Origin of the sequence: Streptomyces sp. NPDC048383 (assembly GCF_040651775.1) — a bacterium.
In the GTDB taxonomy this organism is placed as follows: Bacteria; Actinomycetota; Actinomycetes; order Streptomycetales; family Streptomycetaceae; genus Streptomyces.
Genome location: NZ_JBEZKS010000006.1, coordinates 1 through 54,466, shown reverse-complemented (window position 1 = coordinate 54,466; position 54,466 = coordinate 1). Strand labels below are relative to the sequence as shown.

The 54,466-nt window shown below is 74.1% G+C and carries 54 protein-coding genes and 6 pseudogenes (1 of these 60 cut by a window edge); 19 read left to right on the top strand and 41 right to left on the bottom strand.

What is annotated here, in order from left to right:
- Both AB0D46_RS06855 and AB0D46_RS06850 read left to right on the top strand, forming a co-directional pair.
- Positions 1-622, top strand: the 3' portion of a protein-coding gene (locus tag AB0D46_RS06855) for a dihydrodipicolinate synthase family protein (RefSeq protein ID WP_362876210.1). Its footprint begins 365 nt before the window's first position; 622 of the gene's 987 nt are visible here — the last part of the coding sequence; the start codon falls outside the window, past its left edge; it ends in the stop codon at positions 620-622.
- A 390-nt stretch (positions 623-1,012) separates the two neighbouring features.
- Positions 1,013-1,732 (top strand): LysM peptidoglycan-binding domain-containing protein, encoded by a 720-nt coding sequence (locus AB0D46_RS06850; RefSeq protein WP_362876209.1) that lies wholly within the window; start codon positions 1,013-1,015, stop codon positions 1,730-1,732.
- Here the strand turns inward: AB0D46_RS06850 and AB0D46_RS06845 are convergent.
- The 6 genes from AB0D46_RS06845 to AB0D46_RS06820 form a co-directional block, all read right to left on the bottom strand.
- Complete coding sequence (locus tag AB0D46_RS06845) at positions 1,716-1,874, bottom strand: hypothetical protein (RefSeq protein WP_362876208.1); 159 nt, start codon at positions 1,872-1,874, stop codon at positions 1,716-1,718. The two genes, AB0D46_RS06850 and AB0D46_RS06845, sit on opposite strands and share 17 nt — an antisense overlap.
- Positions 1,875-2,032: 158 nt before the next feature.
- Entirely contained in the window at positions 2,033-3,742 is a 1,710-nt protein-coding gene (locus AB0D46_RS06840) for a protein kinase (RefSeq protein WP_362876207.1), read from the bottom strand.
- A gap of 27 nt (positions 3,743-3,769) precedes the next feature.
- Positions 3,770-5,425, bottom strand: a complete 1,656-nt coding sequence (locus AB0D46_RS06835) for a peptide-N4-asparagine amidase (protein WP_362876206.1) — start codon at positions 5,423-5,425, stop codon at positions 3,770-3,772.
- Positions 5,426-5,511: 86 nt separating this feature from the next.
- A complete protein-coding gene (rraA, locus tag AB0D46_RS06830) occupies positions 5,512-5,997 on the bottom strand; it encodes a ribonuclease E activity regulator RraA (protein WP_362876205.1) in 486 nt (161 codons plus the stop codon).
- Positions 5,998-6,103: 106 nt separating this feature from the next.
- On the bottom strand, positions 6,104-7,015 hold the full coding sequence (locus AB0D46_RS06825) for a hypothetical protein (protein ID WP_362876204.1): 912 nt from the start codon (positions 7,013-7,015) through the stop codon (positions 6,104-6,106).
- Positions 7,012-8,013 carry a phosphatase PAP2 family protein gene (locus AB0D46_RS06820; protein WP_362876203.1) on the bottom strand — a complete coding sequence of 334 codons (1,002 nt, stop codon included), beginning with the start codon at positions 8,011-8,013 and terminating at the stop codon, positions 7,012-7,014. The genes AB0D46_RS06825 and AB0D46_RS06820 overlap by 4 nt, the downstream gene beginning before the upstream one ends.
- 237 nt (positions 8,014-8,250) lie before the next feature.
- Here AB0D46_RS06820 and AB0D46_RS06815 point away from each other — a divergent pair, with 237 nt between their 5' ends.
- Positions 8,251-8,853 carry a TetR/AcrR family transcriptional regulator gene (locus tag AB0D46_RS06815; RefSeq protein WP_362876202.1) on the top strand — a complete coding sequence of 201 codons (603 nt, stop codon included), beginning with the start codon at positions 8,251-8,253 and terminating at the stop codon, positions 8,851-8,853.
- A gap of 180 nt (positions 8,854-9,033) precedes the next feature.
- On the opposite strand, the gene AB0D46_RS06810 is transcribed toward AB0D46_RS06815, so the two are convergent.
- Entirely contained in the window at positions 9,034-9,579 is a 546-nt protein-coding gene (locus AB0D46_RS06810; RefSeq protein WP_362876201.1) for a TerD family protein, read from the bottom strand.
- Between the two features lie 1,114 nt (positions 9,580-10,693).
- On the opposite strand from AB0D46_RS06810, the gene AB0D46_RS06805 reads away from it, so the two are divergent.
- Positions 10,694-11,506, top strand: coding sequence for a glutamate ABC transporter substrate-binding protein (locus tag AB0D46_RS06805; protein WP_362876200.1), 813 nt, complete (start codon positions 10,694-10,696; stop codon positions 11,504-11,506).
- Between the two features lie 142 nt (positions 11,507-11,648).
- On the opposite strand, the gene AB0D46_RS06800 is transcribed toward AB0D46_RS06805, so the two are convergent.
- On the bottom strand, positions 11,649-12,215 hold the full coding sequence (locus tag AB0D46_RS06800) for a DJ-1/PfpI family protein (RefSeq protein WP_362876199.1): 567 nt from the start codon (positions 12,213-12,215) through the stop codon (positions 11,649-11,651).
- Positions 12,216-12,434: 219 nt separating this feature from the next.
- Between AB0D46_RS06800 and AB0D46_RS06795 the strand changes: the two genes are divergently transcribed.
- A complete protein-coding gene (locus AB0D46_RS06795; RefSeq protein WP_362876198.1) occupies positions 12,435-13,298 on the top strand; it encodes an endonuclease in 864 nt (287 codons plus the stop codon).
- Between the two features lie 164 nt (positions 13,299-13,462).
- Here the strand turns inward: AB0D46_RS06795 and AB0D46_RS06790 are convergent, their stop codons facing one another.
- From AB0D46_RS06790 to AB0D46_RS06765, 6 genes are all read right to left on the bottom strand, one after another.
- Entirely contained in the window at positions 13,463-13,846 is a 384-nt protein-coding gene (locus tag AB0D46_RS06790) for a hypothetical protein (protein ID WP_362876197.1), read from the bottom strand.
- Between the two features lie 91 nt (positions 13,847-13,937).
- Complete coding sequence (locus AB0D46_RS06785) at positions 13,938-14,786, bottom strand: NlpC/P60 family protein (protein WP_362876196.1); 849 nt, start codon at positions 14,784-14,786, stop codon at positions 13,938-13,940.
- Between the two features lie 189 nt (positions 14,787-14,975).
- On the bottom strand, positions 14,976-18,839 hold the full coding sequence (locus tag AB0D46_RS06780) for a helix-turn-helix domain-containing protein (protein ID WP_362876195.1): 3,864 nt from the start codon (positions 18,837-18,839) through the stop codon (positions 14,976-14,978).
- Positions 18,840-19,004: 165 nt separating this feature from the next.
- On the bottom strand, positions 19,005-20,639 hold the full coding sequence (locus AB0D46_RS06775) for a glycoside hydrolase family 20 protein (protein ID WP_362876194.1): 1,635 nt from the start codon (positions 20,637-20,639) through the stop codon (positions 19,005-19,007).
- 72 nt (positions 20,640-20,711) lie between these two features.
- Entirely contained in the window at positions 20,712-21,146 is a 435-nt protein-coding gene (locus AB0D46_RS06770) for a heme-binding protein (protein WP_362876193.1), read from the bottom strand.
- 62 nt (positions 21,147-21,208) lie between these two features.
- Positions 21,209-22,435, bottom strand: coding sequence for an MFS transporter (locus AB0D46_RS06765; protein WP_362876192.1), 1,227 nt, complete (start codon positions 22,433-22,435; stop codon positions 21,209-21,211).
- Between the two features lie 204 nt (positions 22,436-22,639).
- Between AB0D46_RS06765 and AB0D46_RS06760 the strand changes: the two genes are divergently transcribed.
- A complete protein-coding gene (locus tag AB0D46_RS06760; RefSeq protein WP_362876191.1) occupies positions 22,640-23,101 on the top strand; it encodes a MarR family transcriptional regulator in 462 nt (153 codons plus the stop codon).
- Positions 23,102-23,126: 25 nt separating this feature from the next.
- Here the strand turns inward: AB0D46_RS06760 and AB0D46_RS06755 are convergent, their stop codons facing one another.
- The 5 genes and pseudogenes from AB0D46_RS06755 to AB0D46_RS06735 form a co-directional block, all read right to left on the bottom strand.
- Complete coding sequence (locus AB0D46_RS06755; protein ID WP_362876190.1) at positions 23,127-23,711, bottom strand: hypothetical protein; 585 nt, start codon at positions 23,709-23,711, stop codon at positions 23,127-23,129.
- Positions 23,708-24,430 (bottom strand): SigE family RNA polymerase sigma factor, encoded by a 723-nt coding sequence (locus AB0D46_RS06750; RefSeq protein WP_362876189.1) that lies wholly within the window; start codon positions 24,428-24,430, stop codon positions 23,708-23,710. The genes AB0D46_RS06755 and AB0D46_RS06750 overlap by 4 nt, the downstream gene beginning before the upstream one ends.
- Before the next feature lie 8 nt (positions 24,431-24,438).
- Positions 24,439-24,939 carry an LAETG motif-containing sortase-dependent surface protein gene (locus tag AB0D46_RS06745; RefSeq protein ID WP_362876188.1) on the bottom strand — a complete coding sequence of 167 codons (501 nt, stop codon included), beginning with the start codon at positions 24,937-24,939 and terminating at the stop codon, positions 24,439-24,441.
- 218 nt (positions 24,940-25,157) lie between these two features.
- Positions 25,158-26,072 carry a nitroreductase/quinone reductase family protein gene (locus tag AB0D46_RS06740; RefSeq protein WP_362876187.1) on the bottom strand — a complete coding sequence of 305 codons (915 nt, stop codon included), beginning with the start codon at positions 26,070-26,072 and terminating at the stop codon, positions 25,158-25,160.
- Positions 26,073-26,418: 346 nt separating this feature from the next.
- Positions 26,419-26,825 (bottom strand): annotated as a pseudogene (locus AB0D46_RS06735) (hypothetical protein); the annotation flags it as partial.
- A 20-nt stretch (positions 26,826-26,845) separates the two neighbouring features.
- On the opposite strand from AB0D46_RS06735, the gene AB0D46_RS06730 reads away from it, so the two are divergent.
- Positions 26,846-27,142, top strand: coding sequence for a hypothetical protein (locus AB0D46_RS06730; protein WP_362876316.1), 297 nt, complete (start codon positions 26,846-26,848; stop codon positions 27,140-27,142).
- Positions 27,143-27,175: 33 nt separating this feature from the next.
- Here AB0D46_RS06730 and AB0D46_RS06725 read toward each other — a convergent pair whose 3' ends face one another.
- Together AB0D46_RS06725 and AB0D46_RS06720 are read right to left on the bottom strand one after the other, a co-directional pair.
- Positions 27,176-27,805: a class I SAM-dependent methyltransferase gene (locus AB0D46_RS06725; RefSeq protein WP_362876186.1), complete on the bottom strand. Its 630-nt coding sequence runs from the start codon at positions 27,803-27,805 to the stop codon at positions 27,176-27,178.
- A gap of 282 nt (positions 27,806-28,087) precedes the next feature.
- Complete coding sequence (locus AB0D46_RS06720) at positions 28,088-28,459, bottom strand: YbjQ family protein (RefSeq protein ID WP_362876185.1); 372 nt, start codon at positions 28,457-28,459, stop codon at positions 28,088-28,090.
- A gap of 146 nt (positions 28,460-28,605) precedes the next feature.
- Here AB0D46_RS06720 and AB0D46_RS06715 point away from each other — a divergent pair, with 146 nt between their 5' ends.
- Together AB0D46_RS06715 and AB0D46_RS06710 are read left to right on the top strand one after the other, a co-directional pair.
- Positions 28,606-29,652 carry a S66 peptidase family protein gene (locus tag AB0D46_RS06715; RefSeq protein WP_362876184.1) on the top strand — a complete coding sequence of 349 codons (1,047 nt, stop codon included), beginning with the start codon at positions 28,606-28,608 and terminating at the stop codon, positions 29,650-29,652.
- Between the two features lie 151 nt (positions 29,653-29,803).
- The gene (locus AB0D46_RS06710) at positions 29,804-30,625 is read left to right on the top strand and encodes an SAM-dependent methyltransferase (protein ID WP_362876183.1); all 822 of its coding nucleotides are present in this window, start codon (positions 29,804-29,806) and stop codon (positions 30,623-30,625) included.
- A gap of 7 nt (positions 30,626-30,632) precedes the next feature.
- Here AB0D46_RS06710 and AB0D46_RS06705 read toward each other — a convergent pair whose 3' ends face one another.
- The 3 genes from AB0D46_RS06705 to AB0D46_RS06695 form a co-directional block, all read right to left on the bottom strand.
- Positions 30,633-31,541, bottom strand: a complete 909-nt coding sequence (locus AB0D46_RS06705; protein ID WP_362876182.1) for a helix-turn-helix transcriptional regulator — start codon at positions 31,539-31,541, stop codon at positions 30,633-30,635.
- Positions 31,542-31,666: 125 nt separating this feature from the next.
- On the bottom strand, positions 31,667-31,900 hold the full coding sequence (locus AB0D46_RS06700; protein ID WP_362876181.1) for a DUF397 domain-containing protein: 234 nt from the start codon (positions 31,898-31,900) through the stop codon (positions 31,667-31,669).
- Between the two features lie 156 nt (positions 31,901-32,056).
- Positions 32,057-32,659, bottom strand: a complete 603-nt coding sequence (locus AB0D46_RS06695; RefSeq protein ID WP_362876180.1) for a hypothetical protein — start codon at positions 32,657-32,659, stop codon at positions 32,057-32,059.
- A 329-nt stretch (positions 32,660-32,988) separates the two neighbouring features.
- Here AB0D46_RS06695 and AB0D46_RS06690 point away from each other — a divergent pair, with 329 nt between their 5' ends.
- Positions 32,989-33,480, top strand: coding sequence for a hypothetical protein (locus tag AB0D46_RS06690; RefSeq protein WP_362876179.1), 492 nt, complete (start codon positions 32,989-32,991; stop codon positions 33,478-33,480).
- Between the two features lie 9 nt (positions 33,481-33,489).
- Here the strand turns inward: AB0D46_RS06690 and AB0D46_RS06685 are convergent.
- From AB0D46_RS06685 to AB0D46_RS06665, 5 genes and pseudogenes are all read right to left on the bottom strand, one after another.
- A pseudogene (locus AB0D46_RS06685) lies at positions 33,490-33,836 on the bottom strand (NTP pyrophosphohydrolase).
- A gap of 11 nt (positions 33,837-33,847) precedes the next feature.
- On the bottom strand, positions 33,848-36,136 hold the full coding sequence (locus AB0D46_RS06680; protein WP_362876178.1) for an AAA family ATPase: 2,289 nt from the start codon (positions 36,134-36,136) through the stop codon (positions 33,848-33,850).
- A gap of 159 nt (positions 36,137-36,295) precedes the next feature.
- Positions 36,296-36,730: a VOC family protein gene (locus AB0D46_RS06675; protein ID WP_362876177.1), complete on the bottom strand. Its 435-nt coding sequence runs from the start codon at positions 36,728-36,730 to the stop codon at positions 36,296-36,298.
- Positions 36,731-36,801: 71 nt separating this feature from the next.
- The gene (locus AB0D46_RS06670) at positions 36,802-37,767 is read right to left on the bottom strand and encodes a tellurite resistance/C4-dicarboxylate transporter family protein (protein WP_362876176.1); all 966 of its coding nucleotides are present in this window, start codon (positions 37,765-37,767) and stop codon (positions 36,802-36,804) included.
- A 105-nt stretch (positions 37,768-37,872) separates the two neighbouring features.
- Positions 37,873-38,499, bottom strand: coding sequence for an alpha-ketoglutarate-dependent dioxygenase AlkB (locus AB0D46_RS06665; protein ID WP_362876175.1), 627 nt, complete (start codon positions 38,497-38,499; stop codon positions 37,873-37,875).
- Between the two features lie 275 nt (positions 38,500-38,774).
- On the opposite strand from AB0D46_RS06665, the gene AB0D46_RS06660 reads away from it, so the two are divergent.
- A complete protein-coding gene (locus AB0D46_RS06660; RefSeq protein ID WP_362876310.1) occupies positions 38,775-39,125 on the top strand; it encodes a hypothetical protein in 351 nt (116 codons plus the stop codon).
- A 77-nt stretch (positions 39,126-39,202) separates the two neighbouring features.
- Here AB0D46_RS06660 and AB0D46_RS06655 read toward each other — a convergent pair.
- Together AB0D46_RS06655 and AB0D46_RS06650 are read right to left on the bottom strand one after the other, a co-directional pair.
- Positions 39,203-39,409, bottom strand: a pseudogene (locus AB0D46_RS06655) (NADP oxidoreductase); the annotation flags it as partial.
- Positions 39,403-39,591 (bottom strand): annotated as a pseudogene (locus tag AB0D46_RS06650) (3'(2'),5'-bisphosphate nucleotidase CysQ); the annotation flags it as partial. The pseudogenes AB0D46_RS06655 and AB0D46_RS06650, both read right to left, overlap by 7 nt.
- 3 nt (positions 39,592-39,594) lie before the next feature.
- On the opposite strand from AB0D46_RS06650, the pseudogene AB0D46_RS06645 reads away from it, so the two are divergent.
- Positions 39,595-39,834 (top strand): annotated as a pseudogene (locus AB0D46_RS06645) (LysR family transcriptional regulator); the annotation flags it as partial.
- Here AB0D46_RS06645 and AB0D46_RS06640 read toward each other — a convergent pair.
- The 3 genes and pseudogenes from AB0D46_RS06640 to AB0D46_RS06630 all read right to left on the bottom strand — a co-directional run bounded on the left by AB0D46_RS06640 (position 39,821) and on the right by AB0D46_RS06630 (position 41,519).
- On the bottom strand, positions 39,821-40,795 hold the full coding sequence (locus AB0D46_RS06640) for an NAD(P)-dependent alcohol dehydrogenase (protein WP_362876174.1): 975 nt from the start codon (positions 40,793-40,795) through the stop codon (positions 39,821-39,823). The pseudogene AB0D46_RS06645 and the gene AB0D46_RS06640 overlap by 14 nt on opposite strands.
- A gap of 89 nt (positions 40,796-40,884) precedes the next feature.
- Positions 40,885-41,067: pseudogene (locus AB0D46_RS06635) on the bottom strand (helix-turn-helix transcriptional regulator); the annotation flags it as partial.
- Positions 41,068-41,090: 23 nt separating this feature from the next.
- On the bottom strand, positions 41,091-41,519 hold the full coding sequence (locus tag AB0D46_RS06630) for a hypothetical protein (protein ID WP_362876173.1): 429 nt from the start codon (positions 41,517-41,519) through the stop codon (positions 41,091-41,093).
- 139 nt (positions 41,520-41,658) lie between these two features.
- Here AB0D46_RS06630 and AB0D46_RS06625 point away from each other — a divergent pair, with 139 nt between their 5' ends.
- Positions 41,659-43,332, top strand: coding sequence for a PucR family transcriptional regulator ligand-binding domain-containing protein (locus tag AB0D46_RS06625; protein WP_362876172.1), 1,674 nt, complete (start codon positions 41,659-41,661; stop codon positions 43,330-43,332).
- Between the two features lie 44 nt (positions 43,333-43,376).
- Here the strand turns inward: AB0D46_RS06625 and AB0D46_RS06620 are convergent, their stop codons facing one another.
- Positions 43,377-44,672 carry a cation:proton antiporter gene (locus AB0D46_RS06620; protein ID WP_362876171.1) on the bottom strand — a complete coding sequence of 432 codons (1,296 nt, stop codon included), beginning with the start codon at positions 44,670-44,672 and terminating at the stop codon, positions 43,377-43,379.
- A gap of 7 nt (positions 44,673-44,679) precedes the next feature.
- The gene (locus AB0D46_RS06615; RefSeq protein WP_362876170.1) at positions 44,680-45,150 is read right to left on the bottom strand and encodes a TrkA C-terminal domain-containing protein; all 471 of its coding nucleotides are present in this window, start codon (positions 45,148-45,150) and stop codon (positions 44,680-44,682) included.
- Positions 45,151-45,412: 262 nt separating this feature from the next.
- Between AB0D46_RS06615 and AB0D46_RS06610 the strand changes: the two genes are divergently transcribed.
- Complete coding sequence (locus tag AB0D46_RS06610) at positions 45,413-45,742, top strand: UBP-type zinc finger domain-containing protein (RefSeq protein ID WP_362876169.1); 330 nt, start codon at positions 45,413-45,415, stop codon at positions 45,740-45,742.
- A gap of 6 nt (positions 45,743-45,748) precedes the next feature.
- Here AB0D46_RS06610 and AB0D46_RS06605 read toward each other — a convergent pair whose 3' ends face one another.
- The 3 genes from AB0D46_RS06605 to AB0D46_RS06595 form a co-directional block, all read right to left on the bottom strand.
- Positions 45,749-47,002, bottom strand: coding sequence for an NAD(P)/FAD-dependent oxidoreductase (locus AB0D46_RS06605; RefSeq protein ID WP_362876168.1), 1,254 nt, complete (start codon positions 47,000-47,002; stop codon positions 45,749-45,751).
- A gap of 97 nt (positions 47,003-47,099) precedes the next feature.
- Positions 47,100-47,729: an alpha/beta fold hydrolase gene (locus AB0D46_RS06600; protein ID WP_362876309.1), complete on the bottom strand. Its 630-nt coding sequence runs from the start codon at positions 47,727-47,729 to the stop codon at positions 47,100-47,102.
- Between the two features lie 77 nt (positions 47,730-47,806).
- Positions 47,807-49,081: a cyclopropane-fatty-acyl-phospholipid synthase family protein gene (locus AB0D46_RS06595; RefSeq protein WP_362876167.1), complete on the bottom strand. Its 1,275-nt coding sequence runs from the start codon at positions 49,079-49,081 to the stop codon at positions 47,807-47,809.
- A gap of 386 nt (positions 49,082-49,467) precedes the next feature.
- On the opposite strand from AB0D46_RS06595, the gene AB0D46_RS06590 reads away from it, so the two are divergent.
- The 4 genes from AB0D46_RS06590 (at position 49,468) to AB0D46_RS06575 (ending at position 51,925) form a co-directional block, all read left to right on the top strand.
- Positions 49,468-49,884: a YciI family protein gene (locus tag AB0D46_RS06590; RefSeq protein WP_362876166.1), complete on the top strand. Its 417-nt coding sequence runs from the start codon at positions 49,468-49,470 to the stop codon at positions 49,882-49,884.
- A complete protein-coding gene (locus AB0D46_RS06585) occupies positions 49,881-51,167 on the top strand; it encodes a sigma-70 family RNA polymerase sigma factor (protein ID WP_362876165.1) in 1,287 nt (428 codons plus the stop codon). Before AB0D46_RS06590 ends, AB0D46_RS06585 begins: the two co-directional genes overlap by 4 nt.
- A gap of 46 nt (positions 51,168-51,213) precedes the next feature.
- Entirely contained in the window at positions 51,214-51,393 is a 180-nt protein-coding gene (locus AB0D46_RS06580) for a hypothetical protein (RefSeq protein WP_362876164.1), read from the top strand.
- 121 nt (positions 51,394-51,514) lie between these two features.
- The gene (locus AB0D46_RS06575; RefSeq protein ID WP_362876308.1) at positions 51,515-51,925 is read left to right on the top strand and encodes a rodlin; all 411 of its coding nucleotides are present in this window, start codon (positions 51,515-51,517) and stop codon (positions 51,923-51,925) included.
- Between the two features lie 205 nt (positions 51,926-52,130).
- Here AB0D46_RS06575 and AB0D46_RS06570 read toward each other — a convergent pair whose 3' ends face one another.
- Positions 52,131-53,159 carry an MASE1 domain-containing protein gene (locus AB0D46_RS06570; protein ID WP_362876307.1) on the bottom strand — a complete coding sequence of 343 codons (1,029 nt, stop codon included), beginning with the start codon at positions 53,157-53,159 and terminating at the stop codon, positions 52,131-52,133.
- Positions 53,160-53,204: 45 nt separating this feature from the next.
- Entirely contained in the window at positions 53,205-54,053 is an 849-nt protein-coding gene (locus AB0D46_RS06565; protein ID WP_362876163.1) for a PP2C family protein-serine/threonine phosphatase, read from the bottom strand.
- A gap of 171 nt (positions 54,054-54,224) precedes the next feature.
- On the opposite strand from AB0D46_RS06565, the gene AB0D46_RS06560 reads away from it, so the two are divergent.
- Entirely contained in the window at positions 54,225-54,407 is a 183-nt protein-coding gene (locus tag AB0D46_RS06560) for a CsbD family protein (RefSeq protein WP_362876162.1), read from the top strand.
- Positions 54,408-54,466: the final 59 nt, after the last annotated feature.

Genomic DNA, 54,466 nt, shown 5'->3' with positions numbered 1-54,466 from the left:
GCTGGTGCGGCTGGCGCGGTGGCCGGAGGTCGGGGCGGCCCTGGTGACGGTGCCGCCGTTCGTGCGGCCCTCGGCGGCGGGGGTGCTGGCGCACTTCGCGCGTCTGGTGGAGGCGAGCCCCGTACCGTTGATCGTCTACCACGTCCCGTACCGCACGGGACGGGAGTTGGACGCGGCGACGCTGCTCGCGCTGGGCTCCCTGCCGGGGGTGGTCGGGGTGAAGTACGCGGCCGGCGGGATCGACCAGGACACGGTGGAGCTGCTGGGCGGGCTGCCGGCCGGTTTCGCGGCGCTGGCGGGGGACGACGCCTACCTGTCGCCGATGCTCGCCCTCGGGGCGGCCGGCGGGATCCTGGCCTCGGCGCACCTGGCGACGGGGCGGTTCGTGGAGCTCGCCTCGGCCTGGGAGGCCGGCGACGTCCGGCGCGCCCGGGCCCTGGGCCACGCGCTGGCGCGGCTCTCGGCGACCGTCTTCGCGGAGCCGAACCCGGTGGTCCTCAAGGGCGTGCTGCACGCCCAGGGCCGGATCCCGTCGCCGGACGTACGACTCCCGCTGCTGCCGGCGTCGGACGCCTCGGTCGGGGCCGCCCTGAAGGCGCTCGCGGAACTCCCGGCCTCCTGAGCGGCCGACTTCGGCCCGCCGGCACACCACTGGGTCCCGGTATGGGCGATTCGCCGCCAAGGGCCCGGTAGCCCGAATCGGGGGCATCGGGTTCGTAATTGACCGAAATGGCGCGGGGTCCCCGAAACCGTGATGTCGACCACACGGGCCCGGTCAACATCATTTCCTCGAAAGGCTGGATTCCCTTTTCCCCGAAAGGAAATCCACCCTGACCCGAACTTCCTTTCATGGTCATTTACCGACGGAAACCGGGGAGTCGATCTCTCCCGGACATTCGCATCTTGTTGCGGCCCCGCGCACTCGCCTACGGTCACCCTCACTCCCAGCGGCCAACTGCCGAATACGGCCGCCGCCGGGGCGCTCCCGTACCCCCACGTGAGGAATAGCGCCATGCCCGCAAAGGGTAAGCACCGCAGGCCGAAGCAGAACCCGCTCGCCCGCCGCCTGGCATTCGCCGGCACCGGGACGGCCGCTCTCGCCCTCCCGCTGATCAGCGCCACCACGGCTGGTGCGGCGGAGACCGCCGCGGCGCCCGCCGTGCGTTCCGTGGCCGCGCCCGCCACCTATTCCGTCGTCGCCGGCGACACCCTTTCCAAGATCGCGGCGCGGCATTCCCTCAGCGGTGGCTGGGAGCAGCTGTACGCGGCCAACCGCGCCGCCGTCGGCGGCGACCCCTCGGTGATCCGCCCGGGGCTCACCCTGAAGCTCGCCTCCGGCGTCGCGAAGGCGGCCCCGGAGAAGGCCGCGAAGGCCGGCGCGGCGAGCAACGTGAAGGCCGCCACGTCCTACCCGGACAACCTCGACGGCTGGATCCGGGAGTCCCTGGACGTGATGGCCCAGCACGGAATTCCCGGCAGCTACAACGGAATCCACCGCAATGTGATGCGTGAATCCTCGGGCAATCCCCGGGCGATCAACAACTGGGACTCCAACGCCGCGGCCGGCATTCCCTCCAAGGGGCTGCTCCAGGTCATCGATCCGACCTTCCGCGCCTATCACGTGCCCGGCACCCCGCACGACTCGTACGACCCGGTCGCCAACATCACGGCCGCCTGCAACTACGCGGCGGCCCGCTACGGCTCGATCGACAACGTCAACGGCGCGTACTGACGGGCCCGGTGGCACGACGTCGCGGCAGCGCGCGCCCCAGGGTGCGCGGCGGGGCCACCAGGTCGTAGCCGACGTCCTTGCGCAGGGCGTGCGCGCCGGCTCGTTCCACGGCCGTCAACTGGTGGCCCATCAGCTCCGTCAAGGTCGTGACGACGGGCCGCAGCCCGGGGTCCGCCGGCTCGGCGATCCCTTCGGTGGCGCGCAGGGCGGTACGGGCACGCCGGCGTTCCGCGGCGAGGAGGCCGCGGACGGCCGGGGTGTCGCGGGCCGCCTCCAGGGGGCGCGGACGGGTACACGATGTCAGGAGGGCACGATCTTCCTGACCTTGCCGTCGATCCCGGCGAGGACGTAGCCGCCCTGACCGTACTCGTCGCTGAGGTAGGGCCGCATGCAGGGCTCCTTGTCCATCATCCAGGGGTCGACGATGACGTAGCGCGAGGTCGGCCTGTCGACCTTCAGGTCGCGTTGCGCCTGCTCCAACAGCCCCGGCAGGACGTCCCAGTTGACGGCCGCCATGTCGATGAGCGGCTCGCCGTCCTTCACCGTGCCCTGGGGGCCGGTGCGCCTGGCCGCGCCGTCCCGGTACTGCCAGGCGTCGACGGTCCTGGCGCCGGGGGCGGTGGGCACCGCGGCGATCACGTACTCCTCGTAGACCTTCAGGTCGACGAAGGTGGTGGTGCCGGTCTTCTCCTTCAGCGCGGCCAGGGCCGCGCGGACACCGTCCGGGGTGAGCAGGCTCCCCCCGACCTTCGTGCCCGTGCCCGGCGTCCGGGACGTCCCCGCCCTCGGGGTGCCCGTGGCGCCGACGGCGGAGGGCAGGGGCGTGGCGGGGGTGGAGGCGGTCGGGTTGCTGCCCTTGGCCTCGTTGCCGCCGTCCGAGTCGCCGTCGGGGAGCAGTTGGAACGCACCGAACGCCGCGCCGGCCAGGACCGCCGTCAGGAGTACGGCCGGCACGAGCCGGGACCGGGCCGGCCGGGCGGCGCCGGCCCCGTCCGACACCGCGGTGGTCCCGGGCCCCGGGCCGAACGCGGACTGCGCGAACCCCACCGGCGTCGCGTACGGGTTGGGCGCGCCGGCCGGGGGCGTCGCGGGCAGCGGCACCGGACCGCCGGCGGCGGGCGGCCCGTACCGGCCGAGGGCGGCCGACGGGACCGGGCCGGGGCCGCCGGCCTGCGCGCCGCGGAGCAGCGCTTCGAGGGCGGCGGCGTCGGGCCGCACCGCCGGGTCCCGTACGAGCAGCGCCTCCAGTACGGGACCCAGCGGGCCGGACCGGGCGGGGGCGGGGATCGGCTCGTCCAGGACCGCGACGACGGTGGCCAGGCTGGTGGCGCGGCGCAGCGGGTGGGCCCCCTCGGCGGCGACGTACAGGAGCATGCCGAGCGACCAGAGGTCGGAGGCGGCCAGCCCCTCCTCGCCGCGCACGCGTTCGGGGGCGATGTACTCCGGGGAACCGATCAGGACGCCCGTCGAGGTGAGGGCGGTCGAGCCGTGCAGGGCGGCGATGCCGAAGTCGGTCAGGACGGCCGAGCCGTCGGGCCGCAGCAGCACGTTGGCCGGTTTCACGTCGCGGTGCAGCACCCCCTCGGCGTGGGCGGCCCGGAGCGCCGCGAGGACGTCGAGGCCGAGTCGCAGCACGTCGGGGACGGGCATCGGGCCGGCGGCGAGGCGGTCGTGCAGGGAGCCGCCCTTGACCAGCTCCATGACGATCCAGGGGTGGCCCTCCGAGCCCGGCGCGGGTTCGACGATGTGGTGGATGGTCACCACGTTCGGGTGGGCGAGGCGGGCGAGGGCGCGGGCCTCGCGGACGGCCCGTTCGCGCAGTTGGACGGTGAGGTCGGGCTGGGCGGCGGCCATGGCCGGGTCCGGCGGGCGCACCTCCTTGAGTGCGACGTCACGGTGCAGTGCGATGTCGCGGGCGCGCCACACCGTGCCCATCCCGCCGGCGCCCAGCGGGCCGATCAGCTCGAAGCGGCCGTCCACGAGCCGTCTACCGGCCCCACTCGTCTCCATGGGGCGTCATCGTAGGGGGCCCCGTCGTCAGCAGTGGCGGCGGTCCACCGTGAGCGTGCCCTGCGCGGTGGACACCGTCCGGTCGTAACATCCGTCCCCGCTTCCGGACCCGTACAGGCGGTGCCGGACGGTCGTGGTGCCCACCGCGTGCCGCTGATCGCGCGGAACGTTCGCCGTGTACGTGGCGTCGCCCGTGTAGCGGTCGTCGAGCGCCGACCGGTCGACCTCGCGGCCGCCGCGCAGGGTGACCGAATCGGCGCGGTCGCCGAGCGTGAGGACGGTGCGCAGCCGGTCGCCGGCGCCGAGGGTGGTGGCGCCGTCCATCGTGTACGTCCGGTCGGTGCGGGTGGTCGTCGGGCCGCGGGTCACGCTCTCCTCGTCGGTCCACGAGGCGGTCAGCGCGTCCCGGCTCCCGCCCTCGGTCCAGCGGTGCGCGGAGGTGGTGCGGACGGCCCGGGTGACGGTGGTCGCGACCCGGCCGTGGGAGGTGTCCAGATATCCTGCGACGGTGAGCCGGTGGCCGCCCGAGGTGTCGAGACGGTGTTCGCCGCCGGGCGGGGCGGGGGTCCAGCGGGAGGAGTTCGCCGGGGTGCCCTCCTCGTGGCGGGTGAGCGCGCCGGTGACGACGCGACGGCCGTGGTCCTGCCAGAGCAGCAGGTTGGTCGGGGTGCTCCAGCCGCTCTGCCCGGCCGGTACGCCGGTGACGGACACCTCGACGCGGTGCGGTCGGCCGTCGTTGAGGAGGGCGGCGTAGGGGGTGAGGTCGTAGCGGATCGGCTGCACGTCGAAGGTGCGCGGGCCGGGGGTGACGTACCAGAGGAACGGGTTGGACCAGCCGCCGGTCCAGACGGTGGGGAAGGGCGCGGCCAGGCCGGCGAGCCGGCCGTCGACGGACACCCGGACCTCGCGGTGGGGGCCGTCGGCGGCCTTGCAGGAGTAGGGGGCCGCGTCCGGGACGGTCAGGTACCAGTACTCCTCGCAGCCGCCGCCCGAGCCGGTGGCGTACACCTCGGCGATGAGCCGCTCGGTGTTGCGCGGGGTGGTGACGTCGGGGGTGGTGAGCGGCAGCACCAGGTCGGGGGTGTCGGCGGGGGCGGTGGCGCCTTCGGCGGCGTAGAAGGTGAGGGTGACCTTGACGTCGATGACGCCGGTGTAGGTGTCGTTGACGACGTTGCCGATCAGCATCTCGACGGGTTGCGGGCGGCTGAGGGTGTCGCGGTAGCGGGTGACGTCCTTCTCGACGGACCAGGTGATGCCGTCGGGCGAGGGCTGCGGGGTGGAGGTGCGCAGGATCTCGACGCCGCCGACGGTGAGGTTGCCGAGGCGGTCGTACTGGCGCCCCTTGACGGCGCCGTCGAGACGCAGCACGACCTTCGCCCAGGGGCCGCGACCGCAGCCCTCGGGCGGGGCGTAGGTCCCGCGGTGGGGGGTGAAGTCGCTGAACCGGGCCTCCGCCAGGGTCACCCGGCAGGAGCGGGTGGCTGGCCGCTCGACGGGCGGGGCGGCGGTGAGGGGGTCGTGCCAGTCCGTCCCGAACTCGGCGGGCGGGGCGGGTTCCGGTGCGCCGGTGGAGGGCGCCGCGGCCCGGGCGGGGGCCGCCGCCGCGGCCGGCGCGGTGACAGCCGGGGTGCCCGCGGCGAGGGTGAGCGCGGCGAGCAGGCCCATGATCCTGAGTCGTCTCATGGCCCCGCAGTGAAACCCGTCGGGGGCGCGGGCCGCCAGGGTTGCCGGCCCCGACGTGGCGAAATCTCGCCCCTCCCCGGGGTCGCTCAGCGGGCGGCGGGCAGCACCACGACGCCGTCGTCGTCGACGTACACGGTGTCGCCGGGGCGGAAGGTGACCCCGCCGATGGTGACGGGTTCGTCCACGGCGCCCGCGCCGGTCTTGCCGCTCTTGCGGGGGCAGGTGCCGAGCGCCTGCACGCCGAGGTCGAGCCCGCCCAGGGCGACGCTGTCGCGGACGGCGCCGTTGACGATCAGCCCGGCCCAGCCGGAACGCGCCGCGGCCCCGGCGATGAGGTCGCCGACCAGGGCGGTGCGCAGCGAACCGCCGCCGTCCACGACGAGGACCGCGCCGTCGCCGGGGGTGTGCAGCAGTTCGCGGAGCAGGGCGTTGTCCTCGTGGCAGCGGACGGTGCGCACGGGCCCGGCGAAGAGGGCCCGGCCGCCGACGCGCCGGAAGGGGGCGGCGCAGATGCCGAGGTCCTCGCCGTGCTCGTCGTACAGGTCGGCGGTGGGGACGGGGGTGACGCTCATGGGGATCCGGGCTCCTCGCGGTTCGTACGTCGCGCCGTGCCGGCCCAGCGTAGGCGCGGGCCCGCTTCGCGCGGCGTACGTGTCCACGGGCCGGGCCCGCGACGGCCTACGGCCGCGGCAGCGCGGGTCCCGCCGGCAGGGACGTGATGACGGCGGACGGAGAGGGTCCGGAGGGGCGGGCTTCCGCGCCGGGGGGTGGGGGCTGCGACGTGCGGGTCAGCAACAGGACGCCGCGGGTGGCGGCGAGGGCCCCGCCGATCGCGAGGAGGACGCCCACGGCACCGCCCTGGAGGCGTTCGCCGAGCAGGACCATGCCGATCGTGGCGGCGGCCAGCGGGTTGGCCAGGTTCACCACGGCCAGCGGGGCGCCGAGCCCGCCCCGGTAGGCCCGTTGGGAGAGCAGCATGCCGCCGACCGCGAACACGGCGACGAGCAGGGCGACGGCGGCGACCCGGAAGCTGAGCAGGGCACCGCCCCGGCCCGCCGCGACGGCCACGGTCTGGGTCAGCGCGGAGGCGGCGGCGGAGGCCAGCCCGGAGGCGGTCGCGTGGCGCAGCCCGGTACGGGGGTCCTTGCGGGCGGTGAGCAGCAGGATCACGGCGGCGGTGGCCCCGGACACGCCGAGGGCCTCGGCGAGGGTGAGGGTGTCGTCGGGGGCGGGGCCGGAGGCGGGGAGCAGCAGCAGTCCGAGTCCGGCGACGGTGGCGGCCGTGCCCCGCCACTCGGTGGCCGCGACCCGGCGTCCGGCGCCGCGGGCGCCGAGCGGTACGGCGGCCACCAGGGTGAGCGCGCCGAGCGGCTGGACCAGGGTGAGGGGCCCGTAGCGCAGGGCGGCGGCGTGCAGTAGCGCGGCGGCGGCGTTCAGGCCGGCCGACCACCACCAGGCCCCGTTGCCGAGGAGGGCCGAGGCGCTGCGGGCGACGGCCCGGCGGGCGAGGCGTTCCTGGGCGACGGCGGCGGCCGCGTACGTCACGGCGGAGGCGAGGCAGAGGGCGACGGCGAGCGCGGTGGCGTTCACCGACCGGCCCTCCTCGCTGCGGAGACCGCCACGACGGCCGCCTCGGCCACCCCGTGCGGACCGCCCGGGGCGGCTCCGGCCCGCACGCGCGGCGGCACGGAAGCGCGATCCGGCACGGCGGGCGCGGGGGCGATGCCCGCCCCAGCGGGCGCGGGCACGACCGCCCCGGCAGGCGCGGGGGCGATGCCCGCTCCGGGCGCCGGAGCCGCCACCGGTACGGCGCGTCCGTCCGGAGCGCCGTCCGGGACAGGAAGCGGCGCGCCGGGCTCCGTCGCCGGCCGGGGAACGAGCAGGAGGGCCGCGCCCAGCAGCGCGGTCGCCACCAGGGCGTCGAGCCAGTAGTGGTTGGCCGTGCCGACCACCACCAGCAGGGTCACCAGCGGGTGCAGCAGCCACAGCGCGCGCAGCCGCGAGGAGGTCGCGGCGATCATCCCGACGGCCAGCATCAGGGCCCATCCGAAGTGCAGCGAGGGCATCGCGGCGAACTGGTTGGCCATCGTGTCGGCGGCGGGGGCGGCCCGGTAGACGGACGGCCCGTAGACCTGGCCGGTGTCCACCAGGTGCGCGGCCGCCAGCATCCGCGGCGGCGCGAGCGGAAAGGTGAGGTGCAGGACCAGGGCGGCGCCGGTGAGCAGCGCGAGGACCCGACGGGTCCACAGGTAGTGGGCGGGCCTGCGCAGGTAGAGCCAGATCAGGAACAGGACGGTCGCCGGGAAGTGCACGGCCGCGTAGTAGGTGTTGGCGGTGTGCACGACGGCGTCCGAGTGCAGCAGGAGCCGCTGTACGACGCCCTCGCCGGGCAGGTGCAGGGCACGTTCGGCGTCCCACACCCGGTCGGCGTTGCGGAAGGCCTCGCCGGTGCGGCCCGTCGAGAGCGTCCGGCCCGCCTTGTAGACGGCGAACAGCCCCGCGACGAGCAACAGCTCGCGTATGAGCCGGCGCCTTTCGTCCTTCTTCCCGGCGGCGCGTGGCCCGCCGGGCGTGGTGTGGGAGGTCATCCCCCGGTCTCACTTCTTTCGGGTGGTGCTGCGGTGGTGCTGCCGTGCCGGTGCGGCTTCCGGGCCCGGAAGCGGGCGGCGCGGCGGGTGACCGCCGGCCGGATCCGTACCGCATCGACACGCCAGTGTATCGATACATGGGCGTATCGATACGCTGGTGTTCCGATAGCCTGGTGGAGCCGTACACTCGGAGCACGGATCAGGCCGCCCGGGAACCCTTGAGGAGAGCCGCACCCCATGACGTCGACGCCGCAGGTCACCGCGCGCCGCTCCAAGATCAGCCCGGAGCGCGAGCAGGAGTTCTACGACGCGGTCCTGGACGCCCTGCGCGAGCACGGATACGAGGCCCTGACCATGGAGGGTGTCGCCGCCCGCGCCAGCTGCGGCAAGTCCACGCTCTACCGGCAGTGGCGCACCAAGCCCCAGCTGGTCGCGGCGGCCCTGCGCGCGAGCCGGACCGATCGGACTCTGGCCGGCGTGGACACCGGGACCCTCGTCGGAGACCTGCGCGAGGCCGCGCGCATCGCGGCCGGCACCTCGGGCAGGGACACCCGCCTCAGCCAGGCGCTGGGACACGCCGTCCTCAGCGACGAGGAGCTCCAGCGCGCGCTGCGCGAGGCCCTGGTGGAGCCCGAGCTCACCGCCTTCGACGCGATCGTCGCGCGGGCGGTGGCGCGGGGCGAGATCCGCGCGGACCACCCCGCGGTCGAGTTCCTGCCGGCGCAGCTGATGGGCGTGCTGCGCATCCGGCCGGTGCTGGAGGGACGGTACGCCGACGCCGACTACCTGGTCAGGTTCGTCGACGCGGCCCTGCTGCCCGCATTGGGCATCACCCCCTGAACGGTGGGCCGCCGTCCACGATGACCGGACGGCTGCCTGCTCGCGCTGCCTCGTGGGGACGGCGGCAGCGCGCCACCGGACGGGGTGGCGGTCACTTTCGAGCAGAGTGACCGCCACCCGGTCCGTACGGATGACCGCACCCCCGGGAACGTACGGTTCACCCCGCGACGCGGCCGGTGATCACCCGCGTACGGCGCCCATCACGCGGGCGAACTCCTGCGGCTCCACGTCGAATCCGTACGGCCGGGCCTCCAGGGACCACCCGCCGTGGGTGTCGCGGACGAACTCGGCGACCCGGGCCGCCGTGGCGTTCGGGACGGCCGCGAAGTCGGTCTCGGCGAGGTCCTCGTACCCCTCGCGGATCCGCAGGCCGGTCCCGGTGACGGCGGCGAAGGTCTTGCGGTCCGCGGTGCCCCCGTGGTCGGAGTCCTGTATCACCACGCCCACCACGACGCGGCCCAACTCGGGAGCCATTCGGTCCAGTTCGAGAACCATCACCTCGTCGAAGCCGAAGCCCTGGCCGGTCCGGCTGTCGCGGCTCAGGGTGATGGTGCCGTCGGGTGACCGGCTCCCGAAGTGCACGAGGTGGACGGGCTCCCCATGCGGGTCGGCCGTGGCGTACGCGGCGGCGACGATGTCGAGGTCGTTGGCGGGTGTTCCGGCCGGACTCGGGTCCCAGCGCAGGCTTATCTCCACCTTGGCCAGGCTCTTGCGTACTCCGCTCACCGAACTCCCCCTCCGCTCGGGCGCTTTGGCCCGTGTTGCCTGTTGCACAATGCCCGGCCATGCTGTCACGACCGGTCACTCACGGGCCGGCCGACCGCACGTTCCCGGCCACGCGGTGCGCGCCGGCCCGCTCGATCATCCGGCGGGGGACGGCGTGGCGGCGGACTCGTCGCCGGGCCGACGCGCCCTCGGTGCGCGGGGCGGCGGGGCGGCCGGCGTCACCGGTACGCGCTCCCGATGGCCCGTACGTCCGGGTGGGCGGCCACGGGGGGCGCAGCCGTTCGGCGAAGGCGCGCTTGACCCGGCGGGGCGTGCCGGGGCCCAGGCCGATGTGTTCGAGGGGGGCGTCCTCGGGTAGCGCGGCGAGCAGGCTCCTGGCGCCGCGTCCGGTGATGCCGGTGTGGCGCAGGTCGAGGCGGCGCAGCGGGCTGCCGGGGAGGGCGGCGGCCAGGGCGTACGCCCCTTCGTCACCGGGGTCGTTGCCTGCGGCGCCGAGGCTGCGCTCGGCCAGGGTCCGGCCCAGGTCGAGGGAAGATCCGCTCCAGCGGCCGTTCGCGGACCAGGAGGGCGTCGAGGAGCAGGCGGATGCCGGCGGTACCGATGCCGGTGTTGACGAGGTCGAGGGTGCGCCGCGGCGGGAAGGAGACGCAGGACCGGTCGGATGCGAACCGACGTCCTCCGACTCGATGCCCGGGCGCGACGAGCTCAGCGATACGACCTTGCCGGGTGATCATAGCGGCGGGAGCATCCGGGACTCGATCACCTGTTTGAGCAACTCCGGCACGGGGAAGCGCCGAACGGACGCAACAATGTCCCTACTGCATCCGATCCGTGCTCTTTCGTCCGACTCCGGGGAGTGCCGACCCTCTCACTCCCCGCCGACCACCCGGGCCGTCACCCTTCCCCCGCCGGGGCCGGACGGCCGCAGGATCTTCGGCCGAACCGGATCGTTATCCTCAAGTTTTACTCAGATGTAGTGACGCTGAGCCCGTGACCTTCCTAGCTTCCTCGTACACGTGCGTTCACATGGGCGTTCCCGCGCCCCGGTCCCCCACGTGCCCCGTTCCCGCGATTCACCCCCTGTGGTCCCGCGTTCCCGAGGAAAGAGTTCAGCATGAAGGTTCCCAAGGCCGGTGCGGTCGCCGCCGCGATCGCCATCGCCGTCACCGCCTCGGGCTGTGCCGGTGCGGACCCCAAGGAGCCCCTCGCCATCGGGATCAAGTTCGACCAGCCCGGCATGGGGATGCGCGAGAGCGACGGCACCTTCACCGGTTTCGATGTCGACGTGGCCACGTACATCGCGAAGGAGCTCGGCTACAAGCCGAACGAGATCGTGTTCAAGCAGGTCTTCAGCTCGGACCGGGAACTCCTGATCCAGTACAACGAGGTCGAGTTCGTCGCGGCCAGTTACTCGATCAACGACAAGCGCAAGGAGAAGGTCGACTTCGCCGGCCCCTACTTCGTCGCGCACCAGGACCTGCTCGTCCGCGCGGACGACACCTCCATCACCAAGGCCGAGGACCTCAACACCAAGCGGCTGTGTTCGGTGACCGGCTCCACCTCCGCCGAGAACGTCAAGCGCAACCTCGCCCCCAAGGCGAGCGTGTTGGAGCTCGGCGGGTACTCCGAGTGTCTGGTCGCCCTCCAGGACAACCTCGTCGACGCGATGACCACCGACAACTCCATCCTCGCCGGGTACGCGGCGAGGAAGGGCAACGAGGGCAAGTTCCGCCTCGTCGGGCTGAGCCTGAGCAACGAGAACTACGGCATCGGCCTCAAGAAGGGTGACGGGGACCTCCAGCGGAAGATCAACTCCGCGCTGACCAAGATGGTCTCGGACGGCTCCTGGGAAACCGCCGTGAAGAAGAACTTCGGCCCGGCGAACTACAAGTACGAGCCCGCCCCCCAGGTCACCACGAACGACTGAGGCCCCCGGCCCGCCGGCCCCCCTTCCCCCGCGCCCGCCGGCCGCAGCCCCACGGAGGCCCGCGGCCGGCGGGTTCGGTGCGTCGGGGTGACCGGTGGCCGCCGGGCACCCGGGGGCGCCGCCGCGGCGCACGCCCCGCGGATCAGTCCTGCGGCGCCTTGGCGCGCAGCACGGTGAGGAACTCCCGCATCCAGGCGGAGTGGTCGGGCCAGGCCCGGGCGGAGACGAGGGTTCCGTCGACGACCGCCTCGGAGTCCTCGAAGTCGGCCCCCGCCGCCTTCATGTCCGGCTCCAGCGCGGGATAGGCGGTGACCCGCCGGCCGTCCAGCACCCCGCTCGCGGCGGTGATCAGCGGGCCGTGACAGATCTGCGCGATCGGCTTGTCGACGTCGGCGAAGCCGGCCAGGATCCGCCGCACCTCGGGGTCGTTGCGCAGGTACTCCGGCGCGCGGCCGCCCGGGACGACCACCGCCGCGTACTCCTCCGTGACGACGTCGGCGAAGGCGATGTCGGCCGGCCAGGTGTAGCCCGGCTTCTCCGTGTAGGTGTCGAAGCCCTCCTCGAAGTCGTGCACCACGAACCGCAGCTTCTTGACCGCGGGGGCCGCGATGTGGACCTCGTACCCCTCCTCGCGCAGGCGCTGGTAGGGGTAGAGGACCTCCAGCGACTCCGCCGCGTCACCGGTCACGATGAGGATCTTCACTGCCATGTACGGCTCCTGTCGAGGCTGTTCGCGCACGGTCGGACCCCACCCGGGGCCACCCGTACCCTGCCCCGCGGGCAGGCCCGAAACACCCTCGGGATCTTCACGCCCGACACATGGAATCAACCTGTAGGGCACATGACAATGTGAACCTCGCTCTGCCACCAGACACCCCGCCAACTGCCATGGCGGGGACGGTGCGTGTGGAGAGGCATCCCCCACGTCATGAGAATCTCCCGTACGGCCGGCTGGGCAAGTGCCCTCGCGGCCACTTCCCTGCTCCTCATACCCGCGACCGCCTCGGCGGTCCAGGAACGGACGGCGGCGGCTCCCCACGCCGGCCAGGTCCGCGACACCACCACGGCCACTCCGGCCGCCGCGGCCGCTCCGTCCGCAGCCGATCCCTACGCGGACTACTGGGCCCCCGCGGCGGGCAAGACCGGCGCGGCGCTGAAGTCCGCGCTGCACGGCATCATCAAGAACCAGTCCAAGGTGTCCTACGACGGCGTGTGGAACGCGCTCAAGGTGACCGACCAGGACCCGGCCAACTCCAACAACGTCATCCTTCTCTACTCGGGTCGCTCCCAGTCCAAGTCCACCAACGGCGGCGGCGCCAACGACTGGAACCGCGAGCACGTCTGGGCCAAGAGCCACGGCGACTTCGGCACCGCCACCGGCCCGGGCACCGACCTGCACCACCTGCGGCCCGAGGACGTGACGGTCAACAGCACGCGCGGCAACAAGGACTTCGACAAGGGCGGCAGCCCGGTCTCCGAGGCCCCCGGCAGCTTCACCGACGGGGACTCGTTCGAGCCGCGCGACGCGGTCAAGGGCGACGTCGCGCGCATGCTGCTCTACATGGCGGTGCGGTACGAGGGCGGCGACGGCTTCGCCGACCTGGAGATGAACGACAAGGTCAACAACGGCAGCGCCCCCGCGATGGGCCGCATCAGCCTGCTGAAGCAGTGGCACCAGCAGGACCCGCCGGACGCCTTCGAGCAGCGCCGCAACCAGGTCATCCACGACACCTACCAGCACAACCGGAACCCCTTCATCGACCACCCGGAGTGGGTCGGGGCCATCTGGTAGGGAGCGCGCACCGCACGGATCCGGTCGAGGGCGGGTTCGGGCGGCGGCACTTCATCGTCGGCGCCCCGTACGAGGGCCCCGGGGCAACCCGCACACGCCCACGGAGCCGCCCCTCCCCGTGCGGGAAGGGGCGGCTCCGTCAGCCGGTCAGCCCGTCGGCCGGCTCAGCACTGGCGCAGGCCCGGCGCGGGGTCGACCGACGTGTGGACGTCCACCGCGGGAACGTTGCCCCACTGGCCGTTGTCCAGCTGGGTCCAATACCAGATGTTGTTGCCGCCGGGGTGGTTGTCGCCGCGACCCCAGCACTGGAACCAGCTGAAGCTCGTGTTCAGCGGGCCGCGCACCGCGGAGCCGTAGGAGCGGTGCTCGTAGCCCTTGGCGCCGGCCCGGTTGCCGCACCACAGCTTGCCGTCGGAGCGGACCCCGCATTCGGCGGCCGCGCCCTTCACGGTCGTGGGCGTCGCCATCGCGGGAGCGGTCGCGGTCGCCAGGCCGCCCGCCAGGGCGGCTGCGGCGAGACCGAGGGCGATCTTCTTGCGTGCGGACATGTTTCCTCCTTCGAAGGGCTCCGTCGGGAGCCGGTGATGGGTGTGGTGGTGGGTCCCGGCCGGCGGTCGGTGACCGGCCGGCCGTCGGTGGTCAGGAGCAGGTGGGCACGCCGTCCAGCCAGGCCGGGCCCTTGAGGTAGATGTTGCTGATCCACGCCCGGTACTCGGGCAGGTAGGACCAGGCGTCGTTCGTGTAGCCGTCCGCCGTGACCAGTTCGGCGTGCTTCTGACACTCGACGCGCACCGAGGTCGGGCCGGCGAACCGGTGCACCCGCGCGCTGCCCGTGGAGGGTTCCGTGTGGGTCCACACATCGGTGCCCCAGGTGCTGAACGTGCCCGGGGCCGGGGCCGGCGAGTCGATGCGGACCGCGCCCGCGTAGTCCCCGCCCAGCCGTACGTCGCTCACCGCGATCCGGGTGCCCGACTGCCGGGCCTCGACCAGCTTCCCGGCACCCAGGTAGATCGCGATGTGGTGGACGGAGCCCCCGGACCCCCAGGCGAGGAGGTCCCCCGGCAGCAGCGGCGCCGTCCCCTGCCCCGCCGCGAAACGCTGCTTCACCCGCGGGGAGTTGAACTGGTGGTACGCGTTGCCGGACAGCGGATCACCGCCGGCGGCGCGGGCCCAGGCGTACCGGACCAAGCCCGAGCAGTCGAAGCCCAGCCGCTCCGGGTCGTGTTCGCTCGCCGGGTCGCTCGGGTCGACCTGGCCGTACGTCGGCCCCGGCCGCGGCCCGTGGCCGCCGCCCCAGCTGTACCAGACGCCGACCTGCTCGCAGGCGGCCCGCACGGCGACCTCCGCCGTCGCCGAGGCCCCGGGGGCCAGCACCCCGCAGGACGCCGCTGGTGCCCCTGCCGCCGCCGCCGTGGCGCACGCTCCTCCCCACCCGGCCAGGAGCAGCAGCGCCGCCACCGTCGCCCCCACCGTTCTCCGCATCCCCATGTACGTCTCCCCGTCCCCGTCGCGGTGTCGCCGCGGTGCGGTCCCCGTGATCGCGCTCCGGCACTCCGCCGGGCACTTCGAGACTGTTCCCCGGGCCCCCTCCCTGTCGAGGGCCCCACGGTCGCCCACCGCGACGGGAAACGGGAAACCCTGAGGAAACCCCCTCCCACCAGGGCTTTTGACGTGACGTCAGCCCCGGGGGCCGACGGTGGGCGCGGCGGCCGCGCACGGCGGCCGGTACGGACGTCCGGGGAGCAGGAAACGCCAGTCCTCCGGCGTGGGGTCGCCGATCAGGGTGCAGATCGCGGCGGTCCGCTCGCCCGGGTCGACGGACCAGAAGCGGATGGTCCCGTCGGTGCCGCTGCTCGCCGGGCGGCCGCTGGACGGGTCGTAGGCGACGCCCCACACGGCCCCGGCGTGTCCGGCGAGGGTGGCGACGGGCCGGAAGCCGACCGCGTCCCACATCCGGACCGTGCCGTCGATGCCACCGGAGGCCAGGACCCGGCCGTCGGGCCCGTAGGCGACGGCGCGGACCGCGCCGGTGTGCCCGGCGAGAGTGGCGAGGGACCGGCCCGACGCCGGCTCCCACACCCGGACCGTCCCGTCGTTGGCGCTGCTCGCCAGGCGCGCGCCGTCGGGGCTGAAGGACACGCTCCGCACGGCTCCGCGGTGCCCGCGCAGGACCGTCCGCGCCGAACGCCCGGCGACGTCCCACAGCCGCACCGTCAGATCGTCGCTCCCGGAGGCCAGGAGCCGCCCGTCCGGGGAGAACGCGACCGCGTTGACGAAGTCCTGGTGCGCGGTCAGGGTGCTGAGCTGGGTCCGTCGGGCGGTGTCCCACAATTTGACGGTGCGGTCCGCGCTCGCCGACGCGAGGGTGCGCCCGTCCGGAGAGAAGGCCAGCGCGAACACCGACCCGCCGTGTCCGGTGAGGGTGGCGAGGAGCGTGCGCCGGGCGCAGTCCCACAGTCTGACCGTGCGGTCGGCGCCCGCCGAGGCCACGAGTCGGCCGTCGGGCGAGAACGCCACCGCGAAAACGGCCCCCTGGTGCCCGGCGAGCAGCCCGGCGGGACGGCGTTGCCGCAGGTCCCACAGGCGCACGGCCCGGTCCGCGCCCGCCGAGGCGAGCAGCCGGCCGCCGGGGGCGAACGCCGCCTGCCACACCTCGGCGAAGGGGCGGACCACCAACGCGGCCCGGCCCGGGTCCCACACCACCGCCGACTGGTCGAAGCCGCCGGTGGCTAGCAGGTCGTCCGGTCCGACGGCGACCGCGAGCACGTAGTCGGTGTGCCCGGCGAGGACCTGGGTGACCCGGTGTCCGGCCGTGTCCCACAGCTTGGCGGTGCCGTCGCCGCTCGTACTGACGACGGTGGTGCCGTCCCGTGTGTAGGCGACGGCGTTGACGTCGTCGCTGTGCCCGCGCAGCACCTCGGTCACCGTCGGGCGGCCCGGCCCGGAAACGTCCCAGATCCGGACGGTTCGGTCGGCGCCGCCCGAGGCGACGCCGCGCCCGTCCGGCGCGAAGGCCACCCCGAGCACCCCGTCCTCGTGCCCTTCGAGGACCTCCGCGGGCGCCTCCGCGTCGGACACCTCCCACAGCCGGACCGTGCGATCGGCGGCGCCCGAGACCACGCGCCGTCCGTCCGGGGAGAACACGACCGCGTGCACGGCGTCGGTGTGTCCGCGCAGGGTGCTCCGCTGCCGCCCGGACGCCGTGTCCCACAGGCGTACCGTCCCGTCGACGCCCCCCGTCGCGAGGGTCGCGCCGTCGGGCGAGAAGGCGACGGACCGGACCCCGCCGCCGTGCCCGTAGAGCGTGCCCGCCGGCTGGCGGTCCGGCAGCCGCCACAGTCGGACCGTCCCGTCCGCGCTCGCCGACGCCAGCAGCCTGCCGTCCGGTGCGAAGGCCACCCCCAGCACGGGCCCGCCGTGCCCGGTGAGCGTGGCCACCGCCGAGCGGTGGCCGGCGCCGCCCCACAGTCGTACGGTCGCGTCGGCGCTGGCCGTAGCGAGCAGCTCACCGTCCGGGGCGAAGGCCACGCCGTTGACCGGGCCCGTGTGCCCGGACAGTCGACCGGTGAAGGCCTGCGCCTGGGTGCTGAGCAGGGCGCCCCTCGCCTCGGTCGTCGGCGCCGTCCGGTACGCCTCGGCCGCCAGCAGCATCGAGGCCTCGGGCCGGCCGGAGGCCATCGCCCCGGACCGCACCGCCAGCGCCTGCGACTGCGCGACGAGGCGTTCCTCCACCGCCCGCGACCACTGGTGGAAGGCCAGGCCGCCGGCGGTCAGCGCCACGGCGAGCAGCAGGCCCAGGGTCACCAGCAGCCTGCGGCGCGTCCGTGTCCGGCGCAGGGACCGCAGCCGGCGGCCGTGTTCCTCGGCCCGGCTCGCCTCGAGGAACTCGCCCTCCCAGGGGCCCGGGGGGTCGTGGCCGTCCTGCCGCTCGGCCCATTCCCCGGCCGCCGCCAACCGGCTGCCCCGGTAGAGGAGTTCCGCGTCCCGGTCGCCGCGCACCCAGGCCGCGGCGTCGTCGGCGAGCTGCTGGCGCAGCAGCAGGCCCGCCCGGTCGGAGTGGATCCATTCGCGCAGCCGGGGCCAGGCCCGGAGCAGGGCCTCGTGGGTGATCCGTACCGCGGAGTCCCCCGCCGTGACGAGGCGGGCCCGTACGAAGGCGTCCAGCGCGGCGCCCGCCGCGCCCGCGTCGCGCAGCCCCGCCAGCAGCCGGTCGGGCTCGACCCGGCGCCGGGTCTCCACGTCCCCGTCGGCGACCCGCACCAACCGCAGCAGCAGGCGCCGGGCCGCGTCCCTGCCGGCCGCGTCCAGCCCGGTGAACACGTCCTCCGCCGTGCGGGCGACCGCGCCGCGCAGGCCTCCCGTCGCCTCGTATCCGGCGACCGTGAGGGTGCGGCCCGAGCGGGCGCCCCAGGTCACCAATAGGGCGTGCGAAAGGAGCGGCAGGGCGCCCGCGGAGCCCGCCGGGGTGCCGTCCTCCGCTCCGGCGTCCCGCGCGAGCAGTTCCACCAGGCCGGGTTCCAGCAGCAGTCCGGCCCGTTCGGCGGGGCGGGTGATGGCCGCGCGCAGCTCTTCGGGAGTCATCGGGGCGAGGACGAACAGTCCGCGGGTGAACACGTCGGCGAGTTCGGGGTGGTCGAGGCAGCGGCCGCTGAAGTCGGCGCGCAGGCCGAGGACGACGAGTGCGGGGGCGTCGGGGGCGCCGCCGGAGAGCGCGGCGAGTTCGGTGAGCGCGGTGATGAAGGCGCGCCGTTCGCCCTCGTCGCGGCAGAGCGTGAACACTTCCTCGAACTGGTCGACCACCAGGACCAGCCGGGCCCCGTCCGGCGCGGAGCCGTCCCGCGGCCGTGGTGCGGGGACCGGTCCGGTGGTCGGTTCCAGCACGCGTGCCAGCTCCCGCATCGGGTGGGCCGTCGGCGTGCAGAGCAGCACGCGCGGCGCCCGGTCGCCGAAGAGTCCGTCGCCGCCCCGCCGCAGGGCGGGCACGAGCCCGGCCCGCAACAGCGAGGACTTGCCGGCTCCCGACGGCGCGACCACCGCCAGGGGCCCCTTGCCGGCCTGCCCCGCCAGCCGGTGCAGCAGCGTCGACGTGGCCCGTTCCCGTCCGAAGAACCAGTCGCTGTCGCCGGGGCCGAACGCGGCCAGTCCCCGGTACGGGCAGGCGGCGGGCTCGGCCTCCGGCCGGCGGGCCGGGGGCACCGGGTCGGGCACCAGCCGGGCCAGCGCGCCGCCCGCCCCGAGCGCCTCGTCGCAGCGTTGGGCGAGATCGGCGGTGGGCGGCTTGGTGCCGTTCTCGATCTTGCTGAGGTAGCCCTTGCTGTAGTGCATGAGCCGGGCCAGGCCGGAGAGCGACAGCCCGCGCTCCGTCCGGATCCGCCGCAGCGCCGCCCCGAAGTCCGCGGCCGGGCCGGCCCCGTCCCCGGCGGTTCCCTCGGCTCCCGATTCGTCCTCGGTGGCGGGCCGTGCGGCTCCGTGCGCGCCCGCTTCCTTCCCGGTCGGGGCGGGCCCGGCGGCTCCGTCCGGCGACCGGTCACGTCCGTCCATGGGCGCCTCCGTTGCGGTCCGGCGGCCCACGCTAGCGAGGCGCCCGAGGCCCCCGCACCGCGCGCCCACCCGTTCGGCTGAATCCCCATGGCGGTGGCATGGAACTCCGACAAGGGGGGTGCGGCCACGCTCCGGGTGCCGTACGCGGGCCGGGCGACTCGGGCGCTACGGGGTCCGCAGCCGGTCGGCGAGGGCCTGGAACCGGGGCCAGGGCAGCTGCGGGGGCCGCGCGTCCCACACCTTCTGGGACAGGGCCGCCAGGGGCAGCCGGATGCCGGCCGCCACCTGGGCGGGGGTCTGTGCCCCGGCCAGGTCGGCCCAGATGGCCAGTCGGGCGCCGAGTATCTGCGCGTCGTAGCGCGCCGGGACGGGTGTGGTGCCGCGCAGCACCAGCGGGGTCCACTGCTCGTAGATGCGGCGGCCGGTGGGGTAGGTGAACTCGTTGGGCTCGCCGAGCACGTAGTAGAGGTACTCGTCGTTGAGGTTGACGACCTTGCGGCCCGCGTCGAGGTACTGGAGCGGCGGTCGGGCGCCGATCTCCTTTCCGGTCCAGTACTCGACCTGGAGGTCCGGCGCGGCGGCGACCACTCCGCCGCGGAAGAATCCGTCGTTCCACGCCTTGAGGGCCTTGCCCGACGGACGGACCACCGCGGCCCTGTCGTTCAGCCAGCCCGTCGCCAGGTCCTGGACCCGGGCCGCGGGTCCGTAGCGTTGCCGGGCGGCGGCCGCGAGCTCGGGGAAGGAGGCCTGCGGGTCGCGGACGACGAGGGCCTGGTACTCGTCGGCGCCCAGGTGCCAGGCTCCGGCGGGGAACAGCGGGATGTACTCGCGGAGCAGTTCGTCCACCAGCTCGGCCGACGCCGGATCGGATATGTCGACGGCGCCCTTGACGGCCTTGCCCTGCGCGTCGCGCAGTTGCAGGTCGGGGTGGGCGCGCAGGACGGCGCCGAGGTGTCCGGGCGAGTCGATCTCGGGGACGACGGCGATGTGCAGTCGGGCGGCGAGCGCGGTGATCCGGCGGACCTCCGCCTTGGTCAGGTGCGGGGTCGAGACGATCTCGGGATGGCTGTCGGACTGGATCCGGAAGGCCTGGTCGTCGGAGAAGTGCAGGCCGAGCTGGTTGAGCTTGAGGTCTGCCATCTCGCGCAGCCGGTCCTCGATCCACTCGGGGGCGAAGTACTTGCGGGCGATGTCGAGGTTGAGGCCGCGCTGTGCCTTGGCGGGCGCGTCCTTGACGGTGCCCTCGGGGGCCGAACCGGCGCCGCGCACCGCCTGCTTGAGGGTGCGGGTGCCGTAGAAGACGCCCGCCTCGTCGGGTCCGGCTATGTGGACCCCGCCGTCGCGGACGGTGAGGGTGTAGGACTCGGCGGCGCCCGATCCCTCGGCGCCGAGGTCCAGTTGGACGTCGCCCGGCTTGACCTCGTCGGACTCCGCGTATCCCAGGCCCAGTTCGCCCGCGAGCAGCTTCCCCTCGTCGGCGAGGGCCGCACGGTCGGCGGGAGCCACGACCACCCGGGCGCCGGGCGCGGGCTTCCAGCCGGGGCCCCGCGCGGGCTGGTGCTCCCGTACGGCCGGGACGGTGCTCGGCGTGGAGGACATCGGGTACGAGGGTTCCGGCGGGGGCGTCGGATCGGGAGCGGCGCTCGTGGTGCCGGCTCCGGCCGTGGCGGCCGTTCCCGGGCCGGCGGGCGCGGTCCCGGAGGAGGCCGAGCAGGCGGGCACCGCGAGGGTGACCAGTGCGGTGGCCGTTGCCGTCGCGATGGTCCTGACTCTCCTGAACGTCCCGGTCGTCTGTCGCATGGTGTGCCCGTACCCCCTGTACCAACCTGGCACGGGGGGCACGGGCGCGCGACCCGGGGGCGGCGGCGGGGCTCAGAGCAGGGCGTCGAGCGCGGCGGCGGCGAAGCCGTGGTCCTGGTCGGGGGCGCCGCCGCCGACGCCGATCGCCCCGATGAGACGGCCGTCGCGGTGGACGGGCATGCCGCCGGCGATGAAGAGCAGCGGCCGGTCGAGGGCGGTGGGCAGGGTGTGGAAGGGCCCGCCGGGCTGGACGGCGTCGACGAGGTCGGCGGTGGGGGTGTCGAGCTGGAGGGCGGTGAAGGCCTTGCGGGTGCTGGTCTCGCCGGAGATCAGCACGGCCCGGTCGTCGCGACGGAAGGCGAGCAGGTGGCCGCCCGCGTCGAGGACGGTGACGCTGACCCTGACCCCCGCCGCCTCGGCGGCGGTGCGGGCGGCGCCGACGAGCAGGTCGGCGTCATCGCTGGTCAGGGGCGTAAGGGTGGGGCGGATGGCGGTGGTGCGGGACATGCGGGGGCTCCTGTGGTGTGGGGAGGGGTGACGGTCGGCGGTCAGCGGTCAGCGGTGTGCGGTCAGCGGTGTGCGGACACGGGTGCGGGCGCGGGCGTTGCCGGTTCGGCGACGACGACGCCGGTTCCCGCCGCCGCCCGGCGTCCCGTACGGCGTTCCAGGGCTCCGGAGACGACGGCGAGGACGAGCGCGGAGGCGGCGAGGGCGGCGCCGACCCAGTTCGGCGCGGTCCAGCCGAGGCCGGCGGCGATCACGAGCCCGCCGAGCCAGGCGGCGAGGGCGTTGCCCAGGTTGAAGGCGCCGATGTTGACGGCGGAGGCCAGGGTGGGGGCGCCGGCGGCCTGGTCGAGGACCCGCTTCTGCAGCGGGGGCACAGTCGCGAAGCCGAGGGCGCCGATGAGGACGATGGTGATCGCGGCGCCCGCCTTGGTGTGGGCGGTGAGCGTGAAGACGGCCAGTACGACGGCCAGCGCGCCCAGGGACACGTACAGCATCGGCATCAGCGAGCGGTCGGCGAACCGGCCACCGACGAGGTTGCCCGCGACCATGCCGACGCCGAAGAGGACGAGCAGCCAGGTGACGGAGGTGTCTGCGAAGCCGGCGACGTTGGTCATCATCGGGGTGATGTAGGTGATGGCGGCGAAGACCCCGCCGAAGCCGAGCACGGTCATCGCCATGGCGAGCAGCACCTGGACGTTGCGGAACGCGGCGATCTCGTGGCGGACGCGCACGCCCTCGGGGCGGGGCAGGTCGGGCACCAGCCGGGCGATGCCGAGGAGCCCGAGGACGCCGAGCGCGGCGACGATGAGGAAGGTGACGCGCCAGCCGAGGTGCTGCCCGACGAGGGTGCCGAGCGGCACGCCGACGACGTTGGCGACGGTGAGGCCGGTGAACATCATGGCGATGGCGCCGGCCTTCTTCTCGGGGGCGACGAGCCCGGCGGCGACCACCGAGCCGATCCCGAAGAAGGCGCCGTGAGCCAGGGAGGCGACCACCCGGCCGGTGAGCATGAGGCCGAAGGTCGGGGCGAGCGCGGAGAGCACGTTGCCCACGATGAAGAGGCCCATCAGCAGCATGAGCATGCGCTTGCGGGGGACGCGGGTGCCGAGGACGGTCATCAGCGGGGCGCCGAGGACGACGCCGAGGGCGTAGCCCGTGACCAGCAGGCCGGCCGTGGGGATCGTGACGCCGTAGCCGGCGGCGACCTCGGGGAGCAGGCCCATGATCACGAATTCGGTGGTGCCGATCCCGAAGGCCCCGATGGCGAGGGCGAGGAGCGCGAGAGGCATGAGGGAGGTGCCCTTCAGGGTTCGAGTGGGGTGAGTGGCGGGGTGATCCGGTCGAATGCCGCACCTCATGGATGCGTTCGCCGTTTGCCTTCGTCCACATTAATTGCGCACGCGGGATATTTGCAAGCGCGGGCTATTGCGCGAGTGGCCTATCCTGGCGGTACGCGTCGTAGGGCGACGCCAACGGCAATCGACGGAGGAGCCATGACGGCCACGCACAGCGCACTGACCGCCCTCGCCCAGGGCTGGTGCGCCCTCTCCCTCCTCCACGGCCGCATCGAGGCCCACATCGAGCGGGCCCTTCAGGCGGAACACGGCCTGAGCGTGCGCGAGTACTCGTTGCTGGACGTGCTCAGCAGGCAGCACAGCGGACCGGGCGGACACCTGCGCATGCACCAGGTCGCGGACTCCGTGGTGCTCAGTCAGAGCGCGACGACCCGTCTGGTCAGCCGGCTGGAGGACCGCGGCCTGCTGAACCGCTACATCTGCGACACCGACCGCCGGGGCATCTACACCGACGTCAGCGCCGCGGGCCTGGCCCTCCTCTCCCAGGCCCGCCCGACCAACGCCGCGGCCCTCCGGGAAGCCCTGGACGAAGCCGCAGGCAACCCCGAACTGGCCCCTCTGGTCACGGCGATCGAGGCCACGGGCTCGAAGCGCGCGTAGGCCGTCCCTTCCGTATCCGGCCTGGTCAGGTGGACGGGGAGCTCGGGGTGGGGAAGGGTTTGGCGGCCGACGGGGAGGTCGTGGACGGCGGGACGGAGTTCGCCGGAGTCGTCGCGGGCGCCCGCGACGGTGTCGGCGCGGAGCCGGCCCCCGCGGTGGCGGACGGCGGCATCCGGGACGGACCGACCAGCCCCGAGGGAGTCGCCGAGGGCGACGGCGCCCCACCGGGTGCGGGGGACGTCGACGGCCGGCTCGGTGACGGGGTCGGCTTCGAGGTCGAGGTCGGTGGCGGGCTCGGGTTCGGGCTCGGCGAGGTGAGCTCGGGCGGCGCGGCGGGCGGCACCGGTCGGGGCGCCACCGCATCGGGCCCGAGCACCAGGTACCCGGCAAGGGCCGCCGCGGCCAACCCGGAGAGCCCGACGAGGGCCCAGGTCGAGCGGCGCCGCCACAGCGCGCGCACCGACAGCCGGCGCAGGTGCGGACCGGGCGGATCGGCGGGCCCGAGCCCGATGACCGTCACCTCGTCCGCGCGCGCGGCCAGGGCCTGCCGCAGTCGGTGTTCGACGGGGCGTTCGCCGTCGTGCCGCTCCCTGTCCGTCGTACCCGTCATACCCGGCCCTCCAAGATCCTCTCCAGCGCGTCCAGACCGCGGCTGGCGTTCGACTTCACCGATCCCCGGCTGATGCCGAGGGTGGTGGCGATCTCCGCCTCGCTCAGATCGGCCCAGTAGCGCAGCACCAGCACCTGGCGGCGGCGCGGGGACAGCTCGCGGAGCGCGGCCAACACCTCGCGGTGCGCCTCTCCGAGGACGACCGACGCCTCGGCCGAGGGCATGTCGGCCGTCACCGGCGGCACCCACGCCCGGGCGGTGCGCCGTCGGCGCAGCACGGAGCGCGAGGTGTTCACCACCGAGGTGCGCAGGTAGCCGAGCGCGTTGTCGACCTCCGAGATCTGTTCTCCGTACCGGCGGTACAGGGCGGTGAAGGCGTCCTGGACCACGTCCTCGGCCGTGGCCGGGTCGTCGACGAGGAGCACCGCCAGGCGGACCATGCCCAGCCGGTGCGCGTGGTAGAGCTCGCTGATGGTGGGTTTGGGCGGTGGTTCGTCCGCGCCGCCGTACGTTCCGTCGTCGGCGAAGCCCCCGGCGTCGTCGTACGGGCGGGCGTGGTCGTGCGTGTACGCGTGGTCGTGCGTGTACGCGTACGGGCGCGTGCCGGGACCGGCCGGTGGGGCGGTGCGGTCGCGGCGCGAGAGCCACCACCACAAGCCCCGCCATGCCCGGGCGAACCCGGGCGTGAAGGGGCCGGCGGTTGGTGCGAGGTCGAGCACGGGGGTCCTCAGTTGGCGGTGCGGCGCCGTACGGCGTACAGGGCTCCGCCACCGACGGCGACGAGCCCGGCCGCACCCGCGCCGAGGGCGACGGTGGTCGCCGAGGAGCCAGTATGCGCCAGCTCGGATCCGCCGGGAGCGGCGGACGGCGTCGCGGTGGGCGTGGCACCCGGCGCGCTCGGCGTCGCACTGCCCGGCACGCTGACGCTCGGGCTCGGCTTCGGGCTCGTCGGGGCGCTCGGCTTCGCACCGGCGGGCACGCTCGCGGTCGGAGCGGGCTTCGAGGTGGTCGGGGCGCTGGACGACGGGATCGGCTTCGCGCCGGCCGGGAGGGTCGGCACGCCGCTGGGCGCGGCGCTCGGGCTCGCGCTGGCGGTGGGCACCGGAGCGCCGGCCGCACCCTGCGCGGCCGCGGCCGGCCCGCCGAGGACGACGGTCGCCCCCGCGGCGACGGCGAGGGCGACGGCCGCCCGGCGGGCGGAGAGGGGGACGCGCTTGAGGTTCTTCACAGTGGTTCTCCACGATCGGGTCGAGGGCGCTCAACCACGCCCTTCACCCCCGCACGACGCGCGGCCGTCCGATCGGTTGTCACCGTTTCCGAAAAACTTTCTCCCGGACCGTGCCCGAAGCCCGTCGCCCCTCCCCCCGGGGGCGGGCTCCTGCTCCGGGGGCGGGCTCCCGCTCGCCGCCCCCGCTCCCCCGCCTCGCCCCCCGTGGCCGGCGTCGATCAGTCGCGGCCGGGCGGCAGCGGCGGCCAGGGGATCTCGGCCAGCAGCGGGATGAGCTCCGCCTCCTCGTGGTCGAGGTGCGCGGTCAGTTCGGCCGTCATCCGCGCCAGTTCGGTGCGGAACCGCTCCGGTTCGGCGATGTGGACGCCGTCGAGCAGGGCCACGAGCCGGGCCTGGATCCGGGCGAGTTCCTCGTGCTCCTCCCGCAACCGGGCGAACGTCGCGGCCAGGTGCGGGTGGTGGGGGGCCATCCCGGGGAACAGGTGGTCGTCCTCGCTCGCGTGGTGGAACGCGAGGGCCTGGCAGAACGCCAGGCAGCGCTGGCGGATCTGCAGGCCGAGTCCGGGCGGCGGCGGCTCGCCCGGGCCGGTGTGCGAGGCGCGGGCCGTGAAGTGGGCTTCGGTCTCGACGCCCACGTGCCGCAGTTGGGCCCGCAGCCAGGTGTGGACCTCCATGACCTTGGCCGCGAGGTCGCGGACCTCGCCGGGGGCCTGCCATCCGTCGGGGTCGGCCGGGCCGAGGACCACGACCGGCAGGATCCGCTCGGTGCCGTTCTGGTAGTCCCCGTAGCCGGGCTCGGCCTCGAGCACGTGGGCGAAGAGTTCGTCCCGCCGGGCCCCTTCGGCCGGCACGGCGAGGGCTTCGAAGGTGTCGGCGCCGAGTTCCACCCGCACCTCAGGGTGGGCGAGCAGGTTGTGGTACCAGTCGGGGTGGTGGGGGGCGCCGAGGTTGGAGGCGACGACGAGGAGGCCCTCGCCGTGGCGGACGAAGCCGAGCGGTGTGGTCCGTTCGGCGCCCGACCGGGCGCCCGTGGTGGTCAGCAGGAGCAGCTCCGATCCCTCGAACGGGCCGCCCACCTTCCCCCGGTGGGCTCGGAACTCCTCGATGACGGACTGGTTGAAGGACGTGGGCACGACTGTTTTCCCTCTCGGGGCAGGAGCGCGCACGCCACCCGGCCGACGGTACGGGACCCGGGGCGTGGCGCGTCAGGGCGGGGCGGGGCATGCGGTCGGCCGGTCCCGCGGACGCCGAACGGCGCGGCGGGGCGGGGCCGTGGTGGCATGCCCGGTGGTGGAGGTGCTGCGGAGCTGGGCGGGGCCGGCGTGCGGCCACGAACGCGTCAGCTGCGGGGCGCGGAGTTCTGGCTCAAGGCGCGTCCTCGGGTGTGCGGGGTGTTCGCCCGATCACCGGCCGGCCCACTGCTCTGTGGCCGGAGTCACGCGACACCGGGCACCATTAGACGTACTCGGCCGTCCCCTGTCAACGCCGATGATCTTGCGGTTGCTTCCGCAGGGCCGCGCCGAGCAGGGCCGCCCCTTCCTCGATCCCGCCCGTCGACCCGGCGGCGTAGCCGAGGATCAGCCCCGGCGGGCCCGGGCGCTGCCGGTGCCAGGACCAGCTGCGCGAGGACCGGGTTGCCCAGGTCCGCGTACCGCTTCGCGGTGACGACCCGGTCGCGCAGCCGCGGCGGGACCAGCAGCCGGCCCGGGCGCAGGGCGGGGGGCGAGCAGTTTGGAGACGCTCCCGGCGTAACAGACGGCGTCCGGGAGGAGGGCGCGCAGGGCGGGGACGGGGGCGCGGTCGTAGCGGTGCTCGGCGTCGTGGTCGTCCTCGACGACCAGTCCCCCGGCGGCCGCCCAGGACAGCAGGTCCCGTCGCCGCCGGCCCGGTCGCCCGGGTGCGGATCGTGCGGCCCAGGGGCCGCGAGTGGCTGTGGCCGGCCGGGATCGCCAAGTTGAACGGCACCAGTCCGGTGGCCGCCTTCCCGCCCTGGTACCGCACCGTGGCCGCCGTCGGCGCGGGCCGGCCCGGGCTGCTGACCGGGGTCGCGCCCCTGGCGGCCGCCGCGGTCGACTCCCTGACCGGGGGCGGGGTGCCGGGGCCCGCCGTGTGGCGGGGCCTCGCGGTGGTGGTCGCCGGTCTCGCGCTGGTGCTGCGGCCCGAGCCGGTGGCCCGGGACGGGAGGGGGATCGCCGCGCCTTGAGCGGTCGCCCCCTCCGGGCGCCGGCGGGCCGGCTCAGACCGGCCGGTGCGCGTAGCAGAACAGGTGTTCCTCGGGGCCCGCGAGCGGGTCGGTCGGGGTGAAGAACGCGGTGTGGTGGCGCAGTACGTCGAGGCCCGCTTCCGCGAGCAGCGAGAGGTGGACCTCCGTGGAGAGGCTGCTGACGGTGACCGGGTGGCCCATCCACTCGATGTCCAGCCCCCGGATGTCACCGGGCACCGTGGCCAGCACGAAGTAGCCGCCGGGCACCACCCAGGACGCCATGCGGCGCAGCGCGACCGCGATGTCCGGCTGGTCCATGACGAGCAACGGGAAGAAGGAGCAGACCGCGTCGTACCCGCCCTGCCGCGGCGCGTACGTGCGTACGTCGGCCTGGTCGAAGCGGGCCCCGGGGACCCGGGCACGGGCGGCCTCGACCATGGCCGCCGACACGTCGATGCCGGTCACGGAGTGGCCCGCGTGGGCGAGCACCTCGGCGGTGGGCCGGCCTGTGCCGCTGCCGACGTCCAGTACCCGGGCGCCGGCGGGGAGCCGTTCCGCGAGCCAGTCGAGGGCTTCGAGCTGACCGGGGACCTGCCCGAACAGGTCCTCGTACCGCTCGCCCAGCGCGTCGAACACCTCTGCCGCTGACTTGCGTCGGGTCATGGCCCCTCCTCGTCTCGGAAACCCACCGTACTGGGCGACCGGCACGGGCCGGGGCCCCTTGCGGTGTTCCGACGTCAGGGCCGATGGCCGATGTCGAACTCATCGAGGGGGTACGGGGGTTGCCGACGTGCTCCCGTGCGGCCGGGTGGCGCGCGGTGCCCGGAGTGCGCCCACCCCGGGGCGAAGGGCACGCGGCGCGTCGGGGACCCTTACCGGCCGATCTCGCGCGGCCGGATCCGGACGTCGGCCCCTGCGGTGAGGGTCCGGCGGGTCCGAACCCGGTCAGGGGGCCGGTACGAGTACGACGGCCGTGCCGTAGGCGCACACCTCGGTGCCGATGTCGGCGGCCTCGGTGACGTCGAAGCGCATCATCAGCACCGCGTTCCCGCCGCGCGCCTTGGCCTGCTCGATGAGCCGGTCCATGGCCTGGTTGCGCGTTTCGACGAGGGTCTTGGTCAGGCCCTTCAGCTCGCCGCCGATCATGGACTTCAAGCCTGCGCCGATCTGGCTGCCCAGGTGCCGGGAGCGCACGGTGAGCCCGAAGACCTCGCCGATGACCTGCTCGACCCGGTACCCGGGGACGTCGTTGGTGGTGACCACCAGTACGCCGGTCTGCTGGGCGCCGGGCCCGCCGCCGTAGTCTTCGATACCCATGGGCCCACTGTGGCGCCACCCACGCCGCCCCGCATCCGCAGCCCGACCTGCGGCCGACCCGCAACGCACGTCCGTTCGATTCGAGGGCCCCGCTCGGCTCCCGCGACCTCTCCCCGCAGGGCCCGCGGCCCGTCTACGATCATCCGATGACCACGATCGAGCCCGTCCACCCGGTCAAGCCCCGCCCCGGCGACCTGGTCGCGGTGGTGTCCCCCGCCGCAGGGCTGCCCGGCCTGTTCCCGCTGCCGCACGAGCTCGGGTTGCGCAGGCTCCGGGAGGACTTCGGGTTGCGGACCGTGGAGTACCCGACCACCCGGCGCATGGGCGCGACGCCCGCGGAGCGGGCGGCGGACCTGCACGCGGCCTTCTCGGACCCCGAGGTCAAGGCCGTGATCGCCAGCATCGGTGGCGACGACCAGATCACGGTCCTCCCGCACCTCGACCGCGAACTGCTGCGCGCCCACCCCAAGCCGTTCTTCGGCTACAGCGACAACACGAACCTGCTGCTGTTCCTGCGGGAGCTCGGCATGGTCGCCTACCACGGCGGCTCGGTGATGGTCGAGTGGGGCCGGCCCGGAATGCTGCACCCGGCGACGGCGGCCTCGCTCCGCGCGGCGCTGTTCACCTCGGGCCCGTACGAACTCACCCCGGCGTCCGCGTCGAGGGACGTCGACCGACCCTGGGACGATCCGCGCACCTTCGACTCCGAACCGCGCACGGAGCCGGTCGACGGCTGGAGTTGGTACGGCGACGACCGGGTGGTCGAGGGCCGCGGCTGGGGCGGCAACCTGGAGATCATCGCCCAGCTCCTGATGGCCGGCCGCATCGGGCCCTCGGAATCCCACGCGGGCCAGGTCCTGTTCCTGGAGACCTCGGAGGACATGCCGCGCGCCGAGGAGGTGTACCGCGTCCTGCGGAGCATGGGCGAACGCGGTCTCCTGCGACAGTTCCCCGCACTGCTGATGGGCCGGGCCAAGAGCTGGTCGTTCGACCAGCCCCTCGACCCGGCGGAGAAGGTCCTGTTCCGGCAGCGGCAGCGGGAGGCCGTCCTGCGGGCGCTGCGCGAGTACGCCCCGGACACGATGGCCGTGTTCGACGTCGACCTCGGCCACACCGACCCCCAACTCGTGGTGCCCGTCGGCGGGAACATCCGGGTGGACGGGCCGGCGCGGCGGATCGTCGTCACCTACTGAGCCGGCGTCTCCGCCCGCCGGGCCGGGCCGCGGCCGGTACCGGACCACAGGACGGCCGGAACCGGGTACGGGCCATTGGCAGGGGGGCCGGGCACTCCCTACCATGGGCCGGTTCCACGGCACAGGCCCGGCAGGGCCACGAGGAGGGCACATGGACTTAGGGCAGAACCGCCGGCCACCCGTGATCGACATGCACACCCCGAGCGTGGCGCGCATGTACGACTGGCTCCTGGGAGGTGTGGAGAACTACGACAGCGACCGCACCGCCTGCGCCAAGTTGTTGGAGATCGCGCCCAGCACCCAGCTCCTGGCCCGGAACAACCGGGCGTTCCTCACCCGGGTCGTACGGACCCTCGTCGAGGACTACGGCATCCGGCAGTTCCTCGACCACGGATCCGGCCTCCCCACCCAGGACAACGTCCACGAGGTGGCGCAGCGCGTCGATCCCCGCTGCAAAGTGGCCTACGTCGACAACGACCCGATGGTCCTCGCGCACGCCCAGACGACCCTCCACGACAACGCGGGCACCCTGGTCATCTCGCGGGATCTGCGGGACACCGAATCGATTCGGCGGGCGACGGACACCTTCCTGGACTGGGAGGCGCCGATGGCCGCCCTGTTCGTGTCGGTCCTGCACTGCATTCCGGACACCGGCGACGAGTTGGATCCCGCGGCGGTCGTGCGCCGGACCGCGGCCATGCTGCCGCCGGGCAGCTTCATGGTGATCTGCCAGCTCGTCAGCGACGATCCGGTCGTGCGCGAGGACGTCACCCGGCTCATGGACGTGAGCACGCAAGGCCATTGGGGCCGGGTGCGCGAAACCCACGAGGTCGAGCGGTACTTCGACGGTCTGGACATCCTCGAACCGCACCTCGTCGACGTGGTCGACTGGCGCCCTGACAGCACACCGCCGCCCCCCGAGCTCCGGCCGAGGGACTGGGTCGAGTGGGGCGGCGTGGGCCGGCTGCGCTGAACCCGGTTCAGCGGAAGCCGTCGAGCGCCTCGACGATCAGTTCCCGGCTGCGGTCCCGGGAGGCCGCCGCGACCCGCAGGTTGCTCAGCGCGTTGCGGTGGTCGTCCAGGGCCCGCGGCCGGGTCACGTAGTTGGCGCCGTTGATGTGCTCGACGTACGCCAGCTCGCCGGGTCCGCCGTCGCGGAACGTGAGGTGGGTGATCGGATAGGGCGGCGCGGCGACGTACCCCGAGGTCATGTCGAGGATCCGGATGTTGACCCTGGCGGTGTCACCGGCGCTCAGCAGGTACGACAGTTGCTCGCGCATCACTTCGGAGCTGCCGCAGCGGCGTTTGAGGACGCCTTGGTCGAGCAGCACCGTCAACCGCGGCACCTCGGCCCCCATGAGGCGCAGGCGGCGCTGGGTGCGCAGTTGTACGACCCGGACGATCTCCTCGTGCGGGGCGCTGGGCATGACGGCGCGGACCATGTGCGCGGCGTAGTCGGGCGTTTGGAGGATGCCGGGGACCACGAGGTTCTCGTAGAGGCAGATCTCCTCGGCGTCGCCCTCCAGTTGGATGAGGCGCCTGAGGTAGCCGGGGGTCACGTCGCTGTACTGCTCGTACCACTCGCAGTCCTGGGCGAACTCCAGGAGCCGTTCGAGCGTCCGCGTCTCCTCGGCGTCCAGTCCGTAGTGCCGGGCCAGGTCGAGGACGTCCTTGGGTTTGGGCGGACTCTCGCCCCGCTCCAGGCGGCTGATCTTCGAGACGGAGCCGCGGATGACGGGCGCCACGTCCCTCAGGGTGAGGCCGCGGTCCTCACGGAACCCCCGGAGCGCCTGGCCCAGGACGCGGCCCGCCGCTGCCCGACTCGGTTCTCGCCCCAGGGGCAGTACCGGAGCGACCTGATCGGGCAGCGGCTCGGGGAGCGCGGGCATATGAACTCCTATACGACTGAGGCAGGTCCCAGTCATCACCATGGAGTCTCTCCACCCGACCGTCCAAGCTTTGGCCTACGATTTAGCCCGGAATCCAGCCTGCGCGACGGCCCGTGGTCCGGCGCTCATCCCGCCAAGTGATCGAATTCGGACCGCTTCGCCCCGTCCACGAACGCCTCGATCTCGGCCGCCGTGAACACCAGCGCGGGTCCGTCGGGGAAGCGCGAGTTGCGCATCGCCACCCCGCCGCCGTCGAGTGCGGCGACCTCCACGCAGTTGCCGTTGCCCACGCTGGAACTGCTCTTCACCCACGTCACGTCGGGAATCTCGCTCGCCACGACCCCATTGCGTAATTGCATGTTCGGTCCCCTTCTCATCGGACGTCCATGATCACGCAATCCCATATGCGATTGCGTGACAAGCACTTACGAGAATGCTAGCCACGCCGGGGCCGAACGGGAGTCCCCCGAAAGGGTGCTCGCGTATCGGCCAGTTCCGGCCGGTACTGGTCGCCCTCACGCGGGCCAGAGCGTCGGGCGGTCGCCGAGCAGCCGGAACCGGCCCGCGGAGACGGTGTAGAAGTACAGGCCGCCGTCGCCGGTGAAGGTGCCGTTCGCCGCTTCGAAGGCGTACTTCTTCGACACCCCCTGGTACGTCGTCCCGCGCACCGACGCGAGCAGGTCGCCGCGTTCCACCCGGACGCGGCCCAGGTCCTGCGCGCACCGGGCCGGCAGGTGCACCGCGTCGTAGGCCTCGGCCGCGTGCAGCGGGGCCGGTTCGTGCCGGACCATGCCGGCCGACCAGGAGTCCGGGTCCAGCGCGGCGGCCCGGGTGAACCGGCGCGCCTCCCCGGCGGTGCGCGGGACGCGCGCCGGGTCGGGGGTGAAGGCGTACGCCGTCGGCAGCGTGCCGGGAGCCGTCGACCCCGAAGGGGCCGGCGCGGACGTCCCGGAGGGGCCCGCCGCGGCGGAGGGCGTCGCCGTGGCGGCCGTCCCGGGGGCCCCGGCCCCCGGCTCGGCGCCGCCGGCGTCCGTACCGCACCCGGCGAGGAGCAGGGACGCCGGCAGCGCCCCGCCCAGTGACCCCGCCCCCGCGATCGCCCTCGTGCGACGACGCATGACCGCCCCCTGAACTGCCGTCGGTTCCCCCGGCTGCCCCCACGGTAGCGGCGCGGGGGCCCTGCTGCTCGAGTACGTGCGCCCAACCGCCTGAGTACGAGACGCGGTTGTCCCGCGCCGGAACGGCGGCCCGGGCGGCCGGACATCCACGCCGGGCCCCGAGGCCGCGCCCCGACCCCGGCCGCGCATTGGGCATATCGGGCTAAAGGGCGGTGCGTCGGACGGGCCCGGCGGCATCGCCTCGCCATAGTCGTCGGTGGCAACCGGCTGGTTGCCGCCCCGGGCCGCGCGTCGCGGGCCGGGCGGAAGTCTTCGTAGAGGAGCGGCTCATGCTGAAGCCCACCAGGACCATCCTCGCTCTCGCCACCGGAAGCCTGGTGCTCGGCCTGGTCGGTGCGGGCGTCTCCGTCGCGGACGAGGGTCCGTACAGGGACCGGCCCGCGCAGGAAGACGTGTACGACGACGTCCAGACCGGCGGGCCGGTCATCTACCCCAAGCCGCGCCACGCCCTGGGCAAGGTCGTCTCGCGCGGGCCGCTGAAGGTCCGCAGCAAGCCGAGCACGCGCGGGTACGAGCTGGGCAAGGTGTACCCGAACCAGAAGCTGGCGATCGAGTGCAAGCAGCGCGGTGAGCGCGTCGACGGCAACGACCTCTGGTACCTCCTGGACCGCAAGGACCGCCGGGAGGACATGAACGGCGAGCCGGTCCGCGGCGACGAGTCGGACGGCGCCCGCGGTGACGAGCGCCGCATGGACCACCGGGAGGCCTGGGTCTCCGCCCGTTACATCCACAACATCACGCCCGTGAAGTGGTGCCGCTGACCTTCCGGGTCAGTCCTGCGGGCGTACGCTCCGGGGCCCCGCGCACTCGGCTCCGTACGCCCGCACCCGCTCGCGCAGTTCCCGGTCCGCCGTGACCACGACGCAGCCGCGGCCGGCGTGGGCGGCGGCCAGCTCGACGATCCGGTCGTCGCCGCTGCCGGGCGCCTCGTCCACCCGTACGCCGGGCACGGACGGGACGCCGCGGGCGGCGCCCTCGACCACGAGGATGATCTCCTCCCCCGCCTCGCGCAGCGCGAGCGGTCGCGCAGCCGCTCGGCGGCGGCGCGCCGGTCCCGCCACCAGCCGTCGGGGACGGACCCCACCACGTTCGCGGCGTCCACGATGAGGACCGTCACGGCGTCACCTCTCAGAAATCGCCGTAGTTGACCTGCCAGGTCGGCAGGCCCATCCGGCGCCAGACCGCGACCACGCGGTCCCGGTCGTCGAGCGAGACGCGGACGGCGTAGCGGTCCCGCACGTGCGCGTCGAAGAGCTCCGCCTTGACCACGTCGTCGCGGCGCGTGTCCCCGGCGGCCCGCATCCACAGTTCGTCGTAGGGCACCCGGTGGCCGCGCAGCCAGGACTCCGTCTGCGGACGGTGTTCCTCACTGCGTCCCGACAGCAGCACGATCACGTCGTCGTCGGCGCGCCGGAAGGCGTCCAGCGCGTGCCGCACGGACTCGTTGAGCAGGTCGAGTTCGCAGCGCGAGAAGTCGTACGGTCCCCGGTTGCCGAGCAGCGCGAGGGTCCCGTCGATGTCGCACATCACGGCCGAGGGCAGCGCCGGGTCGGGGACGTAGGGCCGGACGGCCGGCAGGGCCGCCCCGTCGGAGCCGCCGTTCATCCACTCGGCGGTGAGCCGCCAGCCGCCCTTGCGGGCCTTCTGGTGCTTGTCGGCCAGGATCCGGATGATCTCCTCGCCGACCTGCCGTTCCCGGGCCGCGTCGCGGCGCAGGCACTCCTCCAGGGGCACGTCGGTGAAATCGTGGACGACGAAGGTGGCGAGACCACCGACCGCCGCCTTGAGCCGCTTCGGGATGTTCTTGGTCAGGTGGGTGTTGTCGACGACCACGTCGAACCCGCCGTCGACGGCGGCGCGGACGGCCGCGTCCTGGATCTCCAGGACGGTCTGTTCGTGGGCGAAGGACCGGCCGCGCTCGGGGTCCGGCAGGTCGAGCATGGCCCGCAGGTCATCGAGGTTGACGCGGCGCATCCGGCCGCCGGCCGATGCCTGCAGGGCGCGCGCGGCGGTCGTCTTGCCGGAGGCCGGCAGTCCCGTCATGACGTGCACGACGGGCAGCACGCCGTCCCCACCGGCGGCCGGGTCGGCGGCCGCCTGCCGCGGAGCGGCTTCGCGCGCGGCGGGCCGCCGACCGGCGGGAACCGCGGGGCGGGCCGCGGCCGGTACGACTGGGCGCGGCGCGGAACCTCGGGCGGACTCCTGCGCGCCGCCCTCCTCGTCGGTGGTGTGGATGTCGGCCACGTCGGGCCGTACGTGACGCCAGCTGGTGAGTTCCGTCGACCGGCCGTCCAGCCGCATGAACATCGCCGGACGGACGTCCCGGTCCGGGAGTTCCTTGACGGCGCGGGCGAACGCGCCCCGGTCGGCGGCGAGGTGCGCGAGGCTCGCCCAGGCCTCGTCGATGGCCCGCTCGTGGTCCGCGGCCCGCGCCTCCAGGCGGGCGATGACCTCGCGGACCCAGGCGTCGAACTCGTCGGGCACCTGTTCCAGCAGGGCGTCCAGCGGTTTGCCGCCGGAGGCCTCGATCTCGGCGACGGTGCAGTTGAGGCCCTGCGCGAGCCGCTTGGCGGGCACGCCGGCGAACCGCTGGATGCCGTGGCCGCGCCAGATGTCGCGCTCGTTGACGCCGGTGAGGACGTGGTGGAGGCGGACGTACTCGGAGAGCTTGGCCTTGGCGCGCACGCCGGAGGCGAAGCGCAGGACGAAGCCCTCCGCGTCGGTGCCGGTCGCGGGCGCGCCGCCGGGCAGGGTGTTGGACTCGGTCAGCGCCATCAGCTCGCCCAGGGGCATCGCGGGCCACACCTTGACGACGGAGCCGACGCCTTCCCAGTGGCCTGCGGCCTCGGCGAGCGGGACCTCGGCTCCGTCCGGGCCGAAGGCGGCGAGCAGGACGAGGTCACGGCGGTCGCCGTAGTTCACGACGATGCGGTTCTGCGGGTACAGGATCTCCGCGAGGTAGGTGACGCCCGGGCGCAGCGCACCGGTGTCCTTGCCGTCGAGGCGCCGCTGGGCCCAGTCGGCCTGGGTGCTGGTGAAGGACCCCTTGGAGGCGACGCGCCAGCGGTCCGCGTAGTGGAAGACGACGGCGAGGCTGCCGTCGACCTTGTCGTACACCTCGAACGGCTCGTCCGGGAGGGCGGGCGCGTAGGGCATGCCGGCCTCGTGCTCGCCGACGTTGAAGAACTTCGGCAGCGGCAGCGCGACGACCGCGCCCGTGCCGTCGTCGGCGACGAGTCCGCGGCAGCGCGTGGTGACCTGGTCCCAAACGCCTTGGTACTGGGCCGCCCTGGTGTACGTGTAGATCGACAGCGGCAGCTCGGGGTGCGGCTTGCGGGTGACGTACCCGGCGGCGATCGACTCGGCCAGTGCCTGGGCGGGCACCAGGTCATGCAGAGTCAGGTGGTCCTGGCTCATGGGTTCCTCCCGGTTTAGATGGCTCATTCTCGCCTGTGGGAGGGGGTGCCCGGTAGTCAATTGTGCCTGGTCGGGGCGGCGCCCGGGCGGTTGATGTCGCGGGGGCGCAGGATGCGGTCGGGAAGGAAGAAGCAGCCGTCGAGGTCGGGCGACGCGACGTCAGTACGTCACGCAGAGCTCGTTGCCCTCCGGATCGGCGAGGGTGGTCCACCGGAAGGGGCCCTGGCTCGCTTCGTGGAGGTGGGTCGCCCCCATGGCGAGGAACCGCTCGACGACGGTCTTCGGGTCGTCGTCCCCGATGCGGACGTCGAGGTGGACGCGGTTCTTCACGGTCTTGGCCTCCGGCACCAACTGGAACAGGACGCGCGGCGCCTGTTCGAGCCCCTCCGGGTGGCGGATGGCGGCGCCGAGTTTCCAGACCAGCACGCCGCGGTGGGTGGTGGTGTCCTCGTCGCTCGCGTGTCCCGCCGCGATCACGCCGCGGATGAACTGTTCGTCGCTGGGCTCGACTTCCCAGCCGAGGGCCTCGGCCCACCAGTCGGCGAGCGGGTGCGGGTCGGTGGAGTCGATGGTCACCTGGAACGTGTACGCCATGCCGGGACCCTACTGACCACTGCCGCGACCCGCCACCGCACGGCCCCGCCCGGCCCGCCCGCGGCACGCCGTCACGGGCCCGGCGTACCGGAACCGCCGCCCCGACGGGACAGCCAGAAGGCCGCGCAGGTGAGGACGCACGCCCCGACCGCGATCCAGAGCAGCACCTCGCCCAGCGGCCGCAGCCAGCCGGGGCCGGTGGCGGCCGCGGCGGACAGGCAGGCCGTGGCGGTCATGCCGAGCGGGAAGACGGTCGACCAGCGGCGGATGTCGTAGTGCGTGCGGGGGCTGCGCACTTCGGCGGCGAGCAGGACGGCGTACCAGACGAGGGAGACGGCGAGGCAGGCCAGGGTGAGGGTGCGCAGCGCGGTGTGCGCGGCGCCGGTCCACAGGGGGGAGGCGGTGAGTTTCGCGCCCGCCAGGGCGGTGATGGACAGCGCCCCGCCGGCCACCCAGTGGTCGCCCGCCCCGCCGGTGACCTCCCGGAAGTCGAAGCGGGGCAGGGCCAGCGCGTAGAGCGCCAGTCCGAGGCAGAAACACGCCAGGGCGGCCCGGGCGAGCCAGTCGACGTGCCGGCCGTCGGCCAGGGTCGCGGCGAGGACGGCGAGCCCCTGGGTGGCGACGCAGGCGAGGAAGGCGGCGCCGGGCATCCGTCGACGCCAGTGCCGGACGACGGCGCCGAGGAGGCCGGGCCACAGCACGGCGGCGAGTACCAGGAGCGCGGTGGCGGTGGTCTGCGCGGCCGCCCGGTCGAGCTGCGCGACGCGGGTGCCGATCACGGTGGTGGCGGCGACGGCGGTGAGGGCGGAAGGGGTGTAGGCCTCGGCCCGGAACCGGCCGCGGTCGGCGACGAGCCGGACCGCGAAGTCGGCGGCGAGCACCAGCCACAGCGCCACGGCGACGGCGAGGGCGCCGAGGGAGATCCAGGTGCGGCCGACGAGGTCCAGGCCGACGGACAGGATGCCGCCGGCCATGACGGCGCCCCCGGCGGCGGGCGTCAGTCCGGTCCACCGGCCCCGGTCGGGTGCGACGCTCATGTCCACCGGCTTTCGGTCCCGTCGGGCTCGCGAGGGGTGCGGTTCCCGGGCGGGTCCCATGACACCTCAACGCGGCGGCGCCCGCGACGTCGGCGCGCCGGGTCCTCACATGACGCCGCGGGTGCGGAACTGGACGCTGATCCGGGGGCCGACGGCACGGACCGTCTTGGGGACGGCGTGCTCCATGGTCCGCTGACAGGAGCCGCCCATGACGACGAGGTCGCCGTGGCCCAGGGGCAGTCGGAGCAGGGTGGCGCCACCGTCGCGCGGGCGCAGTACGAGGTCTCGGGGATCGCCGACGGACAGGATCGCGACCATGGTGTCCTGCGTGGCGGAGCGGCCGGTGCGGTCGCCGTGCCAGGCGACGCTGTCACGGCCGTCGCGGTAGAGGCACAGGCCGGCGGTGACGAACGGTTCGTGCAGCTCGGCGGCGTAGTGCCGGTCGAGCGCCGTACGGGCTTCGGTGAGGGCGGGGTGGGGCAGTTCCGCGCCGTCCCCGTAGAACGCGAGCAGCCGGGGCACTTCGACCTCGCGTTCGTACATCTGCCGGCGTTCGGCACGCCACGGCACCTCGGCGGCGAGGTGCTCGAAGAGGGCGTCTGCTCCGGTCAGCCAGCCGGGCAGCCGGTCCACCCAGGCTCCGGCGCCGAGCGGCGTGCGCCGCATGCCGGCGAGGGGGCCGAGTCGGATCTCGTCGGTCTGGTCGAAGAGGGAGCCCTGGAGCGCGTGCATGGTTCCACGATACCCCCGAATCCGAACACCTGCTCGAATATGGCGGGCGGTGGCCTGCGCGCGGCCACGTCGCCGCTCCCTCCCGGCCGGAGTGCCGACGTCATGCCCCTGTGCCACGCTGAATCGAAGGATCACCCGCCCCGGCTGCTCGTCCGGCTCTGCCATCCGAGGAGACCCACATGGCCAGTGACGCCACCCGACCCCAACCGGGGCGCACGCATCCGAGCCCCACGCACGCGCACACGTCCGGGACCACCGTCCTCGCCGCCGCACTGATGATCTTCGGCGGGATCATGGCGGTCTTCGAGGGGATCGCGGCCCTCTCGCGGGACGGCTTGTTCCTGATGACCCGCCACTACGTGTTCCGGCTCACCCTGACGGGCTGGGGCTGGATCCACCTGATCCTGGGCATCATCCTGGTCCTCGCCGGCTGCGCGGTGCTCAGCGGCGCCCTGTGGGCGCGCTACTTCGGCGTCGCCATCGCGGGCCTGGGCGCGATCGCCAACTTCCTCTGGCTGCCGTACTACCCCTTGTGGGCGCTGGTGCTGATCGCCGTCAACCTCTTCATCATCTGGGCCCTGTGCACGGGCATGCAACGCGAGGCGGATACCGGCCCGGTGCGCTGAATCCGGGCGTACGGGCCCGTGTCCACGCAGACCCGGGCCGACGATCCGCTGGAGCGCCGGGCCTCCACCGTGGGCCGGAGGATCATGGCCTCGGTGGCGCGGGCCGTGCTGATGCCGCCGAGGTCCTCGATCCACCCGGGCTGCCAGCCCAGGCCACCGAGCAGGTGAGCGACGGTGCTCTTCGCCTCCTGGTCGTCGCCCGAGAGGTAGGCCGTCGGTGGGACGGCCAGGGTTTCGGGGGCGGTCATGACCATGAACAGCATGGTGTTGTGGGTCTTGAGAACTGCCAGAAGGCGTCGGTGCGGCCGGCCGCGACGTGGATGAGCTGCATCGTGGCGGGGACGGACACGCGCACGACCAGGCCGTTGATGAGCATCGCGGTGACCGAGTCACCGATCCGCCGGAAGGTGCGCTCGTCCTCGCCGGGCCTGGCCTGGCCGGTGCCGACGAGGGCGGCGCCCAGGTCGGGGTCGTCACCCTCCCCGACGCGGTCACCCGCGCGGTCCGGGAGCGACTCGGCCTCGTCGCACTGCCGCCGCCGCTCCCCCTGCCGGAGGTCCCCCTGTACCTCCTGTGGCACCAGCGCTACGAGGAGGACCCCGCCCACGCCTGGCTGCGCGACCTGGCCACCGAAACCGTCCGGGCGCTCTTCGCGCCACCGACCGCCCCCACCACGACGCAGGCCGGTCCCGGCCTCACACCCGGATGACGAGCTTGCCCCGTACCCCACCTGCCCTCAAGTGCCGTATGGCGTCCGGCACTTCGGCCAGGGGGTACGTCCGGTCGACGGCCGGTACGAGCGCGCCCGAGTCGATGAACCCGGCCAGGGCGAGCAGGTCGTCGGCGCGGACCGCGGAGGCCAGGGCCCGGAGGCGGTGTCGGACGAAGGGCGACAGCAACAGGGCTCGCAGTTGACGGTCGTTGCCGCCGATCCAGCGCCCCTCGCTCTCCCCGCCGACGATGACGAGGGTGCCGCGCGGGGCGAGGGCCCGGCGCAGGTTCCGCAGGGGACGGTTCCCGGCGATGTCGAGGACCAGGTCGTAGCGCCGGGCGCCGTCGACGGGGTCCTCGGTGGCGTAGTCGATGATCTCGTCGGCGCCGAGCGCGCGGACCAGGTCCGCCGCGCCGGCGCCGCACACCCCGGTGACGTGGCCGGCGCCGAGGGCCTTGGCCAGTTGCACGGCGTACGTGCCGACACCGCCCGCCGCCCCGATGACCAGGACGCTGCCGCCGGGCCGGAGCCGTCCCGTGCCGCGCAGCGCCTGGAGGGCCGCGGCGGCCGACACCGGTACGGCGGCCGCCTGTTCGGGGGTGAGCCCGGCGGGCCGGGGGGCGAGGCGGTCCTCCTTGGCGCGGGCGTACTCCGCGAACGAGCCGTCGCAGATCCCGTACACCTCGTCGCCCGGGCCGAAGCGGGTGACGCCGGGTCCGACGGCCTCGACCCGACCCGCGACGTCCAGGCCGCGGACGCGGTCCTTGGGCTTGCGCAGGCCGAAGCCGACGGCGCGGATCAGGTGGGGCCGGCCGGCCATCAGGTGCCAGACGCCCTGGTCGACGCCGGCGGCGTGCACCCGCAGGAGCACCTCGCCGCGGCCGGGCACGGGCCGGGGCACGTCATCGAGGCGCAGCACCTCGGGCGGTCCGTAGACGTCCTGGACGATCGCTCTCACGGGGTTCCTCCCTCGTCGCCGGAAGGCGCGGGCTCGGTCGGCGCGGCGGGCGCGGCGGGCTCGGTCGGCGTGACCGGCGCGGCGGAACCATCCGCGTACTGGAAGACGTTGTCGAGCGGGACGCCGAACACGGCGGCGATCTGGAACGCCATCTCCAGGGAGGGCGAGTAGCGGCCCTGCTCGATGGCGATGACCGTCTGCCGGCTGACGCCGATGCGGCGGGCGAGTTCGGCCTGGGTCATCTCGCCGTGCGCGAAGCGCTGGGCCCGGATGGTGTTGGTGACCCTCGTCGGCTTCACCACGGGTGGAATCCGAACCGGTAGGAGACGATCTTGACCGTGGAGCCGAGGGCCGACGACAGGACGAAGGCCAGGTAGATCGCGTTGGCGATCCAGAAGGGCGCGGCCTCGGCCATCGCCAGCAGGAGTCCGACGACCGCGCCGATCACGACGAACGACTGGCCGACGTACTCGCCGAACCGGTGGATCTCCCGGTCCCGCCGGTCCTTGGTGTTGTCCTCCGGGGCGGCGAGGGCCGACACCGCGACGTGCCCCGCGACGGAGGCGGCGATCGACAGCCCGACCGTCCACAACAGGGCCGCCACGTACGGCGCTTGATCCAGCTCCACCCCGGCGGGGCGCGCCAGCACCCACCACAGGTACGCCGCGTACGACGTCACCGCGACCACCAGCATGATCCAGGCGCGTTTCTCTTCGACCGCCACTGCCACCACCACCGCCCATGTCAAGAAAACCAGACACCTGGAGTGTCAAGGACGCGCGACATCGTGTCAAGCATTCTTTACCTCGCCCACCATGTGGTCCTACTGGGGCAGTTGTGCGAGGTCATGACAGGCTGGGGCCATGCAGTTGCGCGATGTGATCTCGTCCCGGCTCCTTCGGCTCGTCGACGACGGGCGGGCCGGTCGGGCGGACCGGGACGGCGACGACGGGCTCGACCGGCCCGTGCACCGCACGGTGACCATCGACCTGCCGGACCCGCGGCGGTTCGTCTCCCCCGGCGACCTGGTACTGACCGGACTGATCTGGCTGCGACAGGATCCCGAGCGCCCCGACGCCTACGTACGGATCCTCGTGGAGGCCGGCGCCGCCGCACTCGGCGCCGGCGAGGCCGAGTTCGGGCACGTGCCCAGCGCGTTGGAGGAGGCCTGCACCCGGCACGGACTGCCACTGCTCGCGATCGGCGTGAACGTCTCCTTCACCTCGATCGCTGAGTTCGTCGCCCGCCGACAGGCCGGGGCACGGGTGGGGAACCTGGCGGCGCTGGTGGACCGGCACCGGCGACTGACGACGGCCGGCGGTACCGGTGGCGGGGCCGAGGCCCTCCTGGAACTGCTGTGGTCCGAACTCGACCTGCGCGCCCACCTCGTGTCCCCCACAGGCCGGCTGGTCGCCGGCACCCGACCGGCCCTGCCCGAGGAGACGGCGACGGCCCTCGCCGCCCGGTTCCTGACCGCGGAGCGGTCTCGCCGGCGGCCCCCGCACCGCACGAGGGTCCACACCACGGCCTACTCCCTGTTCCCCGTGCGGTCGGGCCCGGGCGCCGGGGCCGCGCCGACGGACTGGCTGGTGGCGGTGGAGGCCGACAGCGGCGACTGGCCCGGCGAACACATCGACCTCGTCGAACGGTTGGCCGCCCTGATGGCGGTGGAGCGCGCCGGCCGGCACGCCGACCGTGCCCCGGGGCGGCGGGCGGCGGGGCGGCTGCTCGGCCCGTTGGAATCCCCCGCGGGCGGCGGCGTGGCGGCTCCCTCGGAGGCCGCGGCCCGTCTCGCCACGACCCTGACCGGAGCGGACGGGCCCGGCGACGGGGTCCGTTGGCAGCCGGTGGCGGCGCGGTGGGAGACCCTTACGGGCGGTGCGCCCGTGGCGGACCTGCTGGAGGAGGTACTGCTGCACCCGCGGTGCCTCGGCCCCGACGCCGCGCACCGGATCGCGGTGACGGCGACCGGGGACGCGGGCGAGGCGGTGGCCTTCGTCCTCCTGGCGCGGGGCGAGGAGTTGACGTCCGAGGCCGTACGACACGTGGCGGGCGCGGCCCTGCCGCTCGCGCTGCGGGACGGGGAGCGCTTGAGCCTGGGGCTCGGCGACCCGGTCGAGGACGCGGCCGACCTGCGGCACGCCGTGGCGGAGGCCCGCCACGCCCGTCAGGTGGCGGCCGCACCGAGGACGGCCGGGACCGGGCCGGCGTCGTCCGTCGGCGTGTGCGGCCCCGCCGACATGGCCTCGCACGTGATGTCCCTGCTGCCGCTGATCCCGGCGGAGGTCCGACGGGCGTTCAGCCGGCGGCTGCTGTCCCCGTTGTACGAGTACGACCGCCGGCACCACAGCGACCTGGTCCCCACGCTGCGGTCCTTCCTGGACCACGACGGGTCCTGGGCCCGCTGCGGGGAGTCGCTGCACCTGCACGTGAACTCGTTGCGCTACCGGATCAGCCGCATCGAGTCGCTGACGGGCCGCAACCTGGCCCGACTGGAGGACAAGATGGACTTCGTCGCGGCGCTGCGCATGCACTGACGCCGGCCGCCCGGAACCGTACGCGGGCCCCGGGCGGGCCGGGCTCAGGCGCGGCCGGCCGGGTCCTGGTCCTGGACCGAACGCCGGTCCGCCGCCGTCTCCGTCCCCGTCTCCGTCCCCGTCCCCCGCTCCGGGGACGTCGCCGGCGAGGGCACCGCGGCGAGCACGGGCGGGGCGGGCGGCGTACGGCGCCCGGTGATCCATACGGCCACGGGCTGGGTCCAGCGGGCGGTGAGGGGTCCGATGATCACCAGGAGCAGGACGTAGGCGGTGGCGAGCGGGCCCAAGGCGGGTTCGATGCCGGCGGTGACGGCGAGGCCCGCGATGACGATGGAGAACTCGCCGCGGGCGACGAGCGTGCCTCCGGCCCGCCAGCGCCCGTTGACCCCGACGCCGGCCCGCCGGGCGGCCCAGTAGCCGGTGGCGATCTTCGTCAGCGCGGTCACCACGGCGAGCGCGAGCGCCGGCAGCAGCACGGGCGGAATGCTCGCGGGGTCCGTGTGCAGACCGAAGAAGACGAAGAACACGGCGGCGAAGAGGTCCCGCAGCGGGCTCAGCAGGGTGTGGGTGCCCTCGGCGACTTCACCGGAGAGCGCGATGCCGACGAGGAAGGCCCCGACGGCGGCGGATACCTGGAGCTGCTGCGCGACGCCGGCGACCAGCAGGGTCAGGCCGAGGACGACGAGGAGGAGCTTCTCCGGGTCATCGCTGGAGACGAAGCGGGAGATGACCCGGCCGTAGCGGACGGCCACGAACAGCACGGCGCCCGCGACGCCGAGGGCGATGGCCAGGGTGAGGCTGCCCGCGGCGAGGCCGACGCCCGCGAGGAGCGCGGTGACGATCGGCAGGTAGACGGCCATGGCGAGGTCTTCGAGCACCAGGATGCTGAGGATGACCGGCGTCTCGCGGTTGCCGAGCCGCCCCAGGTCCCCCATCACCTTGGCGATGACCCCGGAGGACGAGATCCAGGTGACCCCCGCCAGCACGACGGCGGCGACCGGTCCCCAGCCCATCAGCAGCGCGGCGACCGCACCGGGTACGGCGTTGAGCGTGAAGTCGACGAGACCGGCGGGGTACTGGGTCTTGAGGTTCGACACCAGATCGCTGGCGGTGTACTCGAGGCCGAGCATCAGCAGGAGCAGGATGACGCCGATCTCGGCGCCGATGGCGACGAACTCCTCGCTCGCGCCCAGCGGCAGGAGCCCACCGGTGCCGAAGGCGAGGCCCGCGAGCAGGTAGAGCGGGATCGGGGAGAAGTGGAAGCGGCCGGCGAGCCTGCCCAGCAGACCCAGGCCGAGGATGATCGCACCGAATTCGATCAGGAAGACTGCGGAATGCACGTGCGGATCACTCCCGTCCGAGTATCGAGGCGGCGGCGTCGACGCCCTCGCGGGTGCCGATCACGATGAGGGTGTCGCCGCCGGCGAGGCGGAAGTCGGGCGCGGGCGAGGGGCGGGCCTCGGCGCGGCGCAGGACGGCAACCACGGACACGCCGGTCTCGGTGCGCATCCGGGTCTCGCCGAGCACGCGGCCGTTCCAGTGCGAGTGCGCCGACAGTTCGATGCGCTCGGCGACCAGGCCCAGGTCGGTGGTGTGCAGCAGGTTCGGGCTGTGGTGCGCGGGCATCAGGGCGTCGATCAGGGACGTGGTCTCCGCGCCCGTCAGGTGCAGCGACTGGGAACACGCGTCGGGGTCGTCGGCCCGGTACACGTTGACCGTCCGGGTCCCGTCCCGGTGCGCGATCACCGACAGGTGTCGGTGTTCCCGGGTGGTGAGGTCGTACTGCACGCCGATGCCGGGCAGCGGTGTCGTGCTCATCCGTGGAGCAGGCACAGCCCATCCCCCTCAATCTCGTTCTTTGCGATGGTGGTGTGGCGCGCGGCGGATTCAGGCAGGTGATCCAGCGCGGCAAGACCATATGTTGCCACCTGCGAACGAGCCGGGGATATGGGTGTCATGACGGATGGACACGGGCCCGAACGGCGACGAGGATGGAGCGGGGGCCTCTCGCACCAAGGCCGCACCACGGCCGCACGAAGGCCGCGCCAAGCCGTGTGAAGGCCGCACGAAGGGAGCCGTCGTGACGCGTTGGACCGTCGCCCATGACGCGGGCAGGCCCGAGGGGCGCCCGTGCGGGCATCTGGACACGGCCGGCGGGGGCGAGCCTCCCGCGGCCGGCGACGGCTGCGCCGCGTGCCTGGCGGCCCGACGGTCGTGGGTGCACCTGCGGCTGTGCCTGAGCTGTGGTCACGTCGGTTGCTGCGACAGCTCCGCCGGCAAGCACGCCGCGTCGCACGCCGCCGCCTCGGGTCACCCGGTGGCCCGGTCCGCCGAGGACGGCGAGGCGTGGGCCTGGTGCTACCGGGACGAGGTCTTCCTCGTCCCGGTGACCGGCGGCCGACCCGCCTGAGACCGCTCAGGCGCGGACGGTACGCAGGACCTCGCGCGCGGCGCGGGCGCCGGAGGCCAGCGCGCCCTGGAGCGAACCGGTCGCCCGGTGGTCGCCGCACAGGTGCAGGCCGTCGGCGATCCGGGTGGGCCGGCTGAGCGGCCACGGCGGGAGCATGACGGGCAACGCCCCCTCCACCGTGACGGCGGCGACCGGCTCCCACCGGCCCGCGTCCGTCCCGTAGGCCTCGGACAGCGCCGCCAACAGGTCCGCCGAGGCTTCGGGAGCGCCCGCGCCCAGGACCGACGTGGACACCAGGGCGCGGCCGTCGCTCGCGTAGGACGGAGCCACCTCGGTCAGCACGCAGCTGTTCAGGAACCTGCGCTTCGCGTCGAGCAGCAGGGTCGGCTCCTTCAGCGGGGACGTGGCGCAGGCGTGGTAGTACGTGGTCACCGTGCGGGTGGCGACGGCCGGCCGGCCGGGGAGCAGGCGGGACGCGGTGGCCGGGTCGGTGGCGACGACGACGGTGTCGGCCTCGCGGGAGGAGCCGTCGGCGAGGACCACTCCCCCGTCGGCGACGGAGGCGACGGCGGTGCCCAGCGCCAGCCGACCGGCCGGGACGGCCTCGGCGAGTTGCTCCGGCACCGCGCCGATGCCCAGGGCGGGCAGCGCCTGGGTGCCGCGCAGGAAGCTGCGCCAGATCAGGTGGAACACCCGGCTGGAGGTCTCCAGGCGGTCTTCGAGGAACACGCCGGCCAGGAAGGGGCCCAGTACTTCCTCGGTCAGGGGGGCCGGCAGGCCCCAGGAGCGCAGGGCCTCACGCGTGCCGGTCTCCGGCAGCCGCTTGAGGACCGGGGCCGGCAGCAGCAGGCCCGCCGCGCCGAGCGCGCCCGTGGCGGCGGCGCCCGCCGGGGACAGCCGGCCGTCGCGCAGCAGGCGGAGGGCCTCGCCGGGCCGCCGGGTCGGATCCGCGAAGCGGACGCGTCCCCGGTCGGTGTGGACGAGCATGCCGGGGGTGAACGGGCGTAGCCGCAGGGCGCGCAGGTCCAGGCGGCGTTTGACCTGGGGGTAGGAGGTGTTGAACACCTGGAAGCCCCGGTCGAGGCGGAACCCGTCGCGTATATCGGTCCGCATGCGGCCGCCCACCCGGTCGGACGCCTCCAACAGGGACACCTCCGTCCCGGCGCGGGCGAGGTCCGCGGCGCAGGCGAGGCCCGCCGCCCCGGCGCCGACCACGATGACGGAGCGGTTTCCTCCACGGGTGCCGCGCGTGCCGGGCATGGGCCGCCGTCCTTTCCGTCCTACGGCTGCTGCTGTCACTGCCCCTTCGGCCCCGAACCGCCCGCCGGATGCACCCCGGGGGACGACCGGCTTCGGCTCAGCGGTCGGTGGCGGGCATCGGGCCGAGGTCGAGGAGCGCGAGGGCGGCGGCGGTGGCGGTCCGGTGCCACGTGCGGGCGTCGCGGAGCATGGCGTGGCTCCCGTACGGCATCGCGATGCCCTCGGCCGGTGTGCCGCGGGCGCGGGCGCGGCGCAGGTACGCCCAGGTGTCCTCGGCACGGGTGACCCGGTCCGCTTCGTCGTGGAGCAGGACGATCGGGGTGTCCCGGAGGTGGGCCACCGGTTCGCCGGGCGGACACCAGGGGGCGAGGCCGACGACGCCCCGGACGTCCGCCTCGTCGGCCACCCGGAGGGCGGCGCGGGCGCCCATGGAGTGCCCGATCAGCACGACCGGTATCGGCCCGGCGCTGCGGCGCAGTTCCCGTAGGGCCCGCCGGGCGTCCTCGACGGGGTCCGCCCGGTCGCCGTTCCACCCCCGGTGCCGGTAGCGGACGTCGCCCACCAGGATCCGCTCCGCCCGGCCGGCGCGCAGCACGGCGGCGGCGAAGGGGCGCATGCGCAGCGACGGCAGGCCGACGCGTGGGGGCGGCGCGAGTCCTTCCGCACGGCCGCCGTGGAGCAGCAGCACGGCGCAGTCGGGCCGCCGCGGCGCCCGTCGCACCCGCAGGGCGTCCGCGGACGCACCGGCCTCACGGGCCCCGCGCGAGTCCCGGGAGGGCCCGGCGGGGCGGTCGGTCACGGGGGTCACCGGGACCCCTCGACGAGGAGCAGCTGACGGACGTCGAGGTAGCGGGCCCGGAACCCGGCTTCGGAGTAGGCGAGGTACAGCTCCCACATGCGGCGGAACGTACGGTCGAACCCGAGGTCGGCCACTTCGTCGGCGCGGGTGGTGAACCGTTCGCGCCACAGGCGCAGCGTCTCCGCGTAGTGGTCGCCGTAGCCCTCGTCGGAGACGACGCCGAGGCCCGCGCGGCCGGCGTGTTCCTCCATGGCGCGCCGGGAGGGGATCAGTCCGCCGGGGAAGACGTACTTGCTGATCCAGGTGTGGGTGCGGTCGGTGAGGAGCATCCGGTCGTGCGGCATGGTGATGGACTGGAGGGCGATCCTGCCGCCCGGGGCGAGGGCGCCGCGCAGGGACCGGAAGTAGACGGGCCAGTAGTCGGCGCCGACGGCCTCGATCATCTCCACGCTGACGACGGAGTCGTACGTGCCCCGCACCTCGCGGTAGTCCCGCAGCCGTACGGTGACCCGGTCCGAGAGGCCCGCCGCGGCGATCCGGCGCTCGGCCAGGTCCCGTTGCTCGGCGGAGAGGGTGAGCGTCACGACGTCGGCGCCCCGGGAGGCGGCGCGCAGCGCGAGTTCGCCCCAGCCCGTGCCGATCTCCAGGACGCGGCGGCCCGGACCGACGCCGGCCAGGTCGAGCAGCCGGTCGATCTTCCGGTGTTGCGCCGTCTCCAGGATTTCGGGGCGGGCGGGGAAGGCGGTGAACACGGCCGAGGAGTAGCTCAGCGACGGGTCGAGGAAGAGTTCGAAGAGCTCGTTCGACAGGTCGTAGTGGTGCTGGATGTTCTCCCGGGCGCCTTCCGGGGTGCCGCGCTGCGCGTCGGGCCTGCTCCGCACCCAGGCGGCGCGCAGCCGGCGCAGCGGGGCGGGGACGAGTTCGTCGACGTGGGCGGCGAGGACGGTGAGGACACCGGGCAGGTCGGCGGCGTCCCATTCGCCGGCCATGTACGACTCGCCGAAGCCGATGAGGCCGTGGGCGGCGATCCGGCGGAAGAAGGCGTCCGGGTCGTGGACGGTGAGCTCGGGGCCGTTGCCGCAGGGCGCGAGGTCACCGAGGCGCACGCGCAGCGGGAGCCGGGCGAAGGCGCGCCGCAGGAGCCCGCGGGCGATGGCCGTGTGACCCAGTGGCGGTTCCGGGCACCGCACCACGTCGGGCCAGGACCGGGGGCCGGCCGGTATCCGCAGGCGGGGAACGGACTGGTCCTCACGCGTGGCACGAGGCGTCGAGAGGGTCACGAAGTGGGGCCTTCCGGTCGCTGCGTTCCGCGCCGGGCCGCTGTGTGTCGTGCCGCCCGGCAGCGGCCTGTCACCTGTCCTTCGCGGCCGGCGCGGATTCGGATGGGTCGGGTTATTCACGGCCCGGCGCTTCCCCCACGACGGACCCCGGAGGTGCCGCGTTTGATCCGTTCGTGCCCGTTGCCGCGCCTCACCCGCCTCCCGCGGCAGATGTTTTCGCCTTTCGACAACGCCCGGACCTGCGACGACGAGGCCCGAGGGGCGTTCCGGACGGCGGGTCGTCGCGCGATGCCGCGGGCCGCGTGTCGAAATGGGAGCCACGGCTCCGACGTCCCCTGCGAGAGGCCACCGCGGAGGTGGCCAACGATCTGGAGGAGTGGCACCCCATGAAGTACATGCTGATGGTCCTCGGCAACCAGGCCGACTACGACGCCATGGCCGGCAAGGGCAGCCCCGGCAATCCGGCCTGGTCCGAGGCGGACGTCAAGGCGATGTTCGACCACATGAACGCGCTGAACGACGACCTCGCCGAGTCGGGCGAGTGGGTCGACGGCCAAGGCCTCGCCGAACCGCGCGGGGCCCGGCTGGTGACCGCCGGCGCCGACGGCTCGCCGATCGTGTCCCACGGTCCGTACGGGGAGACGAAGGAGGTGCTCGCCGGCTACTGGATCGTCGACGTCACCGATTTCGCGCGGGCCGCCGAGATCGCCGCCCGGGCCTACGCCTGCCCCGTCCCCGAGGGCGCCCCGAACTACCCGGTCGTCGTCCACCCGGTCGGCGAGGGCGTGGGGACCGAGATGTGACGACGGGCCCCGTCCCCGAGGACCTGCTGCGCCGCACGGCGCCGCAGGTCCTCGGCGCGCTCGTGCGCCGCTACGGCCACTTCGACCTCGCCGAGGACGCCGTGCAGGAGGCGCTGCCGGCCGCCGCCCGGCAGTGGCCGCGCGAAGGACGGCCCGACAATCCGCGCGGCTGGCTGATCCGGGTCGCCTCGCGTCGGCTGACGGACCTGCTGCGCGGCGAGGAGGCGCGCAGGCGCCGCGAGGAGTCGGCCGCCGCGCTGACCCCGCGCGACGAGTTCCTCGCCCCGCCGCCGGGCGAGGCCCGCGCCCCGGCCGAGGACGACACCCTGAAGCTGCTGTTCCTGTGCTGTCGCGCCGACCTGGGCCCGGCCGCCCGGATCGCGCTGACCCTGCGCGCCGTGGGCGGTCTGACCACCGCCGAGATCGCCCGGGCGCTGCTGGTCCCGGAGGCGACGGTGGCGCAGCGGATCAGTCGGGCGAAGCGTCGGATCCGGGCCGCGGGGGCTCCTTTCGGCATGCCGGACGAGGACGACCGCGCCGAGCGGCTCGGGGACGTCCTCCAGGTGCTCTACCTGATCTTCAACGAGGGCCACACCGCCACCTCCGGCCGTGAACTGCGGCGCGCCGCGCTCGCCGTCGAGGCCATCCGTCTCACCCGGGCCGTCCACGCCCTGCTCCCCGCCGACGGGGAGGTGGCCGGCCTGCTGGCCCTGATGCTGCTCACCGACGCGCGACGGGAGGCCCGTACGACGCCCGACGGCAGCCTGGTCCCGCTCGCCGAACAGGACCGCGGACGCTGGGACGCGGCGGCGATCGCCGAGGGGGTCGCCCTGGTCCGCGACGCCCTGACGCGGGCGCCGCTCGGCCCGTACCAGGTGCGGGCCGCCATCGCGGCCGTCCACGACGAGGCCGCCCGCGACGAGGACACCGACTGGACGGACATCCTCGGGTTGTACGAGGTCCTGATCCGGCTGGTGCCCGGGCCGGCGGAACTGTTGGGCCACGCGGTGGCCGTGGCCATGGTGCACGGCCCGGACCGGGCCCTCGCCCTGCTGGCCGACCTGGAGCGGGACGAACACCTCGCGGGTCACCACCGCCCGGAGGCCGTACGGGCCCACCTGTTGGAGCGGGCCGGCGACACGGTGGCGGCCCGTGCCGCCTACACCAGGGCCGCCGAGCTGACCCTCAGCCTCCCCGAGCGGCGCTACCTGCGCTCCCGGGCCGCCCGGCTCGGCGAGGACCCCGACGGCGATGCCAACGACCGGGCAGGGGCGTCCGCATGACGGACAGGAACCTCGCCTGTCGGACCCTGCGCCTACCCTTGATCACATGAGCCCGACCCCTGACTCCACGACGACCGGCCGCCCCCTCTCCGACATCAACGCGGACATCCGTTGCCTGTTCGCCCGCGCCGAGGGGCGTCTTCGTGACGACGAGCGGGTGCGCCACGCGGGGCTGCTGGAGGAGTGGGCGTCGGCGATACGGGCGTCGGTCGTCACGGCGGCCTGAGCGGAGGCCGCCGGGCGGTGCACGGGGTAGGGCCGATCGGGTGAAGAAGAGCAACCTGCCGCAGGTCCGGGCGTTGATCAAGCCGCTCACCACCGTGCACTCGTGCAACAGAAGGACCATGATGATCAAGAAGATGATGGCCACCGCCGCCGCCACCGCCTCCATCCTCGGCGCCGGCGCCGCTGTTGCCGCTCCGGCCATGGCCATCGGCAACGACAACGGGATCAACACCGTCAACGGCAACGGCGCTTCCCAGGTCTACGGCAACCAGAAGACCCACGGCGACCAGAGCCCGCAGCTCGGCCTCGTCCAGGGCACGCTCAACAAGCCCTGCATCGGCCTGCCGGCCAAGGTCAACGCCCAGTCGCTGATCGCCGCGCTGAACATCGGTGTCCAGGACATCAACGTCCTGTCCAACCCGCAGAACCAGCAGTGCACCGAGAACTCCACCCAGGCCAAGGGTGACGAGCCGCTCTCGCACATCCTCAGCAACATCCCGGTCCTCTCGGGCAACGTGTCCGCCAACAGCTGACCCGGTCCTCTCTTCGAGCCGGGGCCTCCGACGCCTGCGCGAGTGCCCACGGGGCCCCGGCTTGCACCACCCCCGGATCCGCGGATCCGAACCTCCCCGTGGGCACCACCCTTGATGCCAAGAGCCTCCGGCCCGGTGGGCCGGAGGCTCTTGGCGTGTCCCGGGGCCCGACGGGTCCGGGCCTCCGGCGGGAAACCGCGCGCGCCTACTCGCCGTCCGCGCGGGATCCCTCCCCGCGCGAACCCTCCGCGCCCGGGCCGGCGGCGTCGCGCGGGTGCCAGTGCGAGGCCGTCTTGCCCGACGCGAGCTGGTCCACCACCTCGGCGAGGTCCAGGCACGCCTGCTCGATCCGCAGCCGGATGGTGTTCTGCTCGGTGACGAGCGCCGACAGCAGCAAAGAGGTGAGGGCCGCGCTGCCGTTGAGCGCCTGGAGGTTGACCATCCCCTCCACGAAGGTGTGGTGGGCGAAGGGGCCCACGCGGGCGATCGCCGCGGCGTTCGCCATGACCGACACGAGCAGCATGACGGGGGCGCTCCCCGCCAGTTGGAACCGCAGGGCCGCCCAGATCAGGAGCGGGAAGACGAGGAAGAGCAGGGCCAGGCCGCTCCTGGTCGCCAGCAGCGTGATGGCGAGCGAGCCGACGGCCAGGGCGGCGGCCTCGGCCCACCGGTAGGGGTCCTGGGACACGTGGACCTTGTGCGCGACCAGCAGCAGCGGCGTCAGCACCAGCACGCCCATCGCGTCGCCGGCCCACCACGTCCACCACACCGTCCAGAATCCACCGTCCGGCAGGCTGTGGGTGAGGACCAGCAGCCAGGCGCCGACGGTCGCGCTGATCAGCATCGGCGCCAGACCTCCGAGGAACACCAGGGCCACCCCGTCGCGCAGCCGGTCCAGGTCCCGCCGGAAGCCGACCCGGCGCAGCATCAGGGCGGCGCACACGGGGGCGAGGGTGTTGCCCGCGACGATCACCAGGCCGCCCGGGTCCTCGGAGCCGAGCGAACGGATGACGAGGAACGCGCCGAGCGCGATGCCCGGCCAGACCCGCAGGCCCTGCCAGAGCAGGCAGGCGAGGGCGATACCGGTGGGCGGCCACAGCGGGGTGACGACCGCTCCTTCGATCACCACCTGCTGGAGCAGCCCGATCCGGGCGCCCGCGAAGTAGGCAGCGGCAACGGCGAGGACCCGGACCACGGCCAGGAACGGACGTCGGAAGCCCTCGGTGCGCATCACTGCATCAGACAACAGCTCCGGCCCGTCGGCGCGGCGTGACACGCCTCAGGCGTCGCCCGTGTCACCCGGTCCGGCCCGGAAGGCCTCGTGGCGCAGCACCAGGACGGCCGCGTCGTCCTCGTGGCCCGTCGAATCGGCGACCTTCATCACCTCGGCGGCCAGCGCCCCCGGTTCCGCGCCGGCGGCGGCGCGGGCCGCGGCGGCCACCCGTGCCAGCCCGGCCTCCATCGGGAACGACGGGCCTTCGACGACCCCGTCGGTGACCAGGACGTACGAGCCCGCCGTCGTCAGTCGGCGCCGGGTCACGGGGTACTCGGCGCCGGGCAGCATGCCGAGCGGGGTCCCGCCCTCGTCCTCGACGACGCCGGACCGGCCGTCAACGGTGGCCCAGACACCGGGCACGTGGCCTGCGCGGGCCGTCTGGATCTCCCAGGTGTCGGGGTCGAACCGGAGGAAGGTGCAGGTGGCGAAGAGGTCGCAGTCCACGGAGAGCAGCAGGTCGTTGGCCCGGCTGAGCACCTCGCCCGGATCGGCGGCGGCCGCGGCCACCGCGCGGACCGCGATGCGGACCTGACCCATGAAGGCGGCGGCCTCCACGTCGTGGCCCTCCACATCGCCGATGGAGAAGCCGAGGGCTCCGCCGGGGAGCGCGAAGCCGTCGTACCAGTCGCCGCCGATGCTCAGGCCGTGGCGGGCGGGCGTGTACCGGGCGGCCGTGCGCAGGCCGGGGACGGCGGGGAGCGAGGCGGGGAGGATCTCGCGCTGGAGCGCCTCGGCGAGTTCCACGCGGGCCTGCTGGAGTTCCGCGCCTTCCCTGGCCTGGGCCGTCAGTCGGCCGAGCCTCGTCAGCAAATCGTCGGCGGTCTCCGACCGCGGGGACCGATGGGAGGTCATGGGCCCTCCGGGGTACGTCCGCCTTCAGGGTTCTGACGCGAGACAGCACTCATCATATTTCGGCGGTCCGCTGATCACATCCGCGTCCGTGCGGCGCCGGCGTTTGAGGTGCGGGATCCGGGCCACACGAGGGGGTACGAGTTCCCGTTCGACTCCAGGGAGTGATCAGCTGTGCCGGACAACGAGAAGCGTCGGGCCAATGCCGAGCAGGCCGTGGGCAAGCTCAAGGAAGCGGCGGGTCGTGCGGTGGGCAACGACCGGCTGGCCGCCGAGGGCCGCAGCGAGCGGACGAAGGGTGACCTGCGTCAGGCCAAGGAAAAGATGAAGGACATCTTCCGGCACCGGAAGCACTGACCGCTTCCGTCGTCATCGGGCCCCCGGGGTGGGGCCGGGCCGCGGCCCGGCCCGGAAGA

Bases quoted from the DNA above. Each gene is read 5' to 3' on its own strand.
- AB0D46_RS06850 (WP_362876209.1), top strand. From the start codon at position 1,013: ATGCCCGCAAAGGGTAAGCACCGCAGGCCGAAGCAGAACCCGCTCGCC.
- AB0D46_RS06840 (WP_362876207.1), bottom strand. From the start codon at position 3,742: ATGGAGACGAGTGGGGCCGGTAGACGGCTCGTGGACGGCCGCTTCGAG.
- AB0D46_RS06835 (WP_362876206.1), bottom strand. From the start codon at position 5,425: ATGAGACGACTCAGGATCATGGGCCTGCTCGCCGCGCTCACCCTCGCC.
- rraA (WP_362876205.1), bottom strand. From the start codon at position 5,997: ATGAGCGTCACCCCCGTCCCCACCGCCGACCTGTACGACGAGCACGGC.
- AB0D46_RS06820 (WP_362876203.1), bottom strand. From the start codon at position 8,013: ATGACCTCCCACACCACGCCCGGCGGGCCACGCGCCGCCGGGAAGAAG.
- AB0D46_RS06815 (WP_362876202.1), top strand. From the start codon at position 8,251: ATGACGTCGACGCCGCAGGTCACCGCGCGCCGCTCCAAGATCAGCCCG.
- AB0D46_RS06805 (WP_362876200.1), top strand. From the start codon at position 10,694: ATGAAGGTTCCCAAGGCCGGTGCGGTCGCCGCCGCGATCGCCATCGCC.
- AB0D46_RS06800 (WP_362876199.1), bottom strand. From the start codon at position 12,215: ATGGCAGTGAAGATCCTCATCGTGACCGGTGACGCGGCGGAGTCGCTG.
- AB0D46_RS06795 (WP_362876198.1), top strand. From the start codon at position 12,435: ATGAGAATCTCCCGTACGGCCGGCTGGGCAAGTGCCCTCGCGGCCACT.
- AB0D46_RS06790 (WP_362876197.1), bottom strand. From the start codon at position 13,846: ATGTCCGCACGCAAGAAGATCGCCCTCGGTCTCGCCGCAGCCGCCCTG.
- AB0D46_RS06785 (WP_362876196.1), bottom strand. From the start codon at position 14,786: ATGGGGATGCGGAGAACGGTGGGGGCGACGGTGGCGGCGCTGCTGCTC.
- AB0D46_RS06780 (WP_362876195.1), bottom strand. From the start codon at position 18,839: ATGGACGGACGTGACCGGTCGCCGGACGGAGCCGCCGGGCCCGCCCCG.
- AB0D46_RS06775 (WP_362876194.1), bottom strand. From the start codon at position 20,639: ATGCGACAGACGACCGGGACGTTCAGGAGAGTCAGGACCATCGCGACG.
- AB0D46_RS06770 (WP_362876193.1), bottom strand. From the start codon at position 21,146: ATGTCCCGCACCACCGCCATCCGCCCCACCCTTACGCCCCTGACCAGC.
- AB0D46_RS06765 (WP_362876192.1), bottom strand. From the start codon at position 22,435: ATGCCTCTCGCGCTCCTCGCCCTCGCCATCGGGGCCTTCGGGATCGGC.
- AB0D46_RS06760 (WP_362876191.1), top strand. From the start codon at position 22,640: ATGACGGCCACGCACAGCGCACTGACCGCCCTCGCCCAGGGCTGGTGC.
- AB0D46_RS06755 (WP_362876190.1), bottom strand. From the start codon at position 23,711: ATGACGGGTACGACGGACAGGGAGCGGCACGACGGCGAACGCCCCGTC.
- AB0D46_RS06725 (WP_362876186.1), bottom strand. From the start codon at position 27,805: ATGACCCGACGCAAGTCAGCGGCAGAGGTGTTCGACGCGCTGGGCGAG.
- AB0D46_RS06720 (WP_362876185.1), bottom strand. From the start codon at position 28,459: ATGGGTATCGAAGACTACGGCGGCGGGCCCGGCGCCCAGCAGACCGGC.
- AB0D46_RS06715 (WP_362876184.1), top strand. From the start codon at position 28,606: ATGACCACGATCGAGCCCGTCCACCCGGTCAAGCCCCGCCCCGGCGAC.
- AB0D46_RS06710 (WP_362876183.1), top strand. From the start codon at position 29,804: ATGGACTTAGGGCAGAACCGCCGGCCACCCGTGATCGACATGCACACC.
- AB0D46_RS06705 (WP_362876182.1), bottom strand. From the start codon at position 31,541: ATGCCCGCGCTCCCCGAGCCGCTGCCCGATCAGGTCGCTCCGGTACTG.
- AB0D46_RS06700 (WP_362876181.1), bottom strand. From the start codon at position 31,900: ATGCAATTACGCAATGGGGTCGTGGCGAGCGAGATTCCCGACGTGACG.
- AB0D46_RS06695 (WP_362876180.1), bottom strand. From the start codon at position 32,659: ATGCGTCGTCGCACGAGGGCGATCGCGGGGGCGGGGTCACTGGGCGGG.
- AB0D46_RS06690 (WP_362876179.1), top strand. From the start codon at position 32,989: ATGCTGAAGCCCACCAGGACCATCCTCGCTCTCGCCACCGGAAGCCTG.
- AB0D46_RS06680 (WP_362876178.1), bottom strand. From the start codon at position 36,136: ATGAGCCAGGACCACCTGACTCTGCATGACCTGGTGCCCGCCCAGGCA.
- AB0D46_RS06675 (WP_362876177.1), bottom strand. From the start codon at position 36,730: ATGGCGTACACGTTCCAGGTGACCATCGACTCCACCGACCCGCACCCG.
- AB0D46_RS06670 (WP_362876176.1), bottom strand. From the start codon at position 37,767: ATGAGCGTCGCACCCGACCGGGGCCGGTGGACCGGACTGACGCCCGCC.
- AB0D46_RS06665 (WP_362876175.1), bottom strand. From the start codon at position 38,499: ATGCACGCGCTCCAGGGCTCCCTCTTCGACCAGACCGACGAGATCCGA.
- AB0D46_RS06660 (WP_362876310.1), top strand. From the start codon at position 38,775: ATGATCTTCGGCGGGATCATGGCGGTCTTCGAGGGGATCGCGGCCCTC.
- AB0D46_RS06625 (WP_362876172.1), top strand. From the start codon at position 41,659: ATGCAGTTGCGCGATGTGATCTCGTCCCGGCTCCTTCGGCTCGTCGAC.
- AB0D46_RS06615 (WP_362876170.1), bottom strand. From the start codon at position 45,150: ATGAGCACGACACCGCTGCCCGGCATCGGCGTGCAGTACGACCTCACC.
- AB0D46_RS06605 (WP_362876168.1), bottom strand. From the start codon at position 47,002: ATGCCCGGCACGCGCGGCACCCGTGGAGGAAACCGCTCCGTCATCGTG.
- AB0D46_RS06590 (WP_362876166.1), top strand. From the start codon at position 49,468: ATGAAGTACATGCTGATGGTCCTCGGCAACCAGGCCGACTACGACGCC.
- AB0D46_RS06580 (WP_362876164.1), top strand. From the start codon at position 51,214: ATGAGCCCGACCCCTGACTCCACGACGACCGGCCGCCCCCTCTCCGAC.
- AB0D46_RS06575 (WP_362876308.1), top strand. From the start codon at position 51,515: ATGATCAAGAAGATGATGGCCACCGCCGCCGCCACCGCCTCCATCCTC.
- AB0D46_RS06565 (WP_362876163.1), bottom strand. From the start codon at position 54,053: ATGACCTCCCATCGGTCCCCGCGGTCGGAGACCGCCGACGATTTGCTG.